Below are 57,671 nucleotides of genomic sequence, written 5' to 3'. Positions count from 1 at the left end.
ACCACTTCCGTTGGAATACCTTTTTCATTGAGTACAGTAATCAACGCTTGTCCTGTACCTAATGAAGTCAACACCTTGTCAATTTCATAAAAGGGAGAATACGGATACGTCTTTACCGTTTTACGAAGGTTATCCGCATCATTGGGTGTAAAAGCCCGCAGCGCATGTTGCACACGATTCCCCAGTTGTCCTAAGACAGATGCCGGAATATCGCTAGCAGCCTGTGTACAGAAAAACACACCGATTCCTTTCGAACGGATCAAACGTATAATCTGCTCAACTTGCGTAAGAAAAGCCTTTGACGCACCGTTAAATAATAAGTGTGCTTCATCGAAGAAAAACACCAACTTTGGTTTATCCAGATCGCCCACTTCGGGCAGTTTTTTAAATAATTGTGCTAAAAGACTTAACAGAAAAGTAGAAAATACCAATGGTTGATCCTGGATATCCGAAATATTCAACAATGTAATCACGCCACGACCATCTATCCTATTGAACAAATCCTGAATATCAAATTCCCTTTCTCCAAAGATGTGGGCAATTCCCTGTTGTTCTACAGCGACTATTTTTCGTAAAATCGTTCCCGAAGTTGACGTGCTTATTTTACCATAATCATCCTTTATATCTTCTGCTCCTGGGCCGTCGGCAAGGTATGTAAGCAGCTTCTTGACATCATTTAATTCGATCAATTCCCATTGTTGATCTTCAGCATATTTAAATAAGGCCGACAATACCCCCGTTTGTGTATCATTTAAATCCAATATCCGCGCTAATAGAATAGGACCAAAATCTTGTACGGTAATACGCATGGGAGCTCCCAGCTCACCACTAAGCGAAAAAATTTCCAATGGAAAATGTGCCGGCTCGAACGGAATCCCGACGAGTTCTCCGCGCTCTATTAATGCATCATTTGTTTTCCCCGGCTCCGCCAATCCCGATAAATCGCCTTTAACATCCAACATAAAGACGGGTACACCTTTATCAGCAAGCTGCTCTGCCATCAATTGTAGGGTGCGGGTTTTTCCTGTACCGGTAGCACCGGCAATAAGCCCATGACGATTCATAATTTTAAGTGCTAAGTTCACTTTAGCATCCGTAATAACCTCCTTGTCCAATATGCCGGAGCCCAATTGAATATATTCTCCCTTGGGATTGTAGGAAGTTGTTATATTTTCGATAAATTCTGCTATATGGGAAGCCATACACCGATAAGTTAAGTCTCTAAATGCACACAAAAATGCCACATATTTGTAACAATTTCAACTAAATAGGGTAAGATATGGATAATTAATAAAAAAATAACCTAAATAGTCCACTTTCTTTATTTTTTTCCAAAGAAAAAATTGTATTTTTGAAAAGCACAAAATAAAAGAGCGTGATAACAAAGGCAACAAGGATACTAGCAGCAAAATTATGTTTTGCCATCTTTATGATAAAGATGCTAATTTCTGCCACGCCTATGTTTGTAGATATCTTAGACCAAGGAACCATTCTGCAGGTTGTTCTTCAGTTAGAAATTGAGAATACAGCGAAGGGGAATGGTGCTTCCGAAGATCTACATGAAGGAGGACTGAAACTCTTCACAACAACTTCTGATTATCTATCATTTTGCCCAATTATCGAAAATCTGGGTAAAGAGAAGCGCTACTTAAAAAACGAAAGGCTTTTAAGCTTGTTCCATCCATCCGTGCCTCCCCCGCCTCCTAACTGTTAATCCCTTATTTTACATTCATTCTTTTTGAGGTTTTATAAGACTTCAATAGGTTTTCATTGGAACATTTTTTCATAGAGACAATGAAGCTTGGCATGATCTGATTTATTTATGTCTTTATGTATGGCAGCTCATGCAGGTTCAGTTGGTTTTGGTTTATTAGAATAGATAACGGATTAAATTTAAAATTTTATGTCAGGAACTCGTTTGTCTGCTTTTCTTAAATTATCGAAAAGGGACTTAAAATATGATTTCCCAGCTAGTATTGTGGTTTTTCTTGTCGCACTACCGCTATGCTTGGGTATTGCAATGGCGTCTGGGGCACCATTGTTTGCAGGATTATTAACAGGTGTTATCGGCGGATTAGTCGTCGCATCCATCAGCAAATCCCCGCTTAGCGTAAGCGGTCCAGCTGCTGGTTTAACAGTTATTGTACTGGGGGCTATTGAACAATTAGGGGCGTACGAAACTTTTCTGCTCGCTGTGGTCATCGCCGGCGTGGTACAGCTCATTTTGGGTATACTCAAGGCCGGGATGATTGGAAATTATTTCCCATCAGCTGTAATTTTAGGTATGTTGGCTGCTATTGGTATTACCATTATACTAAAGCAGATACCATTGGCTTTTGGGCTTACGGAAGAACATGCCTTTGAGCTTGATGGAGGTGGAGGAATAGCCGCATTTAGCGACACCATTTTCGCCAGTGTAAACTGGGGAGCAACTATCATTTGTTTGTTGTCGCTTGCCGTTCTCATTTATTGGCCGAAAATTAAAGGTATTAATAAAGTACCTGCACCGTTGATCGTTGTTCTATTAGGCGTTGGATTGGCCACCGTTTTTCAAGGCTCTACCATGCAATTGAATACGAACCACTTCGTTGTCATCCCTGTTGTAAGCTCTTTCCAGGAATTTACACAACTATTCATTTTTCCAGATTTTACGCAAATCGTAAATAAAGATGTCTGGATAGTTGCGTTCACAATTGCGATCATTGCCAGCCTAGAAACGTTGCTTAGTATTGAAGCTATCGACAAGATAGATCCTTTCAAACGCGTTACACCAACCAACAGAGAACTAGTTGCACAAGGTGTAGGTAATATGACCAGCGGTTTTCTGGGAGGACTTCCTTTGACATCTGTTATCGTACGTTCCTCTGCTAATACACAGGCTGGTGGACGAACCCGGCAATCCGCTATGTTACACGGTATCTGGCTTTTAGTCGCTCTTTTAGCCATTCCATCCCTCATTAATCTGATCCCACTGTCATGTTTGGCAGCGATATTACTCCATACCGGATATAAATTGGCTAATCCGAGCCTGTTTAAAAAAATGTTGCGCAAAGGATTAGATCAATTCATTCCCTTTTTTGCAACTATCGTCGCCGTTGTCTTTACAGATTTGCTAATGGGTGTTGGAATAGGTATTGTGGTTGCTCTTTTTTATATCATCCGTGCGAACATGCAAAATGCCTTCAAAATGGAAATTGACGAGGAGAATGGTGAAAAAAAGGTTACGATGACACTTGCAGAAGAGGTATCTTTTCTAAACAAAGTACCTATTCAGCAAAAACTTTATAGTTTACCGAAAGGCGTACAAGCGATTCGTATTGACGGGAGATCTAGCAAATTTATTGACAAGGACGTCATTGAGGTTTTAAAAGACTTTCAGACGAATGCGATCAGTAAAGGAATCGACATTGAATTAGAATCCGTTACGTATAAAAAGAACAAGAAAGCGGTTACTCCACACAAAGAGGTAAACGTACAGTAATAAAAAACAAAAATTTACAAGAATATTCATAATAATGTATTAAATTGTCTGGACTGTCAATAGAGACACGACACTCCATTCTATTAAAAACTATATCACAAATTATAATTATGGGAAATAAAGAACTAGAGTTAGGTTTTCAGAAAATATTAGAAGGCAACAGATCTTGGGTAGAGTTTGTTAAAAACGATACTTCTGGACGGTTTGAGCAATTGGCGAAAGGGCAAAGCCCGGAAATCCTATGGATTGGCTGTGCAGATAGCCGTGTTCCTGCCAATGAGATAGTCGGTTCGAGACCTGGCGAAGTATTCGTGCACCGTAACATCGCAAACATGTGCGTACATTCCGATATGAGCATGCTATCCGTACTCGATTACGCTGTCAACGTATTGAAAGTGAAACATATTGTTGTGGCGGGACATTACGGGTGTGGCGGTGTTGCCGCATCATTGAGCCGCAAACAATTCGGTGTCATTGACAACTGGCTATGTCACATAAAAGATGTTTATCGCCTGCATGCCGCCGAAATCGACGATATTCAAGATCACGACGAAAAGGTAAACCGACTTATAGAACTTAATGTGAGAGAGCAAGTTTTTAATCTTTGCACAACTTCCATTGTACAAAACGCCTGGAAAAATGACCAAAATTTAGCCGTACATGGTATGGTCATTGATATTGCTACCGGAAAACTTAATGACTTAGACAACACTTTTACAAATAACGAAGCGTTAGGAAAAGTATTTGCTTTCAAATAATAATAACCGTTTAATTCAAGTTTAAGATTTATAAGAGAAGCCGTCTCAAAAAGTAACGAGACGGCTTCTTCTTTTTATTTTATCTCCCTATAACCTACTCCCATATTCTGGAACATAAACGCCCACTTATCCGTTTGTTCGTCTATAACCATAGCCGTCGATTTTCCAGCACCGTGGCCTGCTTTGGTATCGATACGGATCAGAACCGGATTATCACCGCTATGATACGCTTGTAAACGCGCTGCAAATTTAAAGGAATGAGCCGGCACTACCCGGTCATCATGATCTGCTGTTGTCACCATGGTAGCTGGGTAAGCTGTTCCAGGTTTCAATGCATGATAAGGTGAATACGCGTGCAAATAGTCAAACATTTCTTTACTGTCGTCAGCCGTGCCGTAATCGAATGCCCAGCCTGCTCCTGCGGTAAATTTGTGATAACGTAACATATCCAACACGCCAACCGCCGGAAAAGCCACTTTGAAAAGCTCGGGGCGTTGGGTCATACTCGCTCCAACCAATAGCCCTCCATTGGAGCCCCCGGCAATCGCTAGCTTTTCAGGGGAAGTATATTGCTGGTCAATCAGATACTCTGCTGCCGCAATAAAATCGTCAAATACGTTTTGCTTATTCATTTGTGTCCCAGCAAGGTGCCAACTTTCCCCATATTCTCCTCCTCCACGAAGGTTCGCTACAGCATATATGCCCCCTTGTTCCAACAAGATAATATTACTGGTAGAAAAAGATGGCGTTAAGCTGATATTAAAGCCTCCATATCCATATAGCATCGTCGGATTTGTTCCGTCTAACTGGATACCTTTTTTATAGGTAATAAGCATCGGTATCTTCGTTCCATCCTTAGTTGGGTAGAACACCTGCTTCGATTCATATTGCGAAGGATCGAAATTGATCGCCGATTCTTTATAAATCTCCGATTTTCCGGATACGATATCATACCTATAGATGGTCACTGGATTCACGTAGTTTGTAAAAGAATAATACAAATCTTTATCTTCTAATTTCGCATCAAATCCACCTGCAGAACCTATACCCGGTAGCTCGATTTCCCTTTCCAACTTCCCATTTCGGTCGTATTGTTTTACAAGCGAAGTTGCATCCTTTAGGTAATTAGCAAATATTTTACCGCCACCTACCGTAGGTGCCAGTGCCTCGTCCGTTTCAGCAATCAATGTTTGCCAGTTTTCCGACTGTGGATTAGCAGCGTCAACCGTTACTACTCGGCCATTTGGTGCGTCAAGCTCCGTATACAGGAACAATTTAGACCCCTCGTTATCTATAATTTCATGGTTTTTATCCATGTCACCTACCACCGTCACAAATCCAGTATTGGAAGCAGAAAGATCTTTAATATACAGTTCGTTACCCGAAGTCGCATTTGCGGCCGACACGATTAAATAACGTTCATCCTCCGTTAATCCGGCACCAATATAGCGACGCGGCATTTTTGGTCCGCCAAATATCAATTCATCCGTTTTCTGCGGCGTATTTAATTTATGGAAATATAACTTATGTTGATCTGTCATAGCCGATAATGCCGATCCCTCTTTGGGCTTATCATAACTGCTATAATAGATACCTTCATTGCCTTTCCAAGCCAATCCGGAGAACTTGACATCCACCAGCGTGTCCCCTACGATAGTTTTATCTTCTGTTCTCAGCACAACAACCTTTCGCCAGTCGGATCCACCTTCTGAAATCTGATAAGCGACCAACGAACCATCCTTCGAGAAGGATATATCCGCTAATGAGCTCGTACCATCTTCCGAAAATTTGTTAGGATCCAGAAAAACCTCTTCTTTTCCATCTTCGCCTTTTTTACGCCATAGTACGTATTGGTTCTGAAGGCCGTCATTTTTATAGAAATAGATATAATCCCCCTCTTTAATCGGCGCCCCTTCCTTCTCATAGTTCCATAAATTTTCCAATCGTTTATGGATAGCTTCACGAAATGGAATCTGACCTAAATAATCTTGTGTTACTTCGTTTTGGGCAGTTACCCATTGTTTGGTTTCAGCGGATAAGTCATCCTCTAACCAACGATATGGATCGTCTACAATCGTTCCAAAATAATCATCTTTTTGATCTGTCTCTTCTGTTTTCGGATAAGGTTTCAGCACGATGTCATCTTTTGATTCTATAACATGTTCTTGATTGCAGGATGTAACGCCCAATACCAACAGCATGATACCTAAATTTTTATTCATAACCATTTTTTTAAACCGATTGCAAGTTAGGCTTTTTATCCTCTTTTTCCCATAAAAAGAAGATAAACCGAACGAAGTGAGCTCATGGACACCAGAATAAACACTTGTCCATAAACCTCGTCGCTTCAAATATTTTACATTAGGGATAGTACTAAAAATAAGTTTGTGCAGTTGTAAAATATTTGGATGCGACCTTGAATGTTAAAGGAGGGGTTCGGCTTAAAAAAACAACTTTAATCAAAAATTGATTAATTTTGACGCTCCATGAGAGATAAAATATACTTTGCTTCGGATTTTCATTTGGGTGTCACATCCAGAACAACCTCTACAGCGCGGGAGCGGCAGCTTGTCTCCTGGCTAGACCATATCAAGCATGACGCAAAAGCTCTTTTTTTAGTAGGCGATATTTTTGACTTCTGGTTTGAATACAGCACCGTAGTTCCCAAAGGATTTATCCGTTTTCTGGGCAAATTAGCGGAGCTATCCGACCTCGGTGTGGAGATCACGCTCTTTAAAGGCAACCATGACATGTGGATGTTCGGTTATTTAAAAGAGCAATTAAATGCCCATATTGTCGATAATGAACTAATCCTCCAACTCGACGGCAAACGATTTTATATACATCATGGCGATGGACTTGGTCCTGGAGATGCAAAGTACAAATTTCTGAAAGCTTTCTTCCGCAGCAAGGTCTGCCAGTGGCTTTTTGCAAGACTACACCCAAACCTCGGCATTGGTATTGCGCAAAGATGGTCTCGTCACAGCCGAGCGGCTAGTTTAGGGGAAGAACATTTTTTAGGAGAAGACCAGGAATGGCTTATTCAATATGCGAAAGAGCTGCTGCAACAGGAGCATTTCGATTATTTCATCTTTGGGCATCGTCATCTCGCCTACGATATTCAACTGCCCGGAAACAGCCGTATCGTTAACCTCGGCGAGTGGATACATGCCTGCACCTATGCAGTATGGGATGGCACAAAATTGGAATTAAAAAAATGGATGCCCTAACCATCATTCAACGTATTGCTCCTCTCCATACAGCAGACCAACAAGCCCTATTGGCGCTTTTTGAAGAAGTTACATTCCATAAACAGCATAATATTATAGAAACAGGCAAAAATTCCCGCTATCTCTATTTTCTGAAAACCGGATCTTGTCGTATATTTTATTATAAAGAGGATCGGGAGGTCATTTTAGATTTTGCTTTTCCCGGTGATGCACTTGTATCTTTAAATAGTTACGTACACGGTAAACCAGGTTATGAAACTATACAATCCCTCGAGCCGGTCACGGTGTATAGAATCCATTCAGCTCAATTGCAATCACTCTTTTCCAATACCTTAGGTATCGCTAATTGGGGTAGAAAACTTGCCGAAGTAGAAACACTAAAAATTGAATATCGGCTCATGTCAAAACTATTTAAAACAGCACGTGAAAGCTATCAAGACCTGTTGGATCGGGCGCCGGAATTGGTTAATCAGATTAAACTAGGATATATCGCTTCGTATCTAGGTATATCACAAGTTACATTAAGTAGGATTCGCGCAAAGAAATGATGCGATAAATTTATTCCGGAAGATGCTATACAGAAGTTTTGCACGCATGACGAAAAAGATCTGCCACACGATCCACCGAGATATGGCGTTGCGGCTTCTTGCTACGCTATGCTTTTTTATACTTCTAATTCTACAATACAAGCTCATATCAAGCTCTTATAATATTGAAAGTCGTGAAATTGCGCAGAAAGAAAAAGATGTAATCAAGCGTCTCTACGGGGAGGCAATCATCAATGACAAACTCTATCCGGGCGGTCAAAATGTGTTTGATAATTACTTGGATAAGGAGCGTCTTATGGCGTTAGAACACCTTTATAAAACGGATAGACGAATGTATAATGACTCTATACGTCTGATCACCAATCATATTTTGAAAGAATTGACCGCAGCATCCAATATGGATTCCGTGATGTCCGCTATCCTGAAATCGATCCACCTGGATCTGGAAAAATATGGGTATGCGATAACACTCGATGAAATTTCGATCTCTTTCGATGGTAAAAATTATATCGATCTAACCATTTGGAACGACGTTCTTCTACCCCTTCGTATTGACGGGGACGAGCGTTATATCGATCCAAATGAGGTAGTATCCAATATTTCCGTTTCTTCTTATATGCCCTATAGCTACGGGGTAAAATTCACCCTTTACGGATTAAATCATTCACAAAAGTTCACGGTCTACAAGAAGATATTCCCACTTTTTCTTCTAACAGCTATTTGTACATTGATTATTGCGACAACTTATATTTTGACCTTTCGGCGTTGGCAAAAACAGAAAAAACTGAATGAAGTCACACAAGATTTTTTGAATAGCATTACCCATGAATTTAAAACACCCATATCATCTATATCCGTTTCCGTCAAAAACCTGATACGAGAAACAAAACCATACAACAATACGCGCGTCACGCAAAGCATTGCCGTCATCGAAAGGCAATCTAAACGAATTGATCAGCTGGTAGATCAAGCCATTGACATATCGATGTTCGATCCCAGTAATGTTCGTAAGGAACATCGTAACCTGGTCGAAGATATAGAAAATAGTCTGCATGATTTGCGTCTAAAATATATACATCATCCACATGTTCATATAAAATTTGAGACCGATTTACAGCAGGTTTTTTCAAAATATGATTTTTTTTATTTTACAACAGCCGTAAACAACCTCATGGAGAATGGCATAAAACATAATAATAGTACCGATAAAGAAGTCACGGTACGGCTTATAGAAAGAAAAGCAAACATTCTGCTGGAAATTTCCGATAATGGCGAGGGAATACTTCCAGAAGAACGACAATACGTCTTCCATAAGTTTTATCAGGGTAGACAAGGCAAAGAAAAAGGCGGATTAGGACTAGGGCTATATTATGTTGATCAAATGATAAAAATTCATCAATGGAAGCAAGAGATACGTCTGCGTGACACGCGCGGAACGGAGATTCGAATCATCATTCCCAAAAACGATAAAAAACACGAAGGATGAAAGGTAAGTTGTTGTTGATAGAAGACGATCAAGACCTCGGTCAAGAAGTAAAAAATTATTTGAATGCCGTGGGGTTTACAACCCAGTTGGTTCCAAGCAGCTTCGGAGCCTTAGAATACTGTAAAGCAAACGATTACGATTTGTTATTAGTCGACATTCATTTACCGGGAAAAGATGGTTTCGAACTCATTGAGAGCATCCGTAAAATAAAGCCACATTTACATTTTCTGTTTCTAACGGCGAGAAATCAAAAAACAAGTCGGTTGAAAGGATTGAAATTAGGTGCTGCGGATTATATCACAAAGCCGTTTGACGTCGAAGAACTTGCCTGGCGCATCCATAATATCTTGAACCGATATCAGGGATCGACGCGGGATGAACTGAAGGTATGTGATGTTTACCTCCGCAATAACACCATGGAGTTAGTGATCGACGATAGCAAGGTATATAAACTCACTGCACGTGAATTTGAACTGTGGAAATATCTGTTGGAGCATGTAGAACAGGTATTAAAGCGAGAAGATATTTTGATCAGCGTGTGGGGTGACAACGATTATTTTCTCGGTCGCAGCTTAGATGTTTTTATCAGCCGGATTCGAAAAATTTTACAGCATTCACAATTTCTGACCCTAGAGACCGTCTTCAAGGTAGGGTTCATTTTAAAGCAAAAAAGCGGACATATACGTTGACGTACATATCCGCTTTCGATTATGATCAAGCTATTCTTCTTTCTTTAATTGTAGGCAGGCTTTAATTGTAGCCAGGATTTTGTTGCAGGTTAGGGTTGATGGCCAGCTGCGTCTGCGGAATGGGAAACAATTCCTTATTCGCATCATTTGTCGCTTCATGGTCCCACCAGGATCCGGTCGTATATTTACCGAAACGGATCAAATCCGTCCTACGCTTACCTTCGAAGATAAACTCCCGTCCTCTTTCGGCTAGAAGTTCATCAAGCGTTAAGTTCGCAGTAGTATATCTATTTGCATTCCAGTCGGCCGCCTCAAAGGCACGTTCTTTAGACGCATTGATTAAATCAACTGCTTCCTGATCGGCAGTACCGCCGTTTTTGCGAATAAGGGCTTCGGCTTTATTGAAATACATTTCCGTTAAACGATAAATAATGTAATCGTTTTCCTGGTAGTTCTCATCGCTTAAGCGTCCAGACTTATATTTATGGAACCTCGCACCCGAGTTTTCTTCTCCTTCGGCCATAGAGCCTTCTGAATTCGTGTCGCCCTCACTTTCTCGACGGATGGCGTTCACAAAGACCAGATCTTGTCCGGCATACTCTTCCGTTCCTTTTACCGGTGTTTGTGTTCCATATTTGTACTGTGGTCCAAAGAGAAACCAGTCTTGTTTACGTAGATCACTCTCCTGATAGGCATCAAAGGCTGTTGGGATCACCACGAAAGCATTCCAACCACCGTACCCTACATCTAACACTTCCTTCATATAGTCATAGCTCATGTAGAAACCTCCCCAATCAAACGTAAAACCTCCTTTGCGGCTATATTGGAACTGGAAAAGTGCTTCTGGGTTTGCGCTATTCGTATTGCTAAAGATAGCGTTAATATCCTCGGATAATTGCGGTGTTCCGCCAATACCACCACCCGCCCCGGATATCACTTTTTCCGAAGCGGCGATACATTCATCCCACATCGCTGTACCAGACCACTTGTCGGCATTCAGATATAACTCCGAAAGCATTGCATATCCTGCTGCCTTGTTTACTTTACCCACCGTTTCCGCAGATAAATCCGGCAACTTCTCCACTTCCGCTTCAAGCTCTGTCTTTACAAATTCAAAGACTTCCGCCCGCGGCCTCGTTTCGGGGTTTTCAGGCGTTTCGGACACCTTTGTAGCGACGGGAACATTTCCCCACATATCCATAATGCGCATGTAGTGATAAGCGCGCAAAACTCTCAACTGTGCAAACACTTCATCGATCTCTTCCTGCGTCATGCCGATAGCTTCAATATCAAGTGCCTCAATATCAGCTAATGCATTGTTTATAAATCCGACTCCAGTCCACATCAATTCCCAAGCGGTTCTCATCCGGTTCTCGTTGTCGGTCCAGGTATGATAATGCATCCGAAAATGGTCTCCTCCATCATATCCATGGCGGCCTTTTTGCGGCCAGGCCACTTGATCTGCCGCCAATTCTGAATGGTAGTAAAAGCCATTACCTCCCGTCGGTGCCAACCAAGCCTGCATATGCGTAAATGGTCGTAATGCCGCCTGCATTACTTCCAGTTTATTTTTGTAGAAGCTAGCTTCCTCAAGCTCGCTATATAGGTTTTCATCCAAGTTTGTACAACTAGAAAAACCAGCCGTCGCAACCAATACCGCTGCCGTAAATCGTATCGTATGTTTTTTAACTGTTTTCATAATTCTTTCCATTAAAAGCCAATATTCACCCCAAATGACCAAGACTGTGTTCTCGGATAAAAACCTCTTGAGTCAATCCCCGCATCGAATCCCGTATCTTGTAGTTCAGGATCCAATCCAGAATAGGAGGTGATGGTAGCCAAATTTCTAGCCGTTAGATAAACATAAAGATTTCTGACATGTTCGCTTTTCAAACTGACGTTATATCCCAAGGTAACATTGTCAATCTTGACAAATGAGCCATTTTCCAAATAGTAGTCTGAGTACTGCGGGTCATCGTCTAACTGATCGTGTTTGCCAAAAGCAGATTCAAGAACATTATTAGGCAACCATTTTTTGTTCCCAAAGAACATATCCGCGGTATTCAGGATGTCATATTTAAATTTACCACGGAGGAATACCGTCAAATCAAATCCCTTGTAACTAACGCGGTTACCCAAAGATGCCTGAAATTTGGGCACCCCATTTCCGATATATGTCAGATCATCGTTATTCATATCTCCCGCATGTGCAGTAGATCCGTCCGCTTTGTAAAACAGCCATTTCCCTGCATCATCATATCCGGCAAAACGTTTTCCGTAAAAAGACCCAATTTCTCCCCCCTCTTCCAAGCGAATTGCGGAGCCTAAGTTACCTGGAGAAGGAAGACCACCAAATTCTAAATAATCGCTTTGGAAGACATCACTAGACAGCTTTGTCAATTCATTCTGTTGATAATTGCCGGTAAAATCGATCTGCCAATGTACGTTGTCATTTCTAATCGGCGAACCACTCAGCTGCAACTCGATTCCCTTGTTAACGACTTCACCTACGTTGTACCAGATGGTTGACTGTCCGTAAGACGGTTGTTGCGCACGATACTCATACAGCAAATCAGAGGTTTTACGATGATATACATCAAGCGCACCGGTCAAGCGATTGTTGAACAACCCAAAGTCTACCCCAATGTTCGTTTCCGCTTTCTGTTCCCAGCGTAAATCGGGGTTCGGATTACGTGACAGTCCGTAAGTCTGGTAGTAAACACCGCCTTGCGGGTATACACCACCGGTTCCCAATGTAATTAACGAAAGGTAGTTTGGAATACCTTGATTACCGGTTACCCCATAGCCAACCCGTAACTTCAGGTCGTTAACCACCTCTTTATTGGTGAAGAATTCCTCATTGGAGATATTCCATCCCGCCGAGACAGCAGGGAAATTACCCCATTTATTATTCACCCCAAATCTGGAAGAACCCTCGCGACGTAGGATTGCCGTAATAAAGTATTTATCCGCATAATTATAGTTCACACGACCAAAGAACGCAATCAAGGTGTTATCTTCTTTAAAGGATCCCATGGTGGGACGTGGCAGCTGATCATTTGTAAGCGCGGTTCCAGACCCAAAATTCCAATCCAGAAAACCATCGGTGGTAAATCCGTTATTAGACATATCAAACCATTCCGCTGTAGCATATTGATAGCTATAACCCAATAGACCTGTTATGGTATGCAGGTCGTTAAAAGTCTTATTATAATCAATTGTGCTCTCGAATGTCTTGGTCCAGTTCAATTCATTGCGTTTATAAGCATAAGCCATCCCCTGATAGTCAGAATTAAGTCGCTGGTCCCAATCTTCCGTAGAACGATACTGACGATCATTCCAGTTATCGCGGACATAGGATCCGAAAGCAGACACGCTCAGTTCTTCTAAAATCTGATATTTTAGACGGGCGTCCCCCGAGAAAGTTTGTTGGTTACGGTCATTGAGACGATGTGCCAATCGGCTCATTGGGTTATAGTTATTGAATTCCTGGGTCTGATAAAAAGATCCATCTTCCCCATAAATAGGGGCGGTAGGATTACGTTGGACAGCTTGCTCGAAATCTGGAACATTCTCGGAATCATCATCCTTCCGACCACCCAATAAGTCCGCCTTACTGAAATTAGCAGCAATATTCGCAGACAACGTCAATCGGTCGTTAAGTCCAGTCTGATTAAAATTAATCCGCCCCCCAAACTGATCTTTACTATTCGATTTGGCAATACCCTGTGCCTGTTCATAGTTAAAGGAAGCACGATAAGTTGAATTTTCGCCACCACCACTGGCTATAAAATTATGGAAGTGCGAAAAATTATTTTTGTTTATGAGTTCATTATAAAGATCGGTATCAGATCCCAAGTCATACGACGGTCGGTTCAGTCCATCAACCACTTTTTCACGAAATTGTGTCGCATTAAGCATGGAGGGTCTACGGTTCACTACTTCGGTTTGACCATAGGTCAAGTATTCAAATTGTGGCGTACCAGCCTTTCCTTTTTTAGTCGTTACCAGAATTACACCACCATTTCCCCTGGTACCGTAAATAGCTGCTGCCGACCCGTCTTTCAGTACGTCGATCGACTCAATATCTCCTTGCTTGACCAAGTCCAGATTCCCACCAGGAATCCCATCAATAACAATGAGTGGGCTGTTTGTTCCTTTCATAGAGGCCATACCCCTTAATTGGATATTCGTCGCCGAATTTGGATTACTCCCCTGAGCACGTGTAATATTCAAACCCGCCACTTTACCCTGAACAAGTTCCATGGGGTTTCTCATTCCCCCTCGATTGAAATCCTCTTCTTTGACCGAGGCAACAGCAGAAGTAATTTCTTTCCGCCGCTGCGTACCATAACCGACCACCACGACCTCATCCAATATTTCTTCATCGGAAGTTAACCTGACCTGTACCGTTGTTCCCCGCACCGTGATCTCTTGGGTAGAAAAACCAATGAAACGAATTTGCAGCACATCACCAATTTCCGCTGCAATTTCAAAGTTACCCGCACCATCCGTTTGCGTGGCGACGTCTTCTCCTTTCACGTTGACCGTTACGCCCGACAGCGGGTCACCCGTTGTCGCATTTTGAACCGTACCCGTAATAGTTTGTTGTTGAGCCATCGAGGCTGTTATTTCTGCTGCATCCCGATAGGGTCTGCTCTCTGCATGACCATAATGACAGGCTAGTAAAGCAAAGCACAGCATACTGCCCCTTACAAAACCTGTCCGACACCTGTTTAAACTGTAAATGTTTGGCATATTAATCATAGTTTTATTGTCAGCTGTTATGTAGATAGGTCTGTTTTACTTTTGTGTATAGATTCCCCATCTATATATTGTAGCAATAAAGTTACAGTGTTATACAGACAGACTTGTTAATAAGATGTTAATGACGAGTGCAGCGATAGACATGGGAAATAATTTATTTTTTTATCATTTGTAAAAAGTATTCTGTTTTCGGATATAGATATTTGTAGCATACATAATATGAAGGACTATGAATTGGATTATATTAATTATTGCAGGTCTATTTGAAGTGGGATTCACATCCTGCTTAGGAAAAGCTAAACACACAACAGGAACGGAAATGTACCTTTGGTACGGTGGATTTGGTGTATGTTTGACCATCAGCATGCTACTGTTGATGAAAGCTACCCAAGCGCTGCCGCTTGGAACCGCCTATGCGGTTTGGACAGGCATTGGCGCAGTAGGAACTGTCTTAGTTGGTATTTTTATCTTTAAAGAGCCGGCCGATTTTTGGCGTGTATTTTTCATTTTTACATTGATCGCTTCTATTATTGGCCTCAAAGTGGTTTCCACGCATTAATACCAAAAAAATACGTACTTTTGTGCCTAATAAAAACGGAAAACACCTTTCCGTTATGAAGAGCATTACGCACTATGTTAGAGAAACTACAAGCTATAAAAGAACGGTGGGAAGAGGTAGAGGCTGAATTAAGCAACCCAGATACCATCAATGATATGAAGCGTTTTGCCAAGTTGAATAAAGAATATAAAGACTTGGGGAAAATTGTGGAGCAATATCATATCTATAAAAATATCGTTAGTAATATCGACACCAACAAAGATATACTCGCCAACGAAAAAGACCAAGAACTCCGGGAGATGGCGAAAGAAGAATTGGACATCCTTTTAGATCAAAAGGAAGAAAAAGAGGAAGAAGTTCGCTTAATGCTTATCCCGAAAGATCCCGAGGATGCCAAGAATGCTATTATCGAGATTCGCGGCGGCACTGGTGGCGATGAAGCTGCCCTATTCGCTGGCGACCTATATAGAATGTACACACGATATTTCGAAACAAAAGGTTGGCGCACGGAAGTAATGGATGTAACGGAAGGAACATCCGGTGGATATAAGGAGGTTATTTTAAAAGTCCTCGGCGAGGACGTGTATGGTCAACTAAAATATGAATCCGGGGTCCATCGTGTACAGCGTGTTCCAGATACCGAAACGCAAGGTCGGGTTCATACATCTGCAGCTTCGGTAGCTGTTTTGCCGGAAGCGGAAGATGTTGATGTCGAGTTGAACCCTGGTGACATTGAAATGCAAACATCCCGTTCGGGCGGTGCTGGGGGACAAAATGTCAACAAAGTGGAAACGAAGGTGCAGTTGACACACAAACCTTCTGGAATTGTAGTTGTGTGCCAAGTTGAACGCTCCCAATTAGCAAACCGCGAACTGGCCATGGAGATGCTTCGAAATAAATTATACGAACTTGAGGTGCAGAAAAAACATGGTGATGTCGCAGCTAAACGTAAAACGATGGTATCTACCGGAGACCGATCTGCCAAAGTACGGACATACAATTATCCACAAGGACGTGTTACGGAACACCGCATCGGCTTGACGCTCTATAACCTTCCTACCGTTATGGATGGTGATATTCAAGGCATTATAGACGCGCTCCAATTTGCGGAGAATGCAGAGAAAATGAAAGAGGGTGCGGTAGACTAAATTTTTTCAAAAAAATTTCGACATTCTGTAAAATACACCTATATTTGCACACCTTCAAACGAGAAGGATAAAAGGTCTGGTAGTTCAGCTGGTTAGAATACATGCCTGTCACGCATGGGGTCGCGGGTTCGAGTCCCGTCCAGACCGCTCCATAAAAGAGAAGCATTGCTTCAAAACGTTCTTAGCATATATTTCCGCATAAACGGAAGAAATTAGGTCTGGTAGTTCAGCTGGTTAGAATACATGCCTGTCACGCATGGGGTCGCGGGTTCGAGTCCCGTCCAGACCGCTAAAAAAGGTCTCCTCTATATAGAGGAGACCTTTTTTCATTATATATCTATAGCTTAACTACTACCCGCGTTTGGCTTGGGGTTTTAAATCTGTCAACGAAGCAATTTTTATCGGGCTGCCTTTCTCGATACTATGACGGGCAGCTACACCAATTAAAATAGACATTACACCGTCGCGCAGACCCGCTGCATGCCCGTAAGGATCAGGGGCCTCGGGTTGCTTGAACAGTTTATCGTGTAAGCGGCGGTCGCCACCACCATGACCAGCGCGTTCGCTAGCTACCTGAATGATCTGGTAATCCTTCCAATTTTTATATAGTACAACCGGCTCATGAATAACATCGATATTTTCCGCCTGCTGCATTTCTGCGGCATGCAAACTCTCTTGATCCAAACTGTCATTTTTCATCCATGGAATATCTAACCATGCCTCAACACGCCCTTTTTGCCCGTTAAAAGCAATTCGCCAACCCTCAAACGGCGAATACGTAGTCAGCGAATAATTAGCGATCGCGCCATTTGCATATTTAATTTGCGCCGACATCTTGTCGTAAATATCGATCTCCTTCCGATAAACACAGCCATCACGAATATACCCATCATGTGCTTCATTAGCCACATACAGTTTCATAGCATGCGCGTCACCCGTAATATCCCAATAGTAATCACATTCTTTTTTATACGAGCAACTCCGGCAACTGGTTCCTCTGAATGGCCCATTTTTGCCATAATGCTCCAGCGCACCATAAGCAAACACTTCATCAGGTTCAGAATCCAACCACCAATTGAGTAAATCAAAATGGTGCGTAGCTTTATGTATCCATAGCGATCCGCCTTTGTTCATCAGTCCGTGCCAACGACGGAAATAAGACGCGCCATGATGGGTATTGAGATACCAATTGAAATCAACCGATGTAATTTCACCAATTTCCCCGTTCATAAGCAGTTCCTTGATTTTCGTCATATAAGGACTCCATCTATAATTGAATCCTACAATTAAGTTTTTCCCATATTGTCGTTCTGCATCCAGGATCGCCTGTGCTTTTATTTCATCCGTTGTTAGCGGCTTTTCCGTGAGGACATCACAGCCAGCCGCCAGCCCGTCAATGATCAGTTCGTGATGAGAAGAGTCAGTCGTACACACGATCACCAAATCCGGTTTGGCCGTACGCAGCATCTCTTTGAAATTGACAAAGGTCGGGCAATCCACTTTCATGTATTCCTTCGCATACTGCAACCTGCCAGGATTGATATCACTTAGCCCCACAAATTCCAGTTGGTCTGGATACTGTTCTACCAAACGGCGGCCCCAAAAGGATATACCTCGGACCCCCGTACCGACCAACGTGACTCTTAGTTTTCGATGCAATCCAAATCCATTTGCAGGCAACGACACGACCGATCCTGCGGCGAGCAGGGCAACAGCTTGTAAAAATGATCTTCTTGAAAAACTTTCCATGTTCTTTCGTTTATAATAGTCTATTCCTCTTTTTGTATCCGACAATACAGTTAGCAAGTCTAAAATAAGAAAAAACTTCGTACCAACAAAAAAAGACGCGATTCACATCGCGTCTTTCAAACATTTAAAACTTAAAAATATGAAAAAATTATGCCGTCTCCTCTATGTCAGCCGTGGAAAACTCCTCAAATACCTCCGCAAAACCCTCATAATCAACGTCACTATCTGGAGAAAAACTACGGATACCATTTTCTACTATATATGCCTTCAATTCGGGGTGTATATCTCCGTCCGCAAATACAGCAATGTCGGTGTATGACAGCGCTCCTTTGTATAGGTCTACATACGAGCCGTCACCATAAGGAGCTGCTTCCTCCGGACGCATATCTGCTTGTGCTGCCATCGTCCCGTATTTAGCACCTACCGTGTCAAAGTCTTCGTCCGCATATAGCGAATACATCACTTTGGCATCCTTAAATGTAGGATCATCTTTGTAGGCTGTTTTCAAATAGGCCGGAACCATAGCCGAAAACCAACCATGGCAGTGCACCACATCCGGTGACCAACCTAGCTTCTTCACCGTCTCTAAGACACCTTTACAGAAGAACAACGAACGTTCGTTGTTGTCTGCAAAAAACTCACCCTTTTCATCACGAAAAACCTTTTTCCGCTGAAAATACTCTTCATTATCTAAAAAATACACCTGCATCCGTGCAGCAGGTAATGAAGCAACTTTAATAATGAGCGGACTGTCATTGCTATCCACCACGATGTTCATTCCCGACAACCTTATCACTTCATGAAGACGATTTCTGCGCTCATTAATATTACCAAAACGTGGCATCAGAATACGGATTTCAAATCCTTTTTCTTGCATTGCTTGTGGTAACTGGCGTGTTATTTCAGAAATTTTACTTTTTTCAAGGAAAGGCGACATCTCATGGGTTACAAACAATATTTTCGTTTTTGCCATCTCCAATTCTTTTTTTATTTATCGAACAGTAAAATCGGTCTACAAAGATACGATTATTTTATGAATTTTACAATTCATTAAGTTTCATCACTTTATATTACGAATTTATTTCTGCAAATTTGCGCCCTTATTTCAACGTTTTGCCGTGAACATATTTAGAACAAGACAGGCCCTTCAAACTTACCTCGACGGACCCCGTAAAGCCACACTGCGCATAGCGCTTATACCAACAATGGGGGCGCTCCATGAGGGGCATCTTTCACTCCTAAAAGAGGCACAACAAATTGCAGACATCGTCGTCTGCAGTATTTTTGTAAATCCCACCCAATTTAATGACCCGGGTGACCTCGAAAAATACCCCCGTCCGGAAGAAAACGACTTGCGGTTATTACAGGAAATAGGTTGTGATGTAGCCTTCCTACCTTCTGTGGAAGAAATGTACGGCCCAGCGGAAGAACCTTGGCACCTTGATCTCGGGAATCTGGAGCAGGTATGGGAGGGTGAGAAACGGCCAGGCCATTTTCAAGGGGTAACACAGATCGTATACAAATTGTTCCGTTTAGTGGAACCCGATATAGCTTGTTTTGGTCAAAAAGACTTCCAACAGGTGATGGTTATTCAACGCCTCATTGAGTTAAAAAAACTGCCCGTCCGCCTACATATCGTCCCAACGGTCCGAAACGAGGAAGGACTCGCATTAAGCTCACGTAATATGCGCCTTTCGGAAGTGGGAAAGCGAAAAGCATTGGTATTATATCGTGCGTTAAGCCATATAAAGCGCCATTTTAAAGACCACGATTTGAACATACTTCGACAGGAAGCTTTGGACATCCTGCATCAGGAGAAGGAAATTGACATCGAATATCTGGCTATTTGTGAGACACGTTCGTTACAAGAAATAGACCGCATCGACCCTGCGAAAAACCACGTAGCCCTATTGGTAGCATGGGTAGAAGGCGTACGGTTGATAGATAATATGTTACTGGATTAAAAAAAAAGCGTAATTTTGTATTATGTTGATTGAAGTAATGAAATCAAAGATTCATCGGGTTCGTGTTACGCAAGCGGAACTGAACTACGTGGGAAGCATCACGATTGATGAAGATTTGATGGATGCAGCAAATATTGTTGCGAACGAAAAAGTGCAGATTGTAAACAACAATAACGGGGCTCGATTGGAGACTTATGTTATTCCGGGTGAACGTGGAACAGGTACTATTTGCCTGAATGGAGCTGCCGCTCGGTTAGTTCAGGTGGGTGATATCATTATTATCATTTCTTATGCAAGTATGACCCCGGAAGAGGCTAAAATACACAAGCCCAGTTTACTTTTCCCGGACCATAACAATAAATTGACACTGTAGTCTTCAGATCATTTTGTATCTTTGCCAATAAACGGCGTAATATTATATGCATAAATTAAGTACCACATATCGCAATTTCATCGCTTGGTCATTAAGTGTGTGGATGGTAGCGATTATCACCAGTGGTGTGGTATTTATGCACAAGGAGATCACGTCTACCGGGGAAATGGTTACCCACATTCACCCGTACGACTTTACCAAAAAAGGCGAGCCTCATCATCATGAATCCGATGATGAAATTCAATTTCTGAATGTTGTATTTGCAGGTGTTTTCGTCGCTGGTGATCTACAGGCTTTCGAGCTTGTCATTACCCCGCTGTTACTTTGTATACATTATGCAGAACTAACGGAAAGCACACCTTCCACCCTACTCTTTCACTACGATTTACGGGGTCCTCCTGCCTCTTCTCTATCCTAATTTCCACTTTCCGAATATTCATCGGAAATTTAACGAAACACATTTATTATTACAGGATAAGGTCTGCCCTCATGTTGTGATTTTTTTCACTTCCTGCATACCTTGACGGCTCATTCGCCTAGCACCTATCACCCGTAATGTCTTTTACATGGCAAAACGCTGTTTCATGATGGTGTTATGGGATGTAGCTTCATATGAATTATTTACATGACAAAAAGATACAATTACAGGCTTTGTCTAATAGCCTTACTCTATATATTCCCACTCGCACTTTTTGCCCAAACACAAATACAGGGACAGATTACGGATGCGGATAATCAACCTATTTTCGCGGCTAGTGTACTACTAGAAGGATCTACCATAGGAACAACAACAGATAAAGATGGAAATTTCCAATTGGAAGACATTCCAACTGGAAAAGCGACATTAGTAGTCCGCGCTATAGGTTACTTACCCATCAAACAACCTATCCATCTCACCCAAAACAACACACAACTCCCCATTATATTACAAAAGGACAATCGCAATCTAGATGAGGTAGTCGTATCGGGAACACTGCGGGAAGTTTCCAAATTAGAAAGCCCTATACCGGTCGAGGTATATTCTGCTAAATTTTTCAGGGCTAATCCGGCACCGACAATTTTCGAATCGCTCCAAAATATAAATGGTGTACGCCCACAGATCAACTGTAGCGTGTGTAATACCGGCGACATCCACATCAATGGCCTGGAGGGCCCGTATACCATGGTACTGATCGATGGTATGCCCATTGTTTCCGGTCTGTCCACTGTATACGGGTTGAATGGGATCCCACAAGCTTTAATCGAACGCGTAGAAATAGTCAAAGGACCAGCTTCCACATTATATGGTAGCGAAGCCGTGGGCGGTCTCATCAATATCATTACGAAAACACCTGACAACGCTCCATTATTTAGTTTAGAGACCTTCGGCACCACCTGGCAGGAATACAATCTAGACCTCGGAGGCAAGTTTAACGTAGGTTCTGCACAGTCGTTGTTAGGTGTAAATTACTTCAACTATTCGAATCCGTTGGATAAAAACGGAGATAATTTTACAGACGTCACCCTGCAAGACAGGATATCCATCTTTAATAAATGGAATTTCGCCCGTAAGGACAACAAAACGTTCTCGCTGGCCGGAAGGTACATCTATGAAGACCGCTGGGGTGGAGAGATGAACTGGAGTAGGCAATATCGTGGAGGTGATGAGGTATATGGCGAAAGCATCTATACCAAACGATGGGAGGTAATGGGTGTCTACGATTTACCCGGTAGCGAAGATCTCTCCTTCTCCTTCAGTGCCAACGGGCACGACCAAAATAGCGTTTATGGCGATACCGAGTATATGGCGGACCAAAAAATTGTGTTTGGTCAATTAACATGGCGTAAACAACTTAAAAATCATGATTTATTGACCGGACTCGCTTATCGTTACACCTATTACGACGATAACACACCTGCAACGACCGACGTATCACACACCCATTTACCGGGGCTATTTGTGCAAGATGAAATTACGTTACATCCACAGCACAAGCTGTTGCTCGGCGCACGATACGATTATAACTCGATTCACGGGAGCATCTTATCACCGCGTTTGAATTACAAATGGAACTCCAAGGATAAGAGCCAAGTGCTACGTATCGGTGTAGGGAATGGCTATCGTGTCGCGAATGTGTTTACCGAAGACCATGCGGCTTTGACCGGTGCGCGCGATGTGGTGTTCATTGGGGACCTGAAACCCGAAACTTCGTGGAACACCAATGTTAACTATGTTAAGAAGTTCTACGCAGATAATGGCGCTATATTTGGTATTGATGCGACTGCATTCTATACGTATTTCACCAATAAAATTATCCCCGACTATGATACCGATATCAATAAAATCATCTACTCCAATTTAGATGGACACGCCGTTTCACAGGGTATTTCGGTCAACTTAGATTGGGCACATCCAAGCGGTTTTAAAGCCATGGTCGGCGGAACTGTAATGGATGTCCACAGTGAAGAAGAGGGCGAAAGGGAATGGCAGATGCTGACGGAGAAATACATGGGTACTTGGACTATTGGCTATAACTGGAATCGTTTAGGATTAAGTTTTGATTACACGGGTAATGTCATAGGCCCTATGCGTTTACCTGTGTTGGGCGAGGATGATCCTAGACCGGACGAGTCGAAAGCATGGAGCATCCAGAATATACAGGTTACGAAGCATTTCCGTAACGGGCTTGAAATTTTCGGTGGTGTAAAGAATTTACTAAACTGGACGCCCACTAAAGGGATTCCTTTTATCATCTCCCGTGCCCACGACCCGTTTGAAAAAATTGATGATCCGAATCTTCTACCGTTTGACCCTAGTTACGTTTACGGACCAAACCAAGGGATTCGTGGATTCTTAGGTGTCCGGTATAATTTGTTCTAACTTCATCACCATATGAATATGATAGCAGGATTCGGTAAACGTTGTAGCGTATGGCTAGCCATTATGGGACTGTTCACGTCGTTTTGTAACGCGCAGATCAATCCTGTGGGCATCGAGAAGGTAGATAGTCTTCTAGCACAGCACGCGAAACCTATACTGATCCTGCTATCTACGGATTGGTGTCAATATTGCCGGATGCAGAAAAACCAGCTACGCAAGAACAAGGATTTTGCAAAAAAAGCCGACTTATTCTATTATGTAGAATTTGATGCAGAAAGTAAGGATGATATTTTGTTTCAAGGCAAGAGCTATACGTTCAAGCCGACGGGTAAAAATACCGGAACACACGAACTCGCCCGGACATTAAACGGCCCCGGAACACTCGCTTTTCCAAGTTGGGTACTTCTTGACAGAAACTATCAGGTGTTATTCCGTCATGGTGGCGTGTTAACACCGGTCCAATTAAAGAAACTACTAGATGCTATCGGTGGTATGAATCCCTAGCTACTGATATAGTTTTGGAGCTGGTCAATGGTCTGCTTTTGATCTTCGATGATATGTTTCACGAGGTCACCGATAGAAATCATGCCGACCACCTGACCACTTTCTACGACGGGCAAATGCCGCACGTGGTTATTGGTCATCAGTTCCATGCAATTCTCCACTTTTTCGTCGGTTGTAATCGTGCGTGGGTTAGGTGTCATGACGAGCTGGACAGGTGTCTCTTTGGACGATTTGCCTTGCAGGATAATTTTCCGGGCATAATCCCGTTCGGTGAAGATACCCACTAATGTTTCCTGTTCCATAATCAACAACGCACTGATGTTTTTTTCCATCATCGTTTGTAAAGCGTCAAAAACGGAGGTGCTTTGGCTTACAGCGTACACCACAGCGCCCTTTGTCTGGAGGATGTGTTTTACGGTTTTCATATTATTATCAATTTATAATGGCTGATGAACACGCTCCTGATCGTATCAGGAACGGCTTTCCAAAATACCTTAGCACGATAAAAAAGCGTATCGACAACGGCAAATTGGGGATTACTGTTTAAAGATAACGGTTTTGTTCCTATTAAAAAAATAGCGATCAAAATACATACGAGCTGACGATATCACTATAGGTTATCTGCGGATTTCGACCAATATAGGCTACCCGAAACTCATATTCCTGTACGGGCTCCAACCCGATTATCGTCACTTTGGATTTCGAGCTCAACACCGGGTTCCAATGGCTATCGCTGTTCTTCTTCCGGTATTCAAATCGATAGGCAAGCACCCGTCTCCAGCCGTTCACCTTGAGATCCGCGACACCGGAAATTTGTGCGTTGACCTCGACGATAAAAATTTTCGGTTTGGGGGCCGGCTCCAGCACACGCATACCTCTTTTGGAGGGGATAAAACCTGCGGCCAAGATCATGGCCTCATCCCCCGCTGCCTGACGTTCTACATAAAGTGACATACGGTATACCTCCGCTTTCAATGTGGCATAAGCCTGATTTTTGATGACGACCATCCGCTTGTCGCGGTATGCGGCATCGGCCTGCGTCCGTTTGAATTCCGAGAGTAGCTGTTCCAAAACATCCCGTTCTGGTTCTACATCCGGGAATAAAGCTATGTTTTCTGTTAATTTAACCACGATATTTTCAACAAACTTTACATACGCTGCTTCGCTGTTGCCCGTCGCGCCGGTTTTTAATGTTGTTTTTGCCATGATGAATGTTTTTAAAGATTAAAAAAATGATGTCTATGTTGACCAACAGACGCAAATATAGGAGGGCACGGTACGAAACAGGGGGTCAAATCGTGCCAAAATTTTTCACTTTTTCGGAAAATTTTGTCGCAATTTGACCCCCTACCTGCTAAAAACGCCTAATTTTATTCCCTCACAGCTCAGAAACAGCGTTTTTAAAAGTTTGGCAAATTTACTTTTTCCCCTAAAAAACTTCTTTTTTGCCTACAAAAAGATTCTTTTTGCTTAACAAATAAACGTCATGGTTTACAAACAGGTTTATATGCCGGAAATCGAATCCTTATTGTCAAACAAAATATGCTTATTGCCAACAAAATGATTCTTTTGGTTTAACAAATACCTGTTGTGGCATACAAACGGAATCCTATTCCAGAAATAGAAACGTAATTGTATAACAAAACTTCTGGACCGTCCAAAAACAGCACAATATTCCAAGAATATAAACAAAATCGTTAAAATAAAGTTCTTTAATTATTGTAAGCGTTAGAAGCCAAATTTTGCTACTTGATAAGATAATGTAACGATCCAAAATCTCCCGTTAATATTTGTACTACTTTGAGAGGCGATATTGTTGTTAATATCAAAAAGAACATTCTGTTGAGTATTGAGGATATTATTGACGGCAAATTGCACCTTTAATTTTTGGCTTTTGAGTATATGCTGATAAGCGATAAGATTCCAATATATCTGATCAAAAGTGAAATCATTTGAAAATCTATTCATAGAAAGCGTAGCATTTGATTCCAATCTAAACAAACTTAACCCATTAAAAGCAATATAATTGTTTACACTTTGGTGTAGCATCCTTAAATTATCATTGCTTTCTATCTGATGGTAATTTAATCCATAATCATAATTCAATCTCATTTTTAGCATATGTGTATCATATTGAACATTAACTCCCATCGAGACTGAATTTTTCTTTTCATTGGGATTATTTTGATATATAGAATAAGAATTAGAAAAACTTAAATTTATATTTGTTCTCATATTTTCCACAAAAGTTTTGTTGATATAATATGAAAGATTGGTGTTATAGCCGTGTTTTCGCACCCCATTAACCGGAGAAATCAACACCATTCCACCCGGAATAATAACCCCATTTATTGTAGTATCTGCACTTAATAAATGAAATCTTTCTTCGATACCATTAATAGATTGGGCGGATGACATTTGGAGACTTACGTGATTTCCGTTTTGATTGTTAGAGTGGGCTAACGAGAGTTCATATTTTCTCGAATATCCTGTTGTTAAATGGGGATTACCTACATAAACATTGGAATTATTGGTAATTCGTGGATCCGAAATTATTTGTTGAATGCTAGGTAATATATTAGTTTGATTAAAAGAACCACTGAAGTCCCAATTTTTATATAGATATTTCGTGTTAAAATGGAATAGAAAATTATTACGCGTCCTTTTATTCGAAGCATCAGAATAAATATAATTTTCTTCTATCTTATTCAAAGATACTGTGCCCAGCGTTTGAAATGAACCGGCTTTATAACTAATGTTTGCCTGATTGGAGAATAATTTACTCGTATAATTTTCTGATGAAGTAGTCAAAGTGTCTCTTGGAACAACTCTGGTTTTATTACTATTACTATTAGATCGTTTAGCAAACTTACTACCGACGCTAATATGAATAGGTTTGGATATTTGGTAAGCGTATTCAATACCCGGAGAGAACTCTTTTGCAATATTTGTTTTTATCGAATAGGTTGAAGTTTCGTCGTCTCTAGTAACCGTATCTTGCATCCTATTTTTATTATAGGAATAATTAAAACTTACTCTTAATCTTTGGTTATCTTTCAGCGTTATTAACTGTGTATAGGGTATATTGATATTCTGGAAAGAATTTTGGTTTATTGTACGACTATTTAAATTACTATTTTTATTTACAGTTGATTCTTTTGTAAAATTGTTTGTACTATTAAAAAATGACAAGGAGGGAGTTAAGTTTGCTTGGATAGATTTTGTCCTATATTGAAGAGAAGATAAATAATTAAAATTATTATTTCGGGATGTAGATTGATTCACCGAATAAATAGTAGACATAACGCTATGTTGTATGATACTATCTACTTTCTCATCTCTATCAATTACAGCATTCGTACTATACGTTAAATCGTTTGATATGGTTAAATTTTGTATTGATGTATTACTATGTTTTAATATGATATCCTGAAATAACTGATTGTTGATGGGTTGTAGATTTCTTAACGTCAGAATATCACTATCCCAGTATCTCGCTATGTTATTTCTAGATGCTCTAGAATGAATTTTGTTTTTTGCAAGTGTTAAAAATAAGCTATACCCTATGTCTCTCGTCTTATGCTTTCCTCCAGACATATTGATGTCACCAAAAAAACCGTTTTTCTTATCCTCATAGGTTATGAGATTCATCTCCTTATATGGAATTTGGTTATCCTGTATTTCTAAAGAATCTACTGTATCGTATATTTTTACTTTATCTATTATAAACGCAGGTAGCAGCTTTAATAATTCGTCAGCATCAGAATAAAAAAACACTTCCCCATTTACTAAAACTTTGTCTATAGGCTTTAGTTTATAATAGAGTATGTCGTCTTGTATATGGAAGCCTTCGAGCGTAAGGATCGCTTTATTCATTTTATCTCGTTGCGTCGCGACCGAATCTAATTTAAACGTTATCGTATCGGAAGGCTGAGATGAAAGTTCTACAGTATCGATAACGATGCTTCGGGGAGAGAGGAAGACTACCGCTGTAGTTTCGTCTTGATTAAGGTTATCTATGGTTTGCTCTTTGTAGGCTAGATGCTTTACGTTTACCTTAGGGGAAATGGAAGAATCATTCCATAAAAAATTTATTATTCCCCTATTATTACTAGATTCCATCTGCACAAGCTTACTTTCATTATAGACATAAGCTGTAACAGATGGAATAGCTTTGTTTGTTATACTATCAACGATTTCTAGTGAATACCTTTTAGTTGAATCTCTTGTGTTTCGATACTTATAACCACAGTCACAATCTAATGGTGCGCCCAAGCTATTGATGACGATTGCTATCAATAAGAGAACGATAAATGATTTACAAAATGCCAACTACTCAATTTCTGTTTAATACGGTATTTAAAAGCTATCATTAACAGATTATTTCTGACTGTTGATTTCTAAGTTAATTAATACCATTTTTGGGTAAGATTCAGCTGTGCGGGAATTTTGACAATATATGTTCCAAACCCTCTACCGAGTCCCAAGAAGCCCTTTTTATAGGTATAACTAATATGTGTCAATATAGTTTGATATGAGTTGATAGTTAAATAGTCACCACTACGTGAGGCAACACACCAAATCAGAGATTTCCCACCTGCACTATGTTTATAACTTTTAAACCACCCAGAAGCATCTCCGGGGTGATAGTACGTCAGAGAAGGATAATAACTAGCAATACCCCAATTCTCAACTGCAACTCCATCTAAAGCACCAGCTCCTAAATTGAACTTGGTAACATTGGGTCCATTATCCTTAGCCTGTGGGGATAATGTTTGATGTAGCTCTACCAACGCCCAATAATAAGTTTCTCCCGCATCTTGAATTTCATTGACAGCCACGATCCTTACAGCAGATAAATCGTCCCCAGGCTTCGCTGGATAATGGGGTGGCAACAAGCCAACTTGGGCAAATGATGGACAGACGGCAACAACAATAAACAATAAAAGTAATAATGATTTTTTCATGATGTTAATTTTTTTATTCATCGTAAAGGTAAGTCATTTTAAATAAAAAAAAAGAGAATTACCCTAAAATAATTATATATAACTATTTTTATTTCTTTATGATCGGTATTTTCCAGAATTAATAAAGTTGTTGTCTTTAATTAGAAAAAAAGTGAAGAAAAAAGTAATATTAAGAAGACAAAAATATCATGGAATCCTATCTAATGCGAAAGAGCTTAACCTACTTCTACAGAAAAATATATAATTTTCTTACTTTTGCTGTAGCATTAAGATATGAACCTGCGTTCTATCCTGTAGAAAAAGATATTAGAATTTATGAAACCGATCCCGATTCATCGGGAGAGAACTCATCAGCTATTAAAAAAAATAAGAAAAAAAGATGAAAACTCTATTTAGACCATTAATTGTATTCGCTGTTTTAGCAGTCGCATTTGCTTCTTGTATGAAAGACAATGACGATACAGATTACGAAGCAGAATATTTAAAACAAGAAAAAGCTGTGGATTCTCTGCTTTCTGCCGAAAAAATAAAGATTCAAGATTACTTAGCGTCAACTGAAGGAGACTGGAAAGAAGATACCGTTACGATTTCATTACCGCGGTTAGGAAAAACTGTTAAAAGAGGTATTTGGTATGAAGTACTTGCGGAACCGACTCAAGAAGACGATGAAGCATACGAATATAAAGCGAAAAGTATTGGGTATGGCCAATACCAAATAATTCCTCCAACATCTGTAAAATTAAAATACGCCGTATATTCGTTAACGAGTGAAACGCCGCTGAAAGAGGATGCGACAGGAAGTGATTATACTTTTACTAGCACAAACACAAACTTAACCACAGCATGGCTTATCGGATTCTCTCCATATACCGCAAAATTTGAGGGCGAAAACCGGAATTTAGGTCTTTTGGCAGGACTCACCGAAAAAGGTTTACAGAAAGGCAGTAAAGTCCGCATTATATCACCGTCTTATTGGTCAACACCTCTGTATTCGGGCCAACAAGCACCGAATTATCTTCCTTCAAATGCTCCCGTGCGTTACGACTTTGAAGTATTAGGCATCGAATAACAACAAAATAATCACAAGTAATACATACAAAGGGCGTGTCCGAAGTTTTTTAGACACGCTCTTTTTTAATCAAAAAAATGAAAAACCTTTCAAAATTCTTTTTCCTCTTCCTATTAGCCACAATTGGCATCGTGTCCTGCAGCAAATCAGACGACAACAATGCCAATTGGGCGGAAGAACAACGTCGTAGAGATTCCTTAAACCGAATACGTATCGAAGCCTTACTAGAAGAACAAGCTCCCGAACTCAAAGCATTCGCTGAAGCAAATTTTGGCGAGGATGCGCAATTTGACGATTCCACGGGTATCTGGTTTAAGGTTCACGAACCAGGAGAAGAAGGAACGTATACGCGATGGTTGGTTCCGGGTTCTATGGGAGGCTTGGCCCTCGCCAGTCCGACCGTAGAGGTAAAATATGTTGGTAAATTGATGAGGAACGGAGAGATTTTTGACCAAACGCCTGAGGACGATCCAGAAGATGACACCCGCTCGTTCCAACTTGGTGGAGTTATTCCAGCATGGAATATTGCCTTCTATCCCAAGGAAGTACGGCTAAACGAAAAGGATTATAAGATCGGCGGCATCACCGAAAAAGGGCTACAGAAAGGAGCTATTATCGAGTTCGTCGCACCATCACCTTACTGTTACGACAATACGGCCTCGGATGATATTCCTGCAGATTCACCCTTGCATTTTTATATTGAAGTAGTGGATATAAAGGATAAAAAATAATTTAATCGCTATAAATAAACGAAGCCCGCTGTTTGAATCAGCGGGCTTTGTTATTTGGAAGTATCGAAAACTTGCAATGCACGTGATTTATTTTTAAATTTAAACGTAAAGAAAGAGCAAAGACGAGTACAGCTTGACATGGAAAATCAAAAACTAAATAGTTTGCAATTAGAATTACTTAAAGTTTACTCTTTTGAACCTAGCGAAGAAGATCTACTTGCCATACGAGACTTTCTTGCAAAATATTTCTCTGGAAAATTGTTGAACAACCTTCAGCATGCCATAAAAGAAAAAAATATTTCGGAAGAGGATCTCGATAATTGGGGGAATGTTAGCAGACTACCATTCCGGCACAGATAACAAGAGCTCATCCAACTCTTTATCAGAGATATTTTCCTTATCAGACTTGTCATAGACAGAAAGTAAATAAACCGTATCGTTAGCCACTACAAAGTTGGTAATTATCCTAGCTCCTCCGGATTTACCTTTTCCCTTTGACTTGATAGATAATCGAATTTTGTAGCAACTTTTGCCTAAGGCTGTACCTTGAACTGGATTTCCTTTGAGTTCCTGTATGAGCGCCAAAAATTCTGATTTTAGAGACGGATATTTTTTGATCAGCTTTTTAGCTTGTCGTTCAAAAACCTCAATAGATTTTACGCTATAGCCCATTCAGAAAATCTTCCGCATCACGGGCTTGTTTTTTACCCGCCCGAATAAGTTTCATCTCCTCGACAGCTTCCCGAATCTCACTCATAAGCTGCGCCTTAGAATCAGTAAGCTGCTTGGTTTTCACATAAGGCAACTCTTTAAGCACTTCTAATAAGTGCAATGCTTTGCTATCTTTTATGTCCAATAGTACTTTCATAATCATTCCAAATCTTGTTGCAAGAGCTTAAATATTTAGCATATATCACTAAAATTTAGTCTTACGCAAATATAACGAAAAGAGTTCTGCAAAAAAAGCTTCTTCCCATTCTACAGCCTTCCACCTTTTCGCTAAGAGATTTCGTGTATCCGGTCGGTTTTCTTATTTTTACTTCCAACAAATCCATGCACAATGAAGATAGCGCTTGCTCAACTAAACTATCATATCGGGAATTTTGCCGCCAATAACGAAAAAATTATCCGTCATATTACGCGCGCCAAAGCAGATGGTGCTGATTTAATTGTTTTCGCTGAACTCGCCGTAGGTGGTTACCCTGCAAAGGATCTGTTGCGAAACACCCAATTTATTCAACAGTGCACCGATAGCTTGCAGGAAATTGCACAAGCATGCCAAGGCATTCATTGCGTCATTGGCTCGCCTGTGGCAAATATGGATCCAGAGGGCAAACCACTTTACAATGCCGCCATCGTACTGGCGGATGGACAAATTCAACACATCTGTAAGAAAAGCTTATTACCGGATTACGATGTGTTTGATGAATACCGATACTTCGAACCTAACCGTTCTGCCTCTTGTATTGAAATCGCAGGAGAAAAGGTGGCACTAACGGTCTGCGAAGACTTGTGGGACGACGAGGTATCAAACTCCTATGTGGGCGACTTAATGGCGGAATTACGGAAGGAAAATCCCTCGCTTATTATCAATATTGCCGCCTCCCCTTTTTCGTATACCCATTTCGACAATCGGATCAATGTATTAAAACGCAATGTCATTAAAGCAGGATGTCCATTGGTGTATGTCAACCAAATCGGTGCACATACCGATATTATTTTTGATGGACGTTCGTTGGCGCTGGATAGAAATGGTAACATACTGTCCGCGTTAGAAGGCTTTTCGGAAGATTACACCATAGTGGACATGTATGCCCAATCGCAAGCTACTTCTAAAGACTTACCGGTAGAAAACAACGATAAACCGTCGGAAATAGCGTTAATCCACCAGGCGCTCCTTTTAGGAATTCGAGATTACTTTCAGAAGTCTGGTTTCAAAAAGGCTGTCCTGGGCCTGTCAGGAGGATTAGACTCGGCAGTTGTGGCTGCTTTGGCCTGCGAAGCACTAGGTGCAGAAAATGTCCTTGCCGTCCTGATGCCTTCTGTCTATTCCAGTGACCATTCCCTAAAAGACGCTTTGGATTTGGTCGAAAACACCGGTTGTTCCTACCAAATTATCCCTATAAAAGACGTTGCAGAGGCTTTTGAACAAACGCTCTCCGAGCCGTTCAGGGATCGCGCTCCTGATCTTACGGAAGAAAATATACAAGCCCGTATTCGAGGAACGATCCTTATGGCTCTTTCTAATAAATTTGGTCATATCCTATTAAACACGTCCAATAAGAGCGAAGCAGCCGTTGGATATGGAACATTATACGGCGATATGGCGGGTTCTTTGAGCGTCATTGGTGATGTTTACAAAACCCAAGCCTACACATTGGCCGGTTATATTAACCGTGAACGGGAAATCATTCCGGTGAATACTATTGTTAAACCACCTTCGGCCGAGCTACGTCCAGATCAGAAGGATTCCGATTCCTTGCCTCCCTACGATATATTGGACAGTATATTGTATCAACTTATTGAACTGGAAAAATCAGTGACGGCAGTCATTCAATCGGGATTCGAGGAGACCTTGGTAAAACGTATTGCCGCGTTACTAAACAATGCCGAATTTAAGCGATTTCAGGCGCCGCCTATACTTCGGGTAAGTCCCAAAGCTTTCGGTAGCGGACGGGTCATGCCATTGGTAGCGAAGTATTTTTAATCTTTTTTGAGGGAAAAAAGAACATAAAATTCTTTAAACCTTTTATCAATTCACCTGTCTAATAAAATAAAATGGGGTTATTATGAATACGATAAAATATATTTTCCTATTGGGTATTGTGGCCATTCTTGCTTCCTGTGCTTCTGTGAAGTATAATACCACGCGGGTTCAGCACCAAGATTTTGGCCAATACAAAACGTATAGTTGGCTTCCACCGGTGGATTCGCTATCTAAAAATTATTTCAACAATGATATTGCCAAAAGCAATATCCTGAATGCTGCCAATAAGGAATTGGAAGCATTGGGTATGCAATATTCCAAAGACAACCCGGATATTCTTTTTCGCTATGTCACGATTGTGAATAACAAAAGCCGTATGGTATATAGCCCATCTTACGGATGGGGCGGCTGGGGTCCTTGGGGTATGGGTTGGGGCTGGGGAATGGGCTGGGGTGGTTACAGCTATCCTGTAGGTCATGAAAAATACCGTTATGCCCACCTCATTATCGAGGCAGTGGATAGACGAACCAACAGTGTTGTATGGCAAGCTAGGGGTTCATCTGAGGTTAAATCTCCCGAAAAGACCATTAATAAACTTCCACAGATTGTCAACGGAATATTCAAACAGTATCCGATACAGAAATAAAAAAGAGGCGATGCGCAGTAGAGTGCATCGCCTCTTTTGTTATAATCCAAACACCAACACCTGATCCAACACAACACCCTCATCTAACGCGGAGATTCTAATTCTTGCTTTATCTTTTCCTTGCAAAGGGAACCTTATCTTTCGAATAGCTTGATTACGCAGCACATTCATTTTCCACTCTTCGCTACGCCCCACAGTCTTATAGGATATTTCCTGTGTAGCGGTATCACCCAGCGAAATGGCGAAACGGATATCCCCTCCCTCTACGGGATGGCTCGGTAACAATCGTACTTCCACGAGAACAGAATCGCCTTGTATTTCCTTCAAATCATAATATAATTCTTCGCCTTTGGCCACGGAAACTGCTTTCCCCTCATAACCAAGTCCTTCTAGAGAGGTAGACTTGCCGTGTAGATCTGCTCCATTCAACGTCAGGTTTGGTTTAATATGGCTTATCATAGGTTCAGTCGCCTGCTCCTCCTTCACACGCTGAAATACCGGCAAATTTCGAGGTTTATAATCCATCATACGATTCCACTTTCCACCATGCAGGTTATTATATTTATCCGTTAGCGCTATGATACGATCAAAGGCATCATGGCTTTCTTTCCAGTCGACTTTCCCATGACGCGCTAATTGTGCATGTAGCATCTTATGGTTCATTTCCGCTGCCCCTTGAATAGGATACGCTATTAATTGAAAAAAAGCTTCTCTTTTGTTCTGTGGAATAAAATTTTCTATCGCGGATACCGCTGTCGAAAGATCTCTGTAGGATTGTAACCGGTCACGCACTTCTTCTTCACTCCAAGGCAAATCACGCACCGTTCTGTAATACGCACGGTCTGCTTCCTCCTCACGCGTATTGCCCATAAATTCCGGTTTACGGATATGTGCTAATCGGTAGTGTTCTTGCATCATGGGCAGCAGTTTTTCACCAGTCTCACGTCCAAACTCACGTGTCAACCAATCTCGAAGATGTTGGTTAACCCCCTTATTGTTGATTTCCTCTATATTCCACGCCATATCCAGAAACAGCTCTGTTTGATATTCCCCCGGTTTGATATCACCGACATTTACAATCCATATTTTACGAACATCATGTTCATAAGCTGTTTTCATCTGTTGATGGATCAATGCGGGACTCGCGGTGGATAACCATAAATAGTCGTGGGGACGTCCCCAATAGGAAATATGATAATATACACCGTTTCCACCACTTCGCTGTTTCTCCTCCGCATCAGGGAAATGCGTAATGTATCCATAGTTGTCATCACACCACATCAAGGTGGCGTAGTCAGGCACCTTCATACCTGCTCGGTACACATCAAGTATTTCCTTATAGGGGATCACAACCTGCGGAATCTGGGACGGATCAGGGTTAATATACGTCTTCAACAATGCCGTTTGATCGACGATAACTTTATCTATAGCATCTTTATATTCTGCAACACCTTTTACCCCTTCCATAGCGCCATCATGCTTACCGCGCATGCCAAGTGTAAATATATTATTTGAGCCACCCAGCTCTTTTAGACGGTCTGTCCAATACGACACGACATTTTCTTTATTGCTGATATAGTTATACCGTCCTTCTCCCACGATATCCCATTCTGTGGCACTGTTTCTGGCTAAGGGTTCGCAATGCGAAGAACCGATATAGATGCCATATTTTTCAGCAGCTTCCCGATTGCCCTGCACAAAATAAAACGGAACCGTTACTTCATGCATGGCCGGCCAGATGGTATTCGCCCGTAACCGCAATAAGAGTTCAAAGATTTTGCTATAGGTCTTCGGACCTATGGTCTGCATTTTTTTTGTTTTGGCAGGATCAATACCCTCTTTTATTTTCGCTTCGGGTTCAAATGTATGGGCGCTCCAAGGCGTTAAACCCCAATCTTCGTCGTTTAGAAAAATCCCTCTGTATTGTACATTAGGATATTGCGTATCTTTAAAATCAGCTGGCAAAATAACATCCGATTTGCGTTCAGGTGCTACGTCGGCCCACCAGACCCAGGGCGATACACCAATTAATCGGGACAACTCCAACACGCCATAAGCCGCTCCATGTGGATCACTTCCAACCACAAAAAGGGATTGTGTGTTTCCAACTCTTATCGCTTGTATATGGAAAGCTTCCCATTGTCCTTTAATCTCAGATATATCAATTTGATTTGCAGCCAAGAGCTGATCAAATGACTTGCTTTCTCCCGGAATACCAATGATCACTGATCCGCTCGCTGGCTTATCAGTTAATCGGAACGGCTGCTCGGAGACACTTTTCGAATCTTCCACAATCAAGTCAATTGCCGTTTCCACCAAAGATGCTGTACCACTATAATGCAGGGAGGCACCTTGTCCGTCGGCTATTAGTTTAAATCCATCCTGTGCATAATTGCTAAAAGCAATAAACAAAAGGAAGAACGTTCCTATTACTCTTTTCATCATCATTAAAATTATATTTTATAATGGCGGGATGCAACCTGTGCCGCTATGACTGCTAATTTAGCACAAACCCTTCTACATTTTTTGTCTGAATTTCTTCTTCGGAAGCATGACGGAGGGTCACATTTTTTAAGTGGATATGACGTACCGGCAAATCCGCATTTCCGTTTATCTTGCTTACAAACTTGGCCTCCGTTGCTTGTACGTTTTCTAAGTAAATATCCTGAATTGGGGTCAATTTTCGAACTACCGTGGGTACCAAAGTACGCCACTGATATAAAACATCCGTATCAATTCCCAAAATACCTTCCCGGATCGCATTAGCTTCAATATTTTTGAAATATACCTGCTTAACATGACCGCCCATCCGCTCATTTGTTTTGATAAACAACAGGTGCATCAGTTTCTCGTTATCATCTGCCACTTTACAATTTTCGACATAGACATTTTCGATACCTCCCGATAACTCACTGCCTATCGCGACTAATTGATGGCCGTCTTTCACGAGACAATCTCGGATAACGATATTCTTAGATGGCGTTTTCAGTCGCCAGCCTTCCGGATTCCTCCCCGATTTAATGGCAATGGCATCATCTCCCTGATCGAATACGCAGTTCTCAATCAGTACATTTTGACTCATTTCCGGATCAATACCATCGTTGTTATGACCATGTGCGTACACATCAATACCACGCACGATAATATTCTTAGATAAATAAAGATGTACGGTCCAAAATGGGCTGTTACGGATCTTGATATCTTCTACCAATACATTCTCACAACGGTTAAACTGTATAAACTGCGGGCGCATATTGGACGTGTCGTTGACCATGTTTCTATCTTCTACCGGCACGCGATCTTGTGCCCAGTTATATAAGCGTTTGATACTTTCCATGTGTGCCGATGGACGCGGGAACCATTTACGCCATTGACTAATATCTGCCCTAACCTCGCCTTTTCCCGTAATCGCAACGTTCTTTGCCTCGAAAGCATAGATCAACGGCGAATAGTTGTAGCATTCCAACCCTTCCCAGGTGGTAAATACAGCCGGCAAGTAATCTTGTGGATCGGGAGAGAACAACAATACAGCACCTTCGGAAAGGTGGAGATTCACATTGCTCTTCAAATGGATTTTCTTGGTTTTCCATTCGCCCGCCGGGATAATCACATTCCCTCCGGCAACGGTAGCGGCAGCTATAGCTTTTTCAAGGGCTACAGCATTTTTTTCTTTGTCTCCCGGTTCTGCACCGTAATCTGTAATGACAAAATCCGCAACCCGTGTAAAGTTCGGTGTTTTGATCTTCGGCATCTTAAAAGGTGCCTCCACACTGACCTTCTGTAGTGTTACTTGGCTTTTCTGTGCAGAAAGGTGTTCTCCAGTCAGGAAAAGAAACAACAGCACCGTCATCGTATATGTATTCCACATTGTCCTCATCATCATTTAAATTTTTACTTATGTATGGATTTTGTTTCCGAGATTATGGCTGTACGGCTATCCTCTTCAAAGCGACACCATAGCCGGTACTACCGTAGTTGTTTCTTCTTTTATCCGCCCAGTTTCCACGTTCGCCCATTACGGTAACGATTATAGTATACGTATCTTTCGGTAATGCCGGGCTCACAAATTTGAGCGTTTCGGCAGGATATAAACAATACATATCGACAATAGATTCTACGACCGTGTTACCTTTTGGATCCCGTATGCAAACTTTTGCATACCCACCGTCCGGCCGCGCCAGTCCGTATAATTTTAGACCCGTTCCGGTAAACGTATACAAAAAATGATCGTCTTTATTATCCGAGCTATACGTCTCCATGCTGTCTGCTTTCCAATTGCCTTGGAAACTCACCGCATCCATATCTTTCAGTTCGATCTCCGTTCCTTGGGTTTGCACGGACTTATGTTGCCCCGTAGACAAATCGATTGTCCAGGATTCCTGATAAGCAGGAATAGACAGACGTTCTCCATCTATCTCGAAAGGTTGCCATACATAAGTAGCCGCCGAGTTTTGTTTCGGAAATGACCAACGATCGCCCATATACATAAAAGTAGTATCCTGTGTACCCATAATCGGTAATACAAACGAACACTGGGAATTCCAGGTCAGGCTACCTTCCGGCGCAAACAAACCTTGCTCTGTCCAAGGGCCAGCGATGTTCCGTGCGGTATGATACTGATTATCGTTACGCTCCCAACTGGTTAGGTTTGAACTCAGCAAGAAGTACACCCCATTTTTCTTTAACATCGCGGGGGATTCACCCATACCCGGAACACGGCTAGCGACTTGCTTGTCAATCCCACGGTAATCCGCGGTCAATTGATAAATATCGCCATGGTGAACCAATAGATAACCCGTTCCATCTTCATCCTGAAACACGCCCATATCCCATCTCCGGATCGGCTTTCCTTCGTACAGGATGGGACCTTGGAACGTATAAGGCCCGGTGATATGTTGTGCTGTTGCGTACCCGACGTATTGATCTTTGTAGTTCAAGGAATCGACGTGCATAAACATAACATACTCGCCCGTAGCCGGCGATTTCATTACCTTGGGTCGTTCCCCAACACGGTTCTTGCCTAATTTCCCTTCTTCCTGCAACGGAAGTGCCATGCGCTCAAACGTCCAGTTATAGAGATCCGCCGAGGAATAGCAGGCGAAACCGTTAAACACATTCGCCGAATCAGTCTTAAACTCGCCGAACAAATAATATCGACCATTATCTTTGATGACACCTGCGCCATGTGCACTCACGGTATTCCCATGTTGGTCAAACCAAGGCACGCCCGAATAAATCGCTTCGTAGACGGGTTGCTTAAAACGAGTTTGCCCGTAGCTACAAACGGCTATACAGGCAAACAAGAAGATTGTCGTTAGTCTTTTCATGGAATCTATAAATTTATATAATAATACCACGGGTTGCAACCCGTGGTAACCTGTGACCTCACAGACAATATTTAATACCCGTCATTCTGTGGATATTCTCCCGTATCCCTATCGATTACTGATTGCGGAATTGGTCTCAAATAATATTTGTTATCCACTATTCCTGAAGGATTCGCCATTTTTGTCAATATGTTGTGTTCAAAAGCCCTCTCTAACTTTCGGGTACGTTTTAAATCCAGCCATCTTTTATACTCTCCTGCCATCTCTCTTGCCCGTTCATCTAATATAAAATCCAAATCAACATCTGCAGCAGTGATAGCAAGACTTTGTCCTGCTTTCGCCGCTCTCTCTCTAAGAACATTCAGTTTTTCTACAGCTTTGCCCGTTTCCCCAGCATTATAGTAAGCTTCTGCGGTAATTAAGTATGTTTCTCCCAGTCGAAATAAGAATACATCTTTTGTACTGGCATAAGTAAATTCATTGTTATAGGGAAGACCTGCATCTGGTGCATAAAACTTATTGATCATCGGGAACTTTTCTGCACCCCCCACATTGCTGAATGCCTGCTTCCACCGCTCAAAACGGATTACCTCCACACGAGGATTATTAGCCTTCAAATTTGCTTCATCTGTTGACGTGAATGGTTGGTCAGGAAAAGGAAAATAATATCTTAAATCCCCTTTTCTTATGTTTCCTTCATCTTTTGTTGCATAAAGTTCACTAAGAAACGTCGCTTCATACCGGGCGTCCTTCGCTGTGTTGAACAAGGTGTACAAAAATTGCGTAGGCATGAAATCTGACCTCCTCCTATTATAATCTGTCACGGCACTAACTTCATCAAATCCCTGTTCTCGCCAATAACGCCATCCAAACATAATATTCTGCGCGTTGCCATTATAGCCCGGTTGCGGTCCATACTGCACCGAAAAAATAATTTCCCGATTTTTTTCATTCCCTGGTTCAAAGACTTCCGCAAAAGAAGGCTGTAAACTATAAGCAGAACCATTAATGAGCTCCTCTCCTATCTGTGCTGCCCGAACAAAATCTGCGTCGCTACCGAACGATTTATATCCTTTTGTTAAATAAAGTAAGGCGTGCAACTGTTTTGCAGCTCCTTGTGTAACTCTTCCAGCTTCCACTTTGGTCGGATCAGCTTCCAATGATGGTATAATGGCCGATAGCTCATTCCCTAAAAACTCGTATACTGTTTGTTCAGATGCGGGTTCAAAATGACTGACAGGCTCTGTAAACTCTTCTTCTACAATAGGCACCGCACCAAAATTCTCCACCAACAGATAGTAATAATAAGCTCTCAAAAAACGAACTTCAGCTGTTCTTCTCGCTTTCAGCTCCTCTCCTAAATCGGGAATTGCATCTGCTCTGTGAATCGCCGTATTACAACTCTGAATTCCACTGAAAGCAGCGGAGAAAAAAGTATTAATAGGACCATTATCGGGTGTCAACGTACGGTATTCATTGAGCTGTTCTGCTGGCACATCGTTCGCCGAACCACTTACCAGTTCAATTTCTCCACGTGTACCAATATCTGTTCCCCACTCAAACAAACTGGGGTTGATTCCATAGATATCTCGCAAGGAAGCATAACAAGAGTTAACCAAGGATTCATAACCGGCAACGTCCACGTAGTAGTTCTCTGCCGTTATTCCGCTTATATTCTTTTCTTCCAAGAATTTCGCACAAGAAGAAAAGGCAGCAGACAATATAAAAATGGATATGAAAAGATTCTTTTTCATCGTCGTTTTAAAATTAAAATGAAACATTTACCCCAAAAAGATAACTACTCGTGCTTATAGCCGTCCCATAGGTATTTTGGGCAGCCCATTCGGGATCATATCCTTCATAGTCGGTAAACAAAAACGGATTAGTCGCGGTCGCATAAAACCGCAAACTATTAATCTTATATTTACTAATTAAACTGGTAGGAACCGTATAACCCAATGTTATATTACTGATACGCACAAAATCTGCTTTCCGAAAATAAGCGACGTTTACAAATGTGCCGGGTGTGCCGGGTTGAAAATGCGTCTGCGACGGATTATCTGGCGTCCAATAATCAACATTCACCTGATTATAAATCTGATTGTAATTCATAAAACTACTGTTGAACGATGAATTAAATTGTTCTCCCCGACGGGTATAGGCCATTGCATAAAGATCGATATTACCATATCGAAATGTTGTCGCAAAAGAACCTGTCCAAGTCGGCACACGCTTGCCAATAATTTGCCGGTCCTCCGCATTGATGACCCCATTATTATCAAGGTCTTTTACACGCACTTGCCCGGGTAGCTGGTTATATCCCGCCGCGATATCACGTTCCGATTCTTGCCAAACTCCATCAAACACATAATTATAATTTACTTGTACCGGATGCCCAATAAAAAAAGCGTTTCCAATATCATCAGCTTTCCCATTGGCGGTTTCGAGGATTTCATTCTTATTCGCATCGAATACAAAATCCGTCTTCCAAGAAAATTTATCGGTCTGTACGTTCACCGTAGTCAATCCCACTTCTAGACCGCGATTTCTGAGTTTCCCCATATTTGCACTTACCGATTCCCAGCCTGAGGGTGCTGGTAGATTGCGATTCAGTAATATATCATGTATTTTGCGATCGTAAAGATCAATCGTTCCGTATATCCGATTCCCTAAAAATCCGAAATCTAAACCTAGGTTAATTTCCTTGGTCGTTTCCCAAGTCAGCAATTTATTTGCGAGCCTATTAGGAGAATATCCCTGAACCAGTGCATTTCCAAAAAAATAAGTCGATGCTCCCAAAGTTGCCTGCGTAATATAGGGGTCTACCCTGTCGTTTCCGGACGCTCCGTAGCTTAATCGAAGTTTCAGATCATTAATCGCTCCTATTTGTTGTATAAATTCTGTTTGCGAAATACGCCATGCGGCTGATGCGGAGGGGAAAAAACCCCATTTATTCCCTTCCGCCAGTCTGGAAGAACCATCCCATGTACCGGATACCGTTAATAGATACATATCGTTAAAGCTATAGTTTACCCGGCCACGGACAGATGCCAATGTATATTGCACAAAATTTGAGCGAACAGTCGGCCCTCGAAAAGTACCATTAAAATCTGTATTTGTTGCGGATCCAAAATTATACCATAGCGAATTATAAGGTAAGTTATAAACATCTATTCCGCTAGATTCCATTCGATCTTTTTGCATACTTTGTATGACGGTTGCTGTTAGTTTATGACTTCCCAAAGTCCGTTCATAAATCGCCTGGTTATCCCAAAGCCAGTTAACCTGTTCACTTGTGCTATTATTTCTTGATGAATTATATCCGCCATTTCCTGCCCCTTCTTTTGATTCCGAACCAAAATACCAAGCAAACCTATCGGTATTAAGACTGGGTGAAAAAGTTGTTTTCAGCGTTAAGTAGGGTAACGGTTTTACCTGTAAGTATATCTGCCCAAATGCCCTGATGCCTCGGCTATCCCGTATATCATTATCAGCATCAAATAAAGGGTTGGTCACACCGTCGCCTCCAAGAACACGAAAAACAGGGTTGCCATCGCTATCATAAGGTGATACCGTGGGCGGCAGTCGATAGGCTGAACGCAACGTTTCGGAACTTCCTAGATTTTGTAAATTTTGAGCCGCATAAAAACTCATTCCAGCCATCCATTTCTCTCCGATATTCTTGTCTATATTTCCACGAAAGGAATACCGTTTAAAATCCTCTGGACTAACGTTACCGCCCTCTTGTAAAAATCCAAGTCCTAACGAAAAGCGGGTTTGTTCATCTCCGCCACTAGCGGAAACATTATGGTTCATCTGCCTGCCATCTTTAAGAAACATTCCCGGCCAATCGGTAAAACGACCCGCGTCGATATTTGCCCATTGCGCTGGTGTAAAGAAAGCATTGTTACTACGGGAAGTATCCCGTCCAGTTGCCAAAAACTGATCGGTACGATATTTTACATATTGTTCTCCGTTCATCATATCCGGCAAATTTGTAGGTTTTCTCGCTCCGGCATAGCCGTCATATGCAATCGTCGTTTGGCCTTGCTTTCCCTTTTTGGTGGTCACAATCACTACACCTTTGGCTCCACGTGAGCCATAAATCGCCGTTGCAGAAGCATCTTTCAAAACGTCTATTTTTTCGATATCCGCCGGATTAATATCATTCAATCCGGACGTGGTAGGTATTCCATCGATTACGAACAAAGGGGAGTTAGAACCTCCGAAAGAACTTATACCACGGATATTAATATTATAACCCGAACCGGGTTTCCCCACATTTTTGACAACGACTGCACCTGGTGTTTGTCCTTGCAATGCTCCTGTTGCGTCGGCTGTTGCAGCTCGGGCAATAGTCGTCGATTCCACGGAACTAATTGCCCCTGTAACATCCGATCTCCGCTGGGTTCCGTAACCTACGACAACGACTTCCTCCAAATCAGCGTTGACGGAACGCAGTTTAATCTGTAATTCCCTTCGCCCATTCAACGGAATCTCCTGCGTTTCATAACCCACCATCGTAAAAATCAACGTGACGTTATTATCGGGTACTTGAACGGTAAAATACCCCTGCTGATTTGTTGTTGTACCATTTGCAGAGCTACCCTTCACAACAACAGACACCCCCTGTATGGGGCCGATGGAATCTGATACCACGCCATTAACCGATTGCTGTTGTTTGCTTTCTTCCGCTATAATTTTAACCGGAACAGGTTTAACACGTGGCTTCTCCTTCACCACAATTGTTTTCTTACTGACGGTATATACCAGTGGCTGATCTGCAAATACACGTTTCAAAGCATCATCCAAGGATGCATTTTTTAGATTTAACGATACACGCTTCGACTTATCAATCGTCAATGGATTATATAGAACGTGATATCCGCTCTGCTTCCCGATAGTTTTTAAGGCTTGCTCTAAAGAAGAATTTTTTAGGTCGAGCGTAACCCGTTGTGCGTAACCTGACGCATGTAAACACATCGTTCCGAGCACCATAAAGAATGCTATCAGTTTCATTATTTTCCAGATTTTTGCACCTCGCCTACGGACATATAGACTTGGAGGCACCTCATAATTTTTGTACATTTGGGTGTTTAGTTTTTAAATGTGATTAAGAACTCGGTTTATTTTTTTAATTGCATTAGCTGAACCACCGGGGGCGCGGCATCGCTCTCGGTATTTGCTTTTTGTTTTTATCTTGTGTACATGTCTAGCCCATAACCAAAATCCTCCTTCCTTCTATTTTAAATGTTACGGTTCCAGTCAGTTCAAGCATATCCAAAACCTCATCCACTTGCCCAAACCGGGAAACCGTTCCTGAAAAAAGCTTGCCTTTCATATTTCCTTTATATTCCACTTCCACATCATACCATCTAGCAATCTTCCGCATGACGTGTTCGATGCTTTCCTCGTTGAACATAAAATAGCCTTCTTGCCAAGCTAGAATCTCTTCCGGGTCAAAAGTTTCCTTTGTTACCTGTCTCTTCGTCTTATCATACACACTCCGTTCACCCGGTTTAAGCATATAGCTAGATCCGGCGATATCTACCGCTACCTTCCCTTCGATAAGGGAGGTTTTCACCCCCTCTTCATCCGGGTAAGCCATGACGTTAAACTGCGTACCCAAAACGGTTATCTCTTGGTTATCCGATTTCACGACGAAGGGCTTTCCTGTATCCTTTTGTACGTCAAAAAATACTTCTCCCTCTATTTCAACAAGCCGCTCAGTTCCGATAAATGCAGTCGGAAAACGTATAGATGACGACGCATTCAGCCATATTTTTGTTCCATCAGCCAATGTCACTTGGTATTGTCCTCCCCGTGGTGTACGGATCGTATGATATCTTATCTCCTCTTCCGACATTGCTCCATAATGTAATTCGCCTTCTCCGGCCTTATTTGCCCATACTTTTCCATTAATGGTGACATTACCTAAATGCAGTTCGTTCAGCAAGACTTCTGTTCCATCATCTAATACAAGTACCGCCTTATCACCTCCCGGTTCAATGACAATAGCTTGGCTTCCTTCACCAAACGGTTTTGGCACATTCTCTACGGATGACCAGTATAATCCGCCTATGACGAGTATAATAGCCGCCGCTGCGTAGCCCAACCATTTTCGCATCGACTGCCAGTATACGGGTTGATCCTCTTTATCCGTTTGCATTTCTTTGTGCAAACGCGCATAAAGACGTGCCTTGACAGCCGCTTTATCGCCCATAGTCCGCTCGTCCCATCTCGTCTCTTTCAATTGAAATTTATCCTGGTAATCTTGCAATTGGCTCAACTCTTCCGCTGAACAATGACCGGCTATATATTTCTCGTATAATTTGATATATTCTTCTTTGGTTAACATGTTTTTGTGTCCCTTTATATACTAGAGTCTTTTTTTGGGGAACACACACATACTTTTTTTATTTTTCTCCATCCTGCTCCGTCCTGTGTTAAATAATTAGGTATATTTTATTTTTTATAATTTTTTTAATCTATATTCGATATTGCTAACAGGAAGCCACAAGCACGTAAACGAAAGATAAAACCGTTTTGCTAATCCATGGGAAACAATAAACTTATAGATTCATCTTGCCTCAAAGACCACGAGTATTGGGAGAAGGTACAGCGAATAGGTTGTTCCCAGTCTTTTTCATTTCTTTTTGACCGATATTGGGAGACGTTATACAGCACGGCATTTTCCTATCTAAAAGACCGAGAAAAAAGCGAAGAGATTACGCATGATATCTTTCTCAATCTTTGGCGAAAACGGGAAACATTGATTATTCAATCGTTCCCCGCCTATCTTCGGGCAGCGGCTCGCTATCATGTATACAAAGAACTTAAAAAAAGGAAAGCATCCGCCATTGTGTATACGGATGAGCTCACCGAAACGGGAGAAGCCATGACTAACCAAGGCGAAGAGCGTCTTATTTACCAAGACGCTGAAAGGTATGTTGACGGAAGCTTGCAAACGCTACCTGCCCGATGTCAAGAAATATATTTCATGAGCAGAAAGGAAAATTTGACAAACGATGAAATCGCAAACAAATTGGGGATATCGAAACGTACCGTCGAAAATCAACTGACCGTAGCGTTACGTCATATCAGGATACAACTGAAGGTTATGAGTACCCTGTTATTATGGTGGTTTATACTATAAATAAAAGAGATGGCGATGATTAATCATCGCCATCTCTTTTAGTATTATTTCACAAAAAACCGATATTCTGTTTTTGTGGTGTATTGTTCGCCCGGTTTCAGCACCGTAGACGGAAAAGAGGGTTGATTAGGTGAATCTGGAAAATGTTGTGTTTCCAAACAAAATGCAGAACGGAATGGATAACCTTTCCCTCCCTTACCTTTCGGATCGCTGTCCGTCATAAAGTTACCGCTATAAAACTGTAACCCCGGTTCGGTTGTTAATATCTGCATTTCTATCCCTGTTTTAGGTGCATAGACTGTAGCTACTTTACGGAATCCTTCCCCTTTCACCAACTCAAAGTTATGGTCATACCCTTTCCCGACCTTTAGCTGTTCGTTATCTGTATCGATACGTGATCCGATTGTCTGCGGTTTACGAAAATCAAATGCGGTACCTGCTACTGTTAGGCTCTTACCTGTGGGAATCAACGCCGCATCGACTTCGGTTATAGCGTCAGCATCTATCTGCAACTCATGATCCAATATCGTTGAGTCTCCTTCTCCATTGAGATTAAAATAAGCGTGATTGGTTAAGTTCAGTACCGTTTCTTTGTCCGTAGACCCTTCGTAATCGATCACCAAACCTCCTTCATCCGTTAAGGAATACGTTACTTTCATGGTTACGGTGCCCGGATATCCAGCCTCCCCATCGGGAGACGTATACGCCAAGGTAATGGCCCTATCCGAAGATTGCTCTACCGTCCATACTTTGTTAAAAACCCCATTTGTGCCCCCATGTAAGGAGTTCTCGCCATTGTTTTTCTCCAGCTCATAGGTCGCACCATCCAACGTAAAAGAAGCGTTACCAATACGATTGCCATACCGCCCCACAATTGCTCCATAATAATTGCTGGCATTTTGCTTAAATTCGTCTGCTGTATCGTAACCTAGGATGACATCTGTTTCTTCGCCTTCTTTACCTTTTACATTTAAGCTGACCAATCTCGCCCCGTAATTTGTTAGGGTTACACGCAGCCTGTCATTTTGCAGCGCATACAGTTTAACATCTTTTCCGTCGATAACCGCATCAAAAGATGCCTGTTCGATACTGTCGCTTGTTGTTGCTCCTGTTTCGCCTTTATTGGCGCCCTGTTGACAAGCATACGTCAATGAAGCCGTAGCCAATAATGCAATGAAAACGTTTCTTTTCATGTTCTTTATAGTTTATAGTTATTGTGTTTATTTATCTACCAAAACCTCACGTAAATAGCTGTTACAAGCAGTAAAGTTATCACAATCATCACAAGAATGGAAGGTTCCACCTTAAACATTTTCCGATCGAGTTCAAATGCTTTCGGATTAACCTTCGGACCAAATAGGCTTATTCCCACCATCACCAACATCGTAAATGCAAAAGCTAATCCCATACAAATTTGAAAAGGAATCTCGTATACGCCAAATTTATTGAGGTAGGCTGTATAGATCCACGTTTCAGGCCCAAAGACGTTCACGGCAAACTCGTTAAAGAAAACAGAAAGCACAAAACCGGTGATAAGCCCCGCAATAGCTGCTGGCCCGGTTGTCCGCTTCCAGAACATCCCTAATAAGAACATAGCAAAAACACCCGGACTGATAAAGCCGGTATATTTCTGGATAAAGGTAAATCCACCCGCACCTCCAATACCTAAGGTATCGTTCCACGTAAAGAGAACAGCAACCACGATAGATGCAATAATCGTTAATTTACCAACCCATACCATTTTGCCTTCGCTGGCATCCTTATTCATATATTTCTTATAGATATCCAGCGTAAAGATAGTCGCTATACTATTCGCTTTACCAGCGAGACCCGCAACGATAGCAGCTGTTAATGCCGCTAATGCTAATCCTTTCATACCATTCGGTAAGTAACCTAAGATCGCTGAATAAGCATTATCCGCATGGAATACCCCTCCCGGTGCCATTTCTTCCTGCAAAGCGCCATTCTTATACAATACATAAGCTGCAATACCCGGTAACATCACGATGATCGGCATGAAAAGCTTAAGGAAACCCGCAAAAAGAATACCCTTACGTGCCGTATTAAGATCTGCTCCCAATGCACGCTGCGTGATATACTGATTACAACCCCAATAGTTTAGGTTCACGATCCATATCCCAGCAAGGTACATTCCTATACCCGGCAACATCAAATATTTGTTGATCTCCTCTTGCGTTGCTCCTGGACCCGGTTTCTCAACGATCATATTGAAATGCTCCGGCGCATCGGTCATCAACGCATTGAAACCGGCAAGCACATCCTTACCTAATCCGAAGTGTTCGCTAACCAATGTCAGCGCCACATAGGTTGTAGCGATACCCCCAATGATAAGTACTACCACCTGGATAACGTCGGTAAAACCAATAACACGCATACCACCAAGCGTAATGATAACGGCAAATACCGCCAACGCAACCATAATTAAGTGGAAGGTATCCCCTCCGCCCGCAAGGCTGGAGATGGCTATTGCGCCCAGATAAAGGATAGACGTCAGGTTCACGAATACATACAAGAACAACCAGAACACGGCCATAATCAAGCTCGTCGTTTCATTATAACGGTTGTTCAAGAACTGCGGCATCGTGAAGATCTTGTTTTTCAGATAAACCGGAATAAACCAGACCGCAACGATGATCAGTGCCAAGGCGGCAATAATTTCGTAGGCCGCCACAGCGATACCTACTTCGAAACCGTTTCCACTCATTCCGATGAATTGCTCTGCCGAAATATTCGACGCAATTAAGGACGCACCGATAGCCCACCAGGTTAGTGAACCTTCCGCAAGAAAATAATCTTTACTGGTGTTTTGTGCCGCCGTCTTCTTACGGTAGATCCAATAGCCATATCCGGCTACCACAAAAAAGTAGATTACAAAGATGATGTAGTCTACTGTTGCAAATTTTTCCATTTATTATACAGCTTTATTGATACAAAAAGGCTTCCCGTTACATCATCATGTGGTGGGAAGCCTTGGTTAGGTTATTTTTTTAACAGGTAATATAGTTCATTCCATTTGAGTTGATTTTCCAGGCCTGTTAATGTCGTATTTTCATCAATAGCGACATATTCCAGTCCGGCAATTCTGGCAAAGTCTTCCAAATATTCTGGCGTCAAACTTATACTATAAGCCGTGTGGTGTGCACCTCCGGCGTATATCCAGGCACTACAGCCTGTTTTCATATCCGGTAGCGGTCTCCATAACACCCGTGCAACAGGCAGCTTTGGGAGTTTCTCGACTACGGGTACACCTTCTACTTTATTCACAATTAAACGGAACCGTGTTCCCATATCGACGATAGAGGCATTTAGCGCCGGACCGCTGATACCGTTAAATACCAGACGCGCCGGATCAGCCTTTCCGCCGATACCCAAGGGATGTACTTCTATCCTCGGCTTATGTGCCGCCAGTGCCGCATCTACCTCCAACATATGCGATCCCAACACCATCGCATTTTCGGGGTCAAAATGATAGGTATAATCCTCCATAAAGGCCGTGGTTCCCGGTAATCCTGCACCCATAACTTTACAAGCACGAACCAATGCCGGTGTTTTCCAATCACCTTCACCCGCGAATCCATATCCATCGGCCATTAAACGCTGAACAGGCAAGCCCGGTAATTGCACCATACCGTGCAAGTCTTCGAAAGTATCTGTAAACCCTTTAAAGTTTCCCGCTTCCAAGAATTTACGAAGACCGATTTCAATTTTAGCTGCTTCGACCAAACTTTGGCGGTCTGCACCACCTTCAACTACATTCTCCGCCAGCTCATACGTTTCTTCATATTCCTGTAGTAAAGCCTGCAGTTCTTCGTCGGTCGTTTCGTTGATTACGGCCACTAGGTCACCGATAGCATAGGTATTCACGGAGAAGCCGAATTTGGTTTCCGCTTCTACCTTATCCCCGTCGGTAACCGCCACAAAACGCATATTATCGCCGAAACGAGCAAATTTAGCACCCTGCCAATCCTGCCATGCAGCAGCAGCCCGTGTCCACACGTTAATACGGTCGATTACCTCCTCATCTTGCCAGTGACCAGTCACGACCTTACGTCCAATATTTAAACGAGTTACAATGTGTCCAAACTCCCGATCACCATGCGCACTCTGGTTTAGGTTCATGAAATCCATATCCATCGTTTCCCATGGAATGTCTCTATTATATTGCGTATGCAGATGCAATAACGGCTTTTGCAATGCTTTTAATCCTCTTATCCACATTTTTGCCGGAGAGAAGGTATGCATCCACGTCACCAACCCAATACATTCGCGGCTAGCGTTAGCTGCCACAATAGTGTCATATATCTCGTCGCTGTTCTTTACAATTGGCTTATAAACAACCTCAACCGGTATTTTTTCGTGCGCGGAAAGATAGCCTGCAATTTCTGCAGCATGCACAGCTACTTCCCGTAGTGTTTCCTCTCCATATAAATCCTGGCTTCCCGTCAGGAACCAGACTTGTAATTTGTTTAATGCGATATTCATTTTTTTATTTTTATTTTCTATTGTTAGAAAGTTAAGAGGTTAAGAAGTTAGGATGGTCAAAAGTTAGACTCTTTAACACTCTAACTCTTTAACTCTTATTACGATTGTCCATAATATGCATCCGCCCCATGTTTGCGGTCATAATGCTTATTGATCAATGCGTCTTTAAGCCGTGGGGCTTTGGGGTTGATTTGTTCCGTTAAATAGGCCATTTGCGCTACCGTTTCCAATACCGCACTGTTATAGACCGATTTGATACCTGTCTTTCCCCACGCAAATGGCGCATGATTCCCAACCAATACCATTTCCACTTCTTTATAATCCAGCTGTTGTGCTTCAAAGTGATTCATGATCTGGAAACCTGTTTCATATTCATAGTTTCCCACAATCATCTCATCGCTCATTGGTGGTGCACAGGGGATATCTACCGTCAGATGGTCAGCATGTGTTGTCCCGAAAATAGGAATATCTCGTTGGCTTTGTGCCCATGCGGTGCCATAAGTAGAATGCGTATGGGTAATTCCACCAATACCGTCCCAGTGCTTATAAAGCACGGCATGCGTCCTTGTATCCGAAGACGGACGTAAATCGCCTGCTACAGTATTTCCATCGAAATCCACGATAACCATATGATCTGGTGTCAACTCTTCGTAGGGTACACCGCTCGGTTTAATGGCAAAAACACCTTTTTCCCGGTCTGCCACACTGACATTGCCAAAAGTAAACAAAACCAGACCCAATTTGGGTAACTGCATGTTGCAATAGTATGCCTCTTCTTTTATTGCTGTATACATTGTTGTACTATTATTATTCCTTTATATTTTCCACGAAAATACCTAATTTTCTATACTGCAGATATCGTTCTGCATAAATGTCCACCATTTCCGGACGAGGTTCGTAGGTATGCTCAAAACCTTGCCCCATAGCTTGCATGGCATCTTCCACTTTATCGTAAATACCTGCTGCTGTTGCCGCAAACATGGCTGCCCCAAGTGCACAAGTTTGTTCCGACTTGTGTACACGTATCGGCATATTAATCACATCGGCCATGGTCTGCATAATATACGGTGATTTTTTTGCTACCCCGCCCAGTCCGATAATTCCCTTAACAGGAATGCCTTCGTTTATAAAACGGTCGACAATACTTTTGGCACCAAAACAAGTTGCTTCCACGATGGCACGGAAAATACGGGGCGCATCCGTTCCCAGATTCAAGCCCTGCAAAGCCGCTTTTAAGGTTTGGTCAGCATCCGGTGTACGGCGTCCATTGAACCAATCCAGTGCTAATTCCGACGTTGCCGTTACGGGCAAAGCTTCTGCCTGCCTGCCAAGCTGCGGAATGACCTGATCATCAACAAAATCAAGTACTTTCTTTAAATCCCCGTCGGGCAATATCCCACTATCTGCCAATAAATTCTTTACAGGCCATAGCAATATCTGTTTGAACCAGGCATAAGCATCCCCAAAAGCCGACTGACCGGCTTCCATACCGATCATACCCGGGATAACCGAGCCATCTACTTGTCCACAAATACCCTTTACCAATGTATCGGCGATTTCTTCTTTCGGTGCGACTAAAATATCACAGGTAGAGGTACCGATTACTTTACTTACATAATAAGGTTCAATCTCTCCACCTACAGCCCCCATATGGCAATCAAAAGCTCCGACGCCCACCACCACTTCCGTGGTTAGCCCCAGTCTTTCCGCCCATTCGGTCGATAATGTACCAGCAGACTGATCGGAAGTATACGTATCTGTAAACAGGCGATCTGTCACGCCATTCAACAGCGGATCCAATGCACTAAAAAATGCATTAGGAGGTAAACCGCCAAATTCCGCAGCCCACAAAGATTTATGTCCTGCTGCACAAACACTGCGCTTGATATCCACAGCGCGCGTTCCGCCTGTCAGCAAAAAAGGGATATAATCACAATGCTCCACCCAGGTATACATGGCTTTACGAACGCTTTCATCTACCCGCAATGTACGTAGTAATTTTGCCCAAAACCATTCAGAAGAATAAACACCGCCTACATATTGTAGATAATTGATATCGAATTTCTCCGCATGATCATTAATTTGTTGCGCTTCTTCTACAGCCGTATGGTCTTTCCACAAAACAAACATAGCGTTGGGATTATTCGCAAATTCATCCATCAACGCCAACGGCACACCACGTTCATCTACGGCTACAGGTGTAGAGCCGGTTGTATCTACCGAAATAGCTTTTACCTGCTGTGGGGTAAGCACCCCTTCCGTTTTTTTCAAGCAATCTTTTACAGTAGCTTCCAGACCTTCTATATAATCCATTGGATGCTGGCGGAACTGACTAGCCGATGCATTACAAAATTCGCCTTTTTTCCATCTAGGATAATAGAACACGGACGAAGCCATCTCGTTTCCATTACTTGCATCGACCAATACGGCCCGAACTGAGTCGCTACCGTAATCCAATCCAATTACATACGATTTTTCCATTTATTGAACACCTTTTCTGGTTTATAACACCTTTTTTCTGTCCTTTCACCATATCACCTACGGTATGGATTCAAGAACTTCCCTTTCAAAATTAATGTCAAATTAACACTTAATTTTAGAAAAGTGAAAATTTTATTTTATTTTCATGAGAATAAATATAATTGTCCATATATTGACCGGACAAATCAATAATTTGTTAACGTGGGAAGACCTTTCAAGCAACATATGGATTTTTACAAAAACGAACCCCAGACATTACTAGCCGTGGATTGTGTTATTCTAGGTTTTAACGGCGAATCACTGGAAATATTATTAGTTAAAAGAGGAATTGCGCCAGAACGTAATAAATGGAGTTTGATGGGCGGTTTTGTACATGAAGATGAAAGTCCCGAAAAAGCGGCATCACGTGTACTCAAAAAGCTCACCAATCTAGAGGATCTCTATATGGAGAATTGTGGCATATTTGGCGAACCCGGCCGCGAGGAGCGCCGTGTAGTGAGTATTGTTTATTTTGCACTCATCGACGCAACACAGTACAGGCATATTCTGAGCGAAGAGTACGAAGCAAAATGGTTTCCGCTGGATAAGCATCCCAAACTTATCTTCGACCACGAAGATATGATTTCTACCGCCAAGCATACCCTACGTACGAAGGCAGCACTGTATCCTATTCTGTTCGAGTTATTGCCGGAAAAGTTTACGATTCCACAAATCGCTTCGCTATATGAATGTGTATACAATATCGATTTGGATAAGCGGAATTTCAGCCGTAAGCTTCTTTCTTCTGGCCTTCTTATCAAGCTAAATGAAAAAGACAAAGAGAATTCGAGAAAGGGTGCGTTTTTTTACCGCTTGAATATGGATATTTATAAGGAGAAAATCATGTCGTTCCTGCGTTATCTACCTAGTTGGTCTGTGGATGAGAGTTAGAAGAGTTAAGAAGTTAAACGAGTTAAGAAGTGAGACTCTCTAACCTTCTAACCCTGTAACTTTATAATCCTATAACAGTTCTACAATCCATTATAACGACGGCCGTATATTAACATAGAATGGATTTTCCTTCTGTTCCTTTTTTTGTTGTTTGATGATTTGTGCAGCATATTTCCCCATCAGCTCAAAATCTGTGGAGATCGTTGCTATCCCGTTAAGGATAAATTTTTTAAGGGGTGTTTCATTATAAGAAATTACGCCTATATCTTTGCCAATTTGATAGTCTTTTGCAATCGATTTTTCGAGCATATGAACCAAATCATCTTCGGCCAGCATAATGTAGCACTCTCCTCTTTTTAACGGCTCTGTAGATAGATTGCCTACGAGCAGATGATCAAATGCATATTGCTGACAAAATCTATAAAAACCTTTGATAATTGCCTTCGGGTAATCACTATGGTCAGGGAAAACAAGTTTCAACGTACGGTACCGCGAAAGGGACGACAGCATCTTTTCCAACGCTTCATAAATATCCTTTTCATAATTTTCATAGACCGCATCAAAATTTCCACTCAATCCGTCGATCAGCTTCCCTAACAACATCAACTTGTCGATCGGTATAAGTCCGAGTACCTCCGGAGCTTGATCGCTCCCCTCTTTGAAATGTGGAAATACAACGTAATGGTCGTACTGCTTTGTCAAATTCAACAGTAGGCTACGCAGGTGTGAGATATCACTGTTATACACAAATAGATCCAAAGAAGCTTCGTCACCGAGCTCACGGGCAAAGGCGTCGTAAATGATTTTTTTATGTGCGCTCAGTTTATTTAGAAATAGGGCTATCTTCTGCTTACTAACCACATCGGATTTAGCGACAAAATACCCTTTCCCCGGTGTGGACGAAATAATATCCAAGCTTTTAAGATGGCGATAACCCTTTTCTACCGTATCTCTGGAAATATCAAAATACACGCTTACTTCGTTAATGGAGGGTAGGATATCGCCTTGCTTCAATTGATTTTTCCGTACACCTTCGATGACCGCATCTGCTAATTGCAGATACTTCGGTGTAGACGAAAACTCACTGATCTGAATGCTTTTGATAAAATCAATGTCGCTCATGTTGTTCGTGATAGCTATCGAGGGTTAAAGAAACGCTTTTTTTTGAAAAAACGCAAGTTCAACTGACTATCTTCCTCCGAACCTGTATCCTAGTGACAAGCTACTGCTCCGATATTTTGTATGCCAAAACAAGTAATCTTCCGTTATGTTCTTAGGCAAATTGTACTTCAATTCGGCTACATATTTCCCTTTCCATAGGTAGCCAATAGCCCCGCCAAAATTCATGTTACTTTTGGTTTCTAAAAACGTCGTATTTCGCACAGTTAGTCGGGAATCTATATCAATATTGAAAATCGTGAATAGATCGAGGTATATCGCGGAATGGTTTTGCATAAAAAAATATCTTCTTAGTCCGATAGGTATATCGATCGAATTATATTGTATTTCCATCGACGGCGTTACGGTGCTATTGGCATGATATGAAACAAAAGAAGGATTGGCGAAAATGCGCCATTGACTCTTAAAATAAGGAACAATGTATTCCAGTTCCAACCCGATTCTCGGCCCTATCTTACTTGGAAATGATCCATACGTACTCACCATCGTATTGGTGGCTTCGACCGACGTGTATTCCACGCCTAACTTTGGTGTAATCGTAAATTGCGCTTTATGCTGATATTCGTTTAAAACATGATAACTACTTTCTTGACACTGATTATAATGTATAAAAAAACTACGCAGCATCGTTAAGTTGTACGACAATCGTTCTACATATTTTTTATTCTCGGCGCAACGCATGGTTTGACGGAGCTGTTCCCTGTACATCATATTTTTTATAATCTTGATCCCATCCGGCGAATGTAACCTATAAATCAAAGGCGTAATCGAATCCGCATCGATCTGATAGAAATAACGATTAGGAATAAATTTTGAAGAAAATGAAAATAAAGAGGCTTTCCCCTCCACTTCGTGTTTCAATAATACAACGGTATCCACGAGGTTCAAATAGGGAGCACTCGAAAGATTTGTTATCTTATCGGACGATATTTCCATAGCGATCCGCTGCCTCGAATACCGTATGCTGTCCCCTACTCCGAATTCTTTGATACTATGGCTGTCCAGTATGAATTCAGGTGCGTTTTCAGATAATTTACACGATATGGACGAAGGATTATTTTTCCACCCCAGATCTTTAATCAGGCATATTGTCTTTTTTCCCTCGTTGTCGATAAAATAACCCTGTTCATATGCAACCTGTGCAGACGTGATTTGTATTGCGAAAAAAAATAGCAGGAGAACTTTGTATTTCATTAAGGTTTAGATTAAGTGTTGACCAAGATACATCTTTTTGGCAATGTTCTTTTGTATTCGAGATGAAATGTAAGTTAAGATATGTTGGTTGTGCAGAGTTTTGTAATATCTAAAATTTTCACGTAGGAGTTTTCTTAATTTTAGTTCTGGCTTCATTATTTAATTACACCCTAACTTTATGTTTTCCGTACATTTAAATTCTAGTATGACAACTGTAAATGATTTTTACGTTATTCTCTTGTAGCATTACTATATTATCATGCGTTTCCAATAATATCAATTACAGAAATTCTAATTAATATGAAAAAAACCACCTTTTTATTGTTCGCTACATTACTCTTACTGTCCTGCAAAAGTGACAAAGAATATCCTTATGAATATTGGTCCCGACTTTCTGAGGAAAAATATAAGGAAATAATCGCTCTAACCGAGTCCGTAACCTGCACGGATATTGAAGAATTTGAAATTCATGGCAATTTTCTGGTACACGCTTCGATCAAAACGAGATTCGATCGATTGATGGAAGAGCTCAACCATATGGATATTTCGGAGGGACCATGCCAGTGATTTCGGTCAAACCGTGCCACTATAAAAGATCATACAATTATATAAAAAAGTTGTTATTATTCCTGTTTCAATATGCCTTTTCTGAGCGATTGTCCCTT

General features: G+C 41.7%; 46 protein-coding genes and 2 tRNA genes (1 of these 48 running past the window's edge). 23 read left to right on the top strand and 25 right to left on the bottom strand.

The window, feature by feature from the left end; all coding sequences use genetic code 11:
* Positions 1–1,202: the 5' portion of a helicase HerA-like domain-containing protein gene (locus H8B06_RS15560; RefSeq protein ID WP_190995161.1), read on the bottom strand. The gene continues 355 nt to the left of window position 1, outside the view; only the first 1,202 of its 1,557 coding nucleotides appear in the window; it begins with the start codon at positions 1,200–1,202; its stop codon lies off the left edge, out of view.
* Positions 1,203–1,438: 236 nt separating this feature from the next.
* Between H8B06_RS15560 and H8B06_RS15555 the strand changes: the two genes are divergently transcribed.
* From H8B06_RS15555 to H8B06_RS15545, 3 genes are all read left to right on the top strand, one after another.
* A complete protein-coding gene (locus H8B06_RS15555) occupies positions 1,439–1,714 on the top strand; it encodes a hypothetical protein (RefSeq protein WP_130143145.1) in 276 nt (91 codons plus the stop codon).
* Between the two features lie 189 nt (positions 1,715–1,903).
* Positions 1,904–3,481 carry a SulP family inorganic anion transporter gene (locus H8B06_RS15550; protein ID WP_190995160.1) on the top strand — a complete coding sequence of 526 codons (1,578 nt, stop codon included), beginning with the start codon at positions 1,904–1,906 and terminating at the stop codon, positions 3,479–3,481.
* 110 nt (positions 3,482–3,591) lie between these two features.
* Positions 3,592–4,239 (top strand): carbonic anhydrase, encoded by a 648-nt coding sequence (locus H8B06_RS15545; protein WP_190995159.1) that lies wholly within the window; start codon positions 3,592–3,594, stop codon positions 4,237–4,239.
* Between the two features lie 74 nt (positions 4,240–4,313).
* On the opposite strand, the gene H8B06_RS15540 is transcribed toward H8B06_RS15545, so the two are convergent.
* The gene (locus H8B06_RS15540) at positions 4,314–6,461 is read right to left on the bottom strand and encodes a prolyl oligopeptidase family serine peptidase (RefSeq protein ID WP_190995158.1); all 2,148 of its coding nucleotides are present in this window, start codon (positions 6,459–6,461) and stop codon (positions 4,314–4,316) included.
* Positions 6,462–6,725: 264 nt separating this feature from the next.
* Between H8B06_RS15540 and H8B06_RS15535 the strand changes: the two genes are divergently transcribed.
* Genes H8B06_RS15535 through H8B06_RS15520 form a run of 4 tightly spaced genes read left to right on the top strand, consistent with a single transcriptional unit; the run spans position 6,726 to position 10,192 of the window.
* Positions 6,726–7,469 (top strand): UDP-2,3-diacylglucosamine diphosphatase, encoded by a 744-nt coding sequence (locus H8B06_RS15535; RefSeq protein WP_190995157.1) that lies wholly within the window; start codon positions 6,726–6,728, stop codon positions 7,467–7,469.
* Positions 7,457–8,017 carry a Crp/Fnr family transcriptional regulator gene (locus tag H8B06_RS15530; protein WP_190995156.1) on the top strand — a complete coding sequence of 187 codons (561 nt, stop codon included), beginning with the start codon at positions 7,457–7,459 and terminating at the stop codon, positions 8,015–8,017. The genes H8B06_RS15535 and H8B06_RS15530 overlap by 13 nt, the downstream gene beginning before the upstream one ends.
* A 22-nt stretch (positions 8,018–8,039) precedes the next feature.
* Positions 8,040–9,503 carry a sensor histidine kinase gene (locus H8B06_RS15525; protein ID WP_223857709.1) on the top strand — a complete coding sequence of 488 codons (1,464 nt, stop codon included), beginning with the start codon at positions 8,040–8,042 and terminating at the stop codon, positions 9,501–9,503.
* Complete coding sequence (locus H8B06_RS15520; protein WP_190995154.1) at positions 9,500–10,192, top strand: response regulator transcription factor; 693 nt, start codon at positions 9,500–9,502, stop codon at positions 10,190–10,192. Before H8B06_RS15525 ends, H8B06_RS15520 begins: the two co-directional genes overlap by 4 nt.
* Before the next feature lie 61 nt (positions 10,193–10,253).
* Here H8B06_RS15520 and H8B06_RS15515 read toward each other — a convergent pair whose 3' ends face one another.
* A complete protein-coding gene (locus tag H8B06_RS15515) occupies positions 10,254–11,891 on the bottom strand; it encodes a RagB/SusD family nutrient uptake outer membrane protein (protein WP_190995153.1) in 1,638 nt (545 codons plus the stop codon).
* Between the two features lie 11 nt (positions 11,892–11,902).
* Complete coding sequence (locus tag H8B06_RS15510; protein WP_190995152.1) at positions 11,903–14,950, bottom strand: SusC/RagA family TonB-linked outer membrane protein; 3,048 nt, start codon at positions 14,948–14,950, stop codon at positions 11,903–11,905.
* Between the two features lie 238 nt (positions 14,951–15,188).
* On the opposite strand from H8B06_RS15510, the gene H8B06_RS15505 reads away from it, so the two are divergent.
* The 4 genes from H8B06_RS15505 (at position 15,189) to H8B06_RS15490 (ending at position 16,955) form a co-directional block, all read left to right on the top strand.
* Positions 15,189–15,518 (top strand): DMT family transporter, encoded by a 330-nt coding sequence (locus H8B06_RS15505; RefSeq protein ID WP_190995151.1) that lies wholly within the window; start codon positions 15,189–15,191, stop codon positions 15,516–15,518.
* Between the two features lie 74 nt (positions 15,519–15,592).
* A complete protein-coding gene (prfA, locus tag H8B06_RS15500; RefSeq protein WP_130143010.1) occupies positions 15,593–16,666 on the top strand; it encodes a peptide chain release factor 1 in 1,074 nt (357 codons plus the stop codon).
* 73 nt (positions 16,667–16,739) lie between these two features.
* Positions 16,740–16,813: transfer RNA gene (locus H8B06_RS15495), tRNA-Asp, on the top strand.
* 68 nt (positions 16,814–16,881) lie between these two features.
* Positions 16,882–16,955: transfer RNA gene (locus H8B06_RS15490), tRNA-Asp, on the top strand.
* A gap of 62 nt (positions 16,956–17,017) precedes the next feature.
* Here the strand turns inward: H8B06_RS15490 and H8B06_RS15485 are convergent.
* Complete coding sequence (locus tag H8B06_RS15485; protein ID WP_190995150.1) at positions 17,018–18,415, bottom strand: Gfo/Idh/MocA family protein; 1,398 nt, start codon at positions 18,413–18,415, stop codon at positions 17,018–17,020.
* Between the two features lie 148 nt (positions 18,416–18,563).
* Entirely contained in the window at positions 18,564–19,388 is an 825-nt protein-coding gene (locus H8B06_RS15480) for a glycogen/starch synthase (RefSeq protein ID WP_190995149.1), read from the bottom strand.
* A 145-nt stretch (positions 19,389–19,533) separates the two neighbouring features.
* On the opposite strand from H8B06_RS15480, the gene panC reads away from it, so the two are divergent.
* The 5 genes from panC to H8B06_RS15455 all read left to right on the top strand — a co-directional run bounded on the left by panC (position 19,534) and on the right by H8B06_RS15455 (position 24,116).
* A complete protein-coding gene (gene panC, locus H8B06_RS15475) occupies positions 19,534–20,379 on the top strand; it encodes a pantoate--beta-alanine ligase (RefSeq protein WP_190995148.1) in 846 nt (281 codons plus the stop codon).
* Between the two features lie 22 nt (positions 20,380–20,401).
* Positions 20,402–20,752, top strand: coding sequence for an aspartate 1-decarboxylase (gene panD, locus H8B06_RS15470; protein WP_130143005.1), 351 nt, complete (start codon positions 20,402–20,404; stop codon positions 20,750–20,752).
* A 46-nt stretch (positions 20,753–20,798) separates the two neighbouring features.
* Positions 20,799–21,170: a hypothetical protein gene (locus H8B06_RS20710; RefSeq protein ID WP_223857708.1), complete on the top strand. Its 372-nt coding sequence runs from the start codon at positions 20,799–20,801 to the stop codon at positions 21,168–21,170.
* Between the two features lie 207 nt (positions 21,171–21,377).
* Positions 21,378–23,612 (top strand): TonB-dependent receptor, encoded by a 2,235-nt coding sequence (locus H8B06_RS20830; protein ID WP_190995147.1) that lies wholly within the window; start codon positions 21,378–21,380, stop codon positions 23,610–23,612.
* Positions 23,613–23,624: 12 nt separating this feature from the next.
* A complete protein-coding gene (locus tag H8B06_RS15455; protein WP_190995146.1) occupies positions 23,625–24,116 on the top strand; it encodes a thioredoxin family protein in 492 nt (163 codons plus the stop codon).
* On the opposite strand, the gene H8B06_RS15450 is transcribed toward H8B06_RS15455, so the two are convergent.
* The 4 genes from H8B06_RS15450 to H8B06_RS15435 all read right to left on the bottom strand — a co-directional run bounded on the left by H8B06_RS15450 (position 24,113) and on the right by H8B06_RS15435 (position 29,104).
* Positions 24,113–24,541, bottom strand: a complete 429-nt coding sequence (locus H8B06_RS15450) for a CBS domain-containing protein (protein ID WP_130143002.1) — start codon at positions 24,539–24,541, stop codon at positions 24,113–24,115. The genes H8B06_RS15455 and H8B06_RS15450 overlap by 4 nt on opposite strands.
* 157 nt (positions 24,542–24,698) lie before the next feature.
* The gene (locus tag H8B06_RS15445) at positions 24,699–25,322 is read right to left on the bottom strand and encodes a fibronectin type III domain-containing protein (RefSeq protein WP_190995145.1); all 624 of its coding nucleotides are present in this window, start codon (positions 25,320–25,322) and stop codon (positions 24,699–24,701) included.
* Between the two features lie 522 nt (positions 25,323–25,844).
* Positions 25,845–28,448 (bottom strand): outer membrane beta-barrel family protein, encoded by a 2,604-nt coding sequence (locus H8B06_RS15440; RefSeq protein ID WP_223857707.1) that lies wholly within the window; start codon positions 28,446–28,448, stop codon positions 25,845–25,847.
* A gap of 77 nt (positions 28,449–28,525) precedes the next feature.
* Positions 28,526–29,104 (bottom strand): hypothetical protein, encoded by a 579-nt coding sequence (locus H8B06_RS15435; protein ID WP_223857706.1) that lies wholly within the window; start codon positions 29,102–29,104, stop codon positions 28,526–28,528.
* Positions 29,105–29,462: 358 nt separating this feature from the next.
* On the opposite strand from H8B06_RS15435, the gene H8B06_RS15430 reads away from it, so the two are divergent.
* The gene (locus tag H8B06_RS15430; protein WP_190995142.1) at positions 29,463–30,152 is read left to right on the top strand and encodes an FKBP-type peptidyl-prolyl cis-trans isomerase; all 690 of its coding nucleotides are present in this window, start codon (positions 29,463–29,465) and stop codon (positions 30,150–30,152) included.
* Between the two features lie 77 nt (positions 30,153–30,229).
* Positions 30,230–30,883, top strand: coding sequence for an FKBP-type peptidyl-prolyl cis-trans isomerase (locus H8B06_RS15425; protein ID WP_190995141.1), 654 nt, complete (start codon positions 30,230–30,232; stop codon positions 30,881–30,883).
* A gap of 339 nt (positions 30,884–31,222) precedes the next feature.
* On the opposite strand, the gene H8B06_RS15420 is transcribed toward H8B06_RS15425, so the two are convergent.
* A complete protein-coding gene (locus tag H8B06_RS15420) occupies positions 31,223–31,555 on the bottom strand; it encodes a type II toxin-antitoxin system RelE/ParE family toxin (RefSeq protein ID WP_190995140.1) in 333 nt (110 codons plus the stop codon).
* Positions 31,545–31,757 (bottom strand): hypothetical protein, encoded by a 213-nt coding sequence (locus H8B06_RS15415; protein ID WP_223857705.1) that lies wholly within the window; start codon positions 31,755–31,757, stop codon positions 31,545–31,547. The genes H8B06_RS15420 and H8B06_RS15415 overlap by 11 nt, the downstream gene beginning before the upstream one ends.
* A gap of 186 nt (positions 31,758–31,943) precedes the next feature.
* Between H8B06_RS15415 and H8B06_RS15410 the strand changes: the two genes are divergently transcribed.
* Both H8B06_RS15410 and H8B06_RS15405 read left to right on the top strand, forming a co-directional pair.
* Positions 31,944–33,590 (top strand): NAD+ synthase, encoded by a 1,647-nt coding sequence (locus tag H8B06_RS15410; protein ID WP_190995139.1) that lies wholly within the window; start codon positions 31,944–31,946, stop codon positions 33,588–33,590.
* 82 nt (positions 33,591–33,672) lie between these two features.
* The gene (locus H8B06_RS15405) at positions 33,673–34,236 is read left to right on the top strand and encodes a DUF4136 domain-containing protein (protein ID WP_130142997.1); all 564 of its coding nucleotides are present in this window, start codon (positions 33,673–33,675) and stop codon (positions 34,234–34,236) included.
* Between the two features lie 39 nt (positions 34,237–34,275).
* Here the strand turns inward: H8B06_RS15405 and H8B06_RS15400 are convergent, their stop codons facing one another.
* From H8B06_RS15400 to H8B06_RS15375, 6 genes are all read right to left on the bottom strand, one after another.
* Positions 34,276–36,684 (bottom strand): glycosyl hydrolase 115 family protein, encoded by a 2,409-nt coding sequence (locus tag H8B06_RS15400; RefSeq protein ID WP_190995138.1) that lies wholly within the window; start codon positions 36,682–36,684, stop codon positions 34,276–34,278.
* Positions 36,685–36,733: 49 nt separating this feature from the next.
* Positions 36,734–38,119 carry a glycoside hydrolase family 28 protein gene (locus H8B06_RS15395; protein WP_223857704.1) on the bottom strand — a complete coding sequence of 462 codons (1,386 nt, stop codon included), beginning with the start codon at positions 38,117–38,119 and terminating at the stop codon, positions 36,734–36,736.
* Positions 38,120–38,156: 37 nt separating this feature from the next.
* Complete coding sequence (locus H8B06_RS15390) at positions 38,157–39,563, bottom strand: family 43 glycosylhydrolase (protein WP_190995137.1); 1,407 nt, start codon at positions 39,561–39,563, stop codon at positions 38,157–38,159.
* Positions 39,564–39,634: 71 nt separating this feature from the next.
* Positions 39,635–41,317, bottom strand: coding sequence for a RagB/SusD family nutrient uptake outer membrane protein (locus tag H8B06_RS15385; protein ID WP_190995136.1), 1,683 nt, complete (start codon positions 41,315–41,317; stop codon positions 39,635–39,637).
* A 13-nt stretch (positions 41,318–41,330) separates the two neighbouring features.
* On the bottom strand, positions 41,331–44,582 hold the full coding sequence (locus H8B06_RS15380) for a TonB-dependent receptor (RefSeq protein ID WP_223857703.1): 3,252 nt from the start codon (positions 44,580–44,582) through the stop codon (positions 41,331–41,333).
* A gap of 193 nt (positions 44,583–44,775) precedes the next feature.
* Complete coding sequence (locus H8B06_RS15375) at positions 44,776–45,921, bottom strand: FecR family protein (protein ID WP_190995134.1); 1,146 nt, start codon at positions 45,919–45,921, stop codon at positions 44,776–44,778.
* A gap of 198 nt (positions 45,922–46,119) precedes the next feature.
* On the opposite strand from H8B06_RS15375, the gene H8B06_RS15370 reads away from it, so the two are divergent.
* Positions 46,120–46,719 carry an RNA polymerase sigma-70 factor gene (locus H8B06_RS15370; protein ID WP_190995133.1) on the top strand — a complete coding sequence of 200 codons (600 nt, stop codon included), beginning with the start codon at positions 46,120–46,122 and terminating at the stop codon, positions 46,717–46,719.
* 44 nt (positions 46,720–46,763) lie between these two features.
* Here H8B06_RS15370 and H8B06_RS15365 read toward each other — a convergent pair whose 3' ends face one another.
* The 5 genes from H8B06_RS15365 to H8B06_RS15345 form a co-directional block, all read right to left on the bottom strand.
* Positions 46,764–47,912, bottom strand: coding sequence for an aldose epimerase family protein (locus tag H8B06_RS15365; protein ID WP_190995132.1), 1,149 nt, complete (start codon positions 47,910–47,912; stop codon positions 46,764–46,766).
* A 35-nt stretch (positions 47,913–47,947) separates the two neighbouring features.
* Entirely contained in the window at positions 47,948–49,648 is a 1,701-nt protein-coding gene (locus H8B06_RS15360) for a sodium:solute symporter family transporter (RefSeq protein ID WP_130142990.1), read from the bottom strand.
* A 71-nt stretch (positions 49,649–49,719) separates the two neighbouring features.
* Complete coding sequence (araA, locus tag H8B06_RS15355; RefSeq protein WP_190995131.1) at positions 49,720–51,222, bottom strand: L-arabinose isomerase; 1,503 nt, start codon at positions 51,220–51,222, stop codon at positions 49,720–49,722.
* Between the two features lie 98 nt (positions 51,223–51,320).
* Entirely contained in the window at positions 51,321–52,016 is a 696-nt protein-coding gene (locus H8B06_RS15350; protein WP_190995130.1) for an L-ribulose-5-phosphate 4-epimerase, read from the bottom strand.
* A 13-nt stretch (positions 52,017–52,029) separates the two neighbouring features.
* Positions 52,030–53,703, bottom strand: a complete 1,674-nt coding sequence (locus H8B06_RS15345; RefSeq protein ID WP_190995129.1) for a ribulokinase — start codon at positions 53,701–53,703, stop codon at positions 52,030–52,032.
* Positions 53,704–53,928: 225 nt separating this feature from the next.
* On the opposite strand from H8B06_RS15345, the gene H8B06_RS15340 reads away from it, so the two are divergent.
* The gene (locus H8B06_RS15340; protein WP_190995128.1) at positions 53,929–54,633 is read left to right on the top strand and encodes an NUDIX hydrolase; all 705 of its coding nucleotides are present in this window, start codon (positions 53,929–53,931) and stop codon (positions 54,631–54,633) included.
* Between the two features lie 90 nt (positions 54,634–54,723).
* Here H8B06_RS15340 and H8B06_RS15335 read toward each other — a convergent pair whose 3' ends face one another.
* Positions 54,724–55,755 (bottom strand): GntR family transcriptional regulator, encoded by a 1,032-nt coding sequence (locus H8B06_RS15335; RefSeq protein ID WP_190995127.1) that lies wholly within the window; start codon positions 55,753–55,755, stop codon positions 54,724–54,726.
* A gap of 66 nt (positions 55,756–55,821) precedes the next feature.
* Complete coding sequence (locus H8B06_RS15330) at positions 55,822–57,006, bottom strand: hypothetical protein (protein WP_190995126.1); 1,185 nt, start codon at positions 57,004–57,006, stop codon at positions 55,822–55,824.
* Between the two features lie 300 nt (positions 57,007–57,306).
* Between H8B06_RS15330 and H8B06_RS15325 the strand changes: the two genes are divergently transcribed.
* Positions 57,307–57,573 (top strand): hypothetical protein, encoded by a 267-nt coding sequence (locus H8B06_RS15325; protein WP_190995125.1) that lies wholly within the window; start codon positions 57,307–57,309, stop codon positions 57,571–57,573.
* Positions 57,574–57,671: the final 98 nt, after the last annotated feature.

Origin of the sequence: Sphingobacterium micropteri, assembly GCF_014692515.1 — a bacterium.
GTDB lineage: Bacteria > Bacteroidota > Bacteroidia > Sphingobacteriales > Sphingobacteriaceae > Sphingobacterium > Sphingobacterium micropteri.
This window is presented reverse-complemented; position numbering and strand designations above follow the sequence as displayed.

Bases quoted from the DNA above. Each gene is read 5' to 3' on its own strand.
- H8B06_RS15555 (WP_130143145.1), top strand. From the start codon at position 1,439: ATGCTAATTTCTGCCACGCCTATGTTTGTAGATATCTTAGACCAAGGA.
- H8B06_RS15550 (WP_190995160.1), top strand. From the start codon at position 1,904: ATGTCAGGAACTCGTTTGTCTGCTTTTCTTAAATTATCGAAAAGGGAC.
- H8B06_RS15545 (WP_190995159.1), top strand. From the start codon at position 3,592: ATGGGAAATAAAGAACTAGAGTTAGGTTTTCAGAAAATATTAGAAGGC.
- H8B06_RS15540 (WP_190995158.1), bottom strand. From the start codon at position 6,461: ATGAATAAAAATTTAGGTATCATGCTGTTGGTATTGGGCGTTACATCC.
- H8B06_RS15535 (WP_190995157.1), top strand. From the start codon at position 6,726: ATGAGAGATAAAATATACTTTGCTTCGGATTTTCATTTGGGTGTCACA.
- H8B06_RS15530 (WP_190995156.1), top strand. From the start codon at position 7,457: ATGGATGCCCTAACCATCATTCAACGTATTGCTCCTCTCCATACAGCA.
- H8B06_RS15525 (WP_223857709.1), top strand. From the start codon at position 8,040: ATGCTATACAGAAGTTTTGCACGCATGACGAAAAAGATCTGCCACACG.
- H8B06_RS15520 (WP_190995154.1), top strand. From the start codon at position 9,500: ATGAAAGGTAAGTTGTTGTTGATAGAAGACGATCAAGACCTCGGTCAA.
- H8B06_RS15515 (WP_190995153.1), bottom strand. From the start codon at position 11,891: ATGAAAACAGTTAAAAAACATACGATACGATTTACGGCAGCGGTATTG.
- H8B06_RS15510 (WP_190995152.1), bottom strand. From the start codon at position 14,950: ATGCCAAACATTTACAGTTTAAACAGGTGTCGGACAGGTTTTGTAAGG.
- H8B06_RS15505 (WP_190995151.1), top strand. From the start codon at position 15,189: ATGAATTGGATTATATTAATTATTGCAGGTCTATTTGAAGTGGGATTC.
- prfA (WP_130143010.1), top strand. From the start codon at position 15,593: ATGTTAGAGAAACTACAAGCTATAAAAGAACGGTGGGAAGAGGTAGAG.
- H8B06_RS15485 (WP_190995150.1), bottom strand. From the start codon at position 18,415: ATGGAAAGTTTTTCAAGAAGATCATTTTTACAAGCTGTTGCCCTGCTC.
- H8B06_RS15480 (WP_190995149.1), bottom strand. From the start codon at position 19,388: ATGGCAAAAACGAAAATATTGTTTGTAACCCATGAGATGTCGCCTTTC.
- panD (WP_130143005.1), top strand. From the start codon at position 20,402: ATGTTGATTGAAGTAATGAAATCAAAGATTCATCGGGTTCGTGTTACG.
- H8B06_RS20710 (WP_223857708.1), top strand. From the start codon at position 20,799: ATGCATAAATTAAGTACCACATATCGCAATTTCATCGCTTGGTCATTA.
- H8B06_RS20830 (WP_190995147.1), top strand. From the start codon at position 21,378: ATGACAAAAAGATACAATTACAGGCTTTGTCTAATAGCCTTACTCTAT.
- H8B06_RS15455 (WP_190995146.1), top strand. From the start codon at position 23,625: ATGAATATGATAGCAGGATTCGGTAAACGTTGTAGCGTATGGCTAGCC.
- H8B06_RS15450 (WP_130143002.1), bottom strand. From the start codon at position 24,541: ATGAAAACCGTAAAACACATCCTCCAGACAAAGGGCGCTGTGGTGTAC.
- H8B06_RS15445 (WP_190995145.1), bottom strand. From the start codon at position 25,322: ATGGCAAAAACAACATTAAAAACCGGCGCGACGGGCAACAGCGAAGCA.
- H8B06_RS15435 (WP_223857706.1), bottom strand. From the start codon at position 29,104: ATGAATAAAAAAATTAACATCATGAAAAAATCATTATTACTTTTATTG.
- H8B06_RS15430 (WP_190995142.1), top strand. From the start codon at position 29,463: ATGAAAACTCTATTTAGACCATTAATTGTATTCGCTGTTTTAGCAGTC.
- H8B06_RS15425 (WP_190995141.1), top strand. From the start codon at position 30,230: ATGAAAAACCTTTCAAAATTCTTTTTCCTCTTCCTATTAGCCACAATT.
- H8B06_RS15420 (WP_190995140.1), bottom strand. From the start codon at position 31,555: ATGGGCTATAGCGTAAAATCTATTGAGGTTTTTGAACGACAAGCTAAA.
- H8B06_RS15415 (WP_223857705.1), bottom strand. From the start codon at position 31,757: ATGATTATGAAAGTACTATTGGACATAAAAGATAGCAAAGCATTGCAC.
- H8B06_RS15410 (WP_190995139.1), top strand. From the start codon at position 31,944: ATGAAGATAGCGCTTGCTCAACTAAACTATCATATCGGGAATTTTGCC.
- H8B06_RS15405 (WP_130142997.1), top strand. From the start codon at position 33,673: ATGAATACGATAAAATATATTTTCCTATTGGGTATTGTGGCCATTCTT.
- H8B06_RS15400 (WP_190995138.1), bottom strand. From the start codon at position 36,684: ATGATGATGAAAAGAGTAATAGGAACGTTCTTCCTTTTGTTTATTGCT.
- H8B06_RS15395 (WP_223857704.1), bottom strand. From the start codon at position 38,119: ATGATGATGAGGACAATGTGGAATACATATACGATGACGGTGCTGTTG.
- H8B06_RS15390 (WP_190995137.1), bottom strand. From the start codon at position 39,563: ATGAAAAGACTAACGACAATCTTCTTGTTTGCCTGTATAGCCGTTTGT.
- H8B06_RS15385 (WP_190995136.1), bottom strand. From the start codon at position 41,317: ATGAAAAAGAATCTTTTCATATCCATTTTTATATTGTCTGCTGCCTTT.
- H8B06_RS15380 (WP_223857703.1), bottom strand. From the start codon at position 44,582: ATGAAACTGATAGCATTCTTTATGGTGCTCGGAACGATGTGTTTACAT.
- H8B06_RS15375 (WP_190995134.1), bottom strand. From the start codon at position 45,921: ATGTTAACCAAAGAAGAATATATCAAATTATACGAGAAATATATAGCC.
- H8B06_RS15370 (WP_190995133.1), top strand. From the start codon at position 46,120: ATGGGAAACAATAAACTTATAGATTCATCTTGCCTCAAAGACCACGAG.
- H8B06_RS15365 (WP_190995132.1), bottom strand. From the start codon at position 47,912: ATGAAAAGAAACGTTTTCATTGCATTATTGGCTACGGCTTCATTGACG.
- H8B06_RS15360 (WP_130142990.1), bottom strand. From the start codon at position 49,648: ATGGAAAAATTTGCAACAGTAGACTACATCATCTTTGTAATCTACTTT.
- araA (WP_190995131.1), bottom strand. From the start codon at position 51,222: ATGAATATCGCATTAAACAAATTACAAGTCTGGTTCCTGACGGGAAGC.
- H8B06_RS15350 (WP_190995130.1), bottom strand. From the start codon at position 52,016: ATGTATACAGCAATAAAAGAAGAGGCATACTATTGCAACATGCAGTTA.
- H8B06_RS15345 (WP_190995129.1), bottom strand. From the start codon at position 53,703: ATGGAAAAATCGTATGTAATTGGATTGGATTACGGTAGCGACTCAGTT.
- H8B06_RS15340 (WP_190995128.1), top strand. From the start codon at position 53,929: ATGGATTTTTACAAAAACGAACCCCAGACATTACTAGCCGTGGATTGT.
- H8B06_RS15335 (WP_190995127.1), bottom strand. From the start codon at position 55,755: ATGAGCGACATTGATTTTATCAAAAGCATTCAGATCAGTGAGTTTTCG.
- H8B06_RS15330 (WP_190995126.1), bottom strand. From the start codon at position 57,006: ATGAAATACAAAGTTCTCCTGCTATTTTTTTTCGCAATACAAATCACG.
- H8B06_RS15325 (WP_190995125.1), top strand. From the start codon at position 57,307: ATGAAAAAAACCACCTTTTTATTGTTCGCTACATTACTCTTACTGTCC.